Origin of the sequence: Chryseobacterium candidae (assembly GCF_004916905.1) — a bacterium.
GTDB lineage: Bacteria > Bacteroidota > Bacteroidia > Flavobacteriales > Weeksellaceae > Chryseobacterium > Chryseobacterium candidae.
On sequence record NZ_SDLV01000025.1, the window covers coordinates 115,343 to 173,013 of the forward strand.

General features: G+C 36.1%; 56 protein-coding genes (2 of these 56 running past the window's edge). 32 read left to right on the plus strand and 24 right to left on the minus strand.

From position 1 onward, the window contains the following. The 3 genes from atpD to EK417_RS12565 form a co-directional block, all read left to right on the plus strand. Positions 1-438, plus strand: partial view of a F0F1 ATP synthase subunit beta gene (atpD, locus tag EK417_RS12555; protein ID WP_034697748.1) — the 3' end only. 1,071 nt of this gene lie to the left of the window's left edge; 438 of the gene's 1,509 nt are visible here — the last part of the coding sequence; its start codon lies beyond the left edge, outside the window; the stop codon is at positions 436-438. Between the two features lie 81 nt (positions 439-519). Beyond that, on the plus strand, positions 520-801 hold the full coding sequence (locus EK417_RS12560; RefSeq protein WP_034697749.1) for a FoF1 ATP synthase subunit delta/epsilon: 282 nt from the start codon (positions 520-522) through the stop codon (positions 799-801). A gap of 78 nt (positions 802-879) precedes the next feature. Then, positions 880-1,698: a hypothetical protein gene (locus tag EK417_RS12565; protein WP_136522323.1), complete on the plus strand. Its 819-nt coding sequence runs from the start codon at positions 880-882 to the stop codon at positions 1,696-1,698. A gap of 174 nt (positions 1,699-1,872) precedes the next feature. Here EK417_RS12565 and EK417_RS12570 read toward each other — a convergent pair whose 3' ends face one another. The 5 genes from EK417_RS12570 to EK417_RS12590 form a co-directional block, all read right to left on the minus strand. Next, complete coding sequence (locus EK417_RS12570; protein ID WP_136522324.1) at positions 1,873-4,062, minus strand: B12-binding domain-containing radical SAM protein; 2,190 nt, start codon at positions 4,060-4,062, stop codon at positions 1,873-1,875. Between the two features lie 158 nt (positions 4,063-4,220). Then, positions 4,221-4,982 (minus strand): bactofilin family protein, encoded by a 762-nt coding sequence (locus tag EK417_RS12575; RefSeq protein WP_136522325.1) that lies wholly within the window; start codon positions 4,980-4,982, stop codon positions 4,221-4,223. A 302-nt stretch (positions 4,983-5,284) separates the two neighbouring features. After that, a complete protein-coding gene (locus EK417_RS12580; RefSeq protein WP_136522326.1) occupies positions 5,285-6,163 on the minus strand; it encodes a DMT family transporter in 879 nt (292 codons plus the stop codon). A gap of 66 nt (positions 6,164-6,229) precedes the next feature. After that, complete coding sequence (locus EK417_RS12585) at positions 6,230-7,501, minus strand: aminotransferase class I/II-fold pyridoxal phosphate-dependent enzyme (protein ID WP_181416087.1); 1,272 nt, start codon at positions 7,499-7,501, stop codon at positions 6,230-6,232. 88 nt (positions 7,502-7,589) lie between these two features. Then, on the minus strand, positions 7,590-8,627 hold the full coding sequence (locus EK417_RS12590) for a PLP-dependent cysteine synthase family protein (protein ID WP_076594634.1): 1,038 nt from the start codon (positions 8,625-8,627) through the stop codon (positions 7,590-7,592). Between the two features lie 222 nt (positions 8,628-8,849). Between EK417_RS12590 and EK417_RS12595 the strand changes: the two genes are divergently transcribed. The 8 genes from EK417_RS12595 (at position 8,850) to EK417_RS12630 (ending at position 22,079) form a co-directional block, all read left to right on the plus strand. Continuing rightward, positions 8,850-12,335: a glycosyltransferase family 117 protein gene (locus EK417_RS12595; RefSeq protein WP_136522327.1), complete on the plus strand. Its 3,486-nt coding sequence runs from the start codon at positions 8,850-8,852 to the stop codon at positions 12,333-12,335. Positions 12,336-12,423: 88 nt separating this feature from the next. Beyond that, entirely contained in the window at positions 12,424-13,917 is a 1,494-nt protein-coding gene (locus tag EK417_RS12600; RefSeq protein ID WP_136522328.1) for a DUF8728 domain-containing protein, read from the plus strand. Between the two features lie 126 nt (positions 13,918-14,043). Beyond that, complete coding sequence (locus EK417_RS12605; protein WP_110366238.1) at positions 14,044-14,568, plus strand: DUF1697 domain-containing protein; 525 nt, start codon at positions 14,044-14,046, stop codon at positions 14,566-14,568. Between the two features lie 753 nt (positions 14,569-15,321). After that, positions 15,322-16,131 carry a 3-deoxy-8-phosphooctulonate synthase gene (kdsA, locus tag EK417_RS12610; RefSeq protein WP_136522329.1) on the plus strand — a complete coding sequence of 270 codons (810 nt, stop codon included), beginning with the start codon at positions 15,322-15,324 and terminating at the stop codon, positions 16,129-16,131. 43 nt (positions 16,132-16,174) lie between these two features. Beyond that, a complete protein-coding gene (locus EK417_RS12615; RefSeq protein ID WP_076594640.1) occupies positions 16,175-18,412 on the plus strand; it encodes a TonB-dependent receptor plug domain-containing protein in 2,238 nt (745 codons plus the stop codon). A gap of 134 nt (positions 18,413-18,546) precedes the next feature. Then, positions 18,547-18,927 (plus strand): HYC_CC_PP family protein, encoded by a 381-nt coding sequence (locus tag EK417_RS12620; protein WP_228457929.1) that lies wholly within the window; start codon positions 18,547-18,549, stop codon positions 18,925-18,927. Between the two features lie 117 nt (positions 18,928-19,044). Then, positions 19,045-19,518 carry a DUF3347 domain-containing protein gene (locus tag EK417_RS12625; protein ID WP_076594641.1) on the plus strand — a complete coding sequence of 158 codons (474 nt, stop codon included), beginning with the start codon at positions 19,045-19,047 and terminating at the stop codon, positions 19,516-19,518. A gap of 89 nt (positions 19,519-19,607) precedes the next feature. Continuing rightward, on the plus strand, positions 19,608-22,079 hold the full coding sequence (locus EK417_RS12630) for a multicopper oxidase domain-containing protein (RefSeq protein ID WP_136522330.1): 2,472 nt from the start codon (positions 19,608-19,610) through the stop codon (positions 22,077-22,079). Between the two features lie 270 nt (positions 22,080-22,349). On the opposite strand, the gene pncA is transcribed toward EK417_RS12630, so the two are convergent. Continuing rightward, positions 22,350-22,955, minus strand: a complete 606-nt coding sequence (gene pncA / locus EK417_RS12635; RefSeq protein ID WP_076594643.1) for a bifunctional nicotinamidase/pyrazinamidase — start codon at positions 22,953-22,955, stop codon at positions 22,350-22,352. Between the two features lie 213 nt (positions 22,956-23,168). Here pncA and EK417_RS12640 point away from each other — a divergent pair, with 213 nt between their 5' ends. From EK417_RS12640 to EK417_RS12660, 5 genes are all read left to right on the plus strand, one after another. Further along, a complete protein-coding gene (locus EK417_RS12640) occupies positions 23,169-24,311 on the plus strand; it encodes a DEAD/DEAH box helicase (protein ID WP_136522331.1) in 1,143 nt (380 codons plus the stop codon). Between the two features lie 216 nt (positions 24,312-24,527). Next, on the plus strand, positions 24,528-25,064 hold the full coding sequence (locus EK417_RS12645) for a YfiT family bacillithiol transferase (protein WP_110366233.1): 537 nt from the start codon (positions 24,528-24,530) through the stop codon (positions 25,062-25,064). After that, positions 25,058-25,519 (plus strand): DUF1569 domain-containing protein, encoded by a 462-nt coding sequence (locus EK417_RS12650; RefSeq protein ID WP_228457930.1) that lies wholly within the window; start codon positions 25,058-25,060, stop codon positions 25,517-25,519. Before EK417_RS12645 ends, EK417_RS12650 begins: the two co-directional genes overlap by 7 nt. Then, a complete protein-coding gene (gene ytxJ / locus EK417_RS12655; protein ID WP_076594646.1) occupies positions 25,516-25,896 on the plus strand; it encodes a bacillithiol system redox-active protein YtxJ in 381 nt (126 codons plus the stop codon). The genes EK417_RS12650 and ytxJ overlap by 4 nt, the downstream gene beginning before the upstream one ends. After that, the gene (locus EK417_RS12660) at positions 25,893-26,489 is read left to right on the plus strand and encodes a Crp/Fnr family transcriptional regulator (RefSeq protein ID WP_034698263.1); all 597 of its coding nucleotides are present in this window, start codon (positions 25,893-25,895) and stop codon (positions 26,487-26,489) included. The genes ytxJ and EK417_RS12660 overlap by 4 nt, the downstream gene beginning before the upstream one ends. Positions 26,490-26,605: 116 nt before the next feature. Here EK417_RS12660 and EK417_RS12665 read toward each other — a convergent pair whose 3' ends face one another. Then, positions 26,606-28,027, minus strand: coding sequence for an aminotransferase-like domain-containing protein (locus EK417_RS12665; RefSeq protein ID WP_136522332.1), 1,422 nt, complete (start codon positions 28,025-28,027; stop codon positions 26,606-26,608). 96 nt (positions 28,028-28,123) lie between these two features. On the opposite strand from EK417_RS12665, the gene EK417_RS12670 reads away from it, so the two are divergent. The 7 genes from EK417_RS12670 to EK417_RS12700 all read left to right on the plus strand — a co-directional run bounded on the left by EK417_RS12670 (position 28,124) and on the right by EK417_RS12700 (position 32,424). Continuing rightward, positions 28,124-29,008 carry a DMT family transporter gene (locus tag EK417_RS12670; protein WP_076594648.1) on the plus strand — a complete coding sequence of 295 codons (885 nt, stop codon included), beginning with the start codon at positions 28,124-28,126 and terminating at the stop codon, positions 29,006-29,008. Positions 29,009-29,347: 339 nt separating this feature from the next. Next, positions 29,348-29,941 carry a Crp/Fnr family transcriptional regulator gene (locus tag EK417_RS12675; RefSeq protein WP_136522333.1) on the plus strand — a complete coding sequence of 198 codons (594 nt, stop codon included), beginning with the start codon at positions 29,348-29,350 and terminating at the stop codon, positions 29,939-29,941. 50 nt (positions 29,942-29,991) lie between these two features. Further along, complete coding sequence (locus EK417_RS12680) at positions 29,992-30,606, plus strand: Crp/Fnr family transcriptional regulator (RefSeq protein WP_228402423.1); 615 nt, start codon at positions 29,992-29,994, stop codon at positions 30,604-30,606. 179 nt (positions 30,607-30,785) lie between these two features. Then, positions 30,786-30,992 carry a hypothetical protein gene (locus tag EK417_RS12685; protein WP_076594650.1) on the plus strand — a complete coding sequence of 69 codons (207 nt, stop codon included), beginning with the start codon at positions 30,786-30,788 and terminating at the stop codon, positions 30,990-30,992. A gap of 49 nt (positions 30,993-31,041) precedes the next feature. Further along, positions 31,042-31,359, plus strand: a complete 318-nt coding sequence (locus tag EK417_RS12690; protein WP_076594651.1) for a hypothetical protein — start codon at positions 31,042-31,044, stop codon at positions 31,357-31,359. Positions 31,360-31,374: 15 nt separating this feature from the next. Further along, positions 31,375-31,755 (plus strand): hypothetical protein, encoded by a 381-nt coding sequence (locus EK417_RS12695; RefSeq protein ID WP_076594652.1) that lies wholly within the window; start codon positions 31,375-31,377, stop codon positions 31,753-31,755. A 168-nt stretch (positions 31,756-31,923) separates the two neighbouring features. Then, positions 31,924-32,424 (plus strand): CinA family protein, encoded by a 501-nt coding sequence (locus EK417_RS12700; RefSeq protein WP_076594653.1) that lies wholly within the window; start codon positions 31,924-31,926, stop codon positions 32,422-32,424. 34 nt (positions 32,425-32,458) lie between these two features. Here the strand turns inward: EK417_RS12700 and EK417_RS12705 are convergent, their stop codons facing one another. Next, a complete protein-coding gene (locus tag EK417_RS12705) occupies positions 32,459-33,247 on the minus strand; it encodes an AraC family transcriptional regulator (protein WP_228457931.1) in 789 nt (262 codons plus the stop codon). Positions 33,248-33,363: 116 nt separating this feature from the next. On the opposite strand from EK417_RS12705, the gene EK417_RS12710 reads away from it, so the two are divergent. Beyond that, positions 33,364-34,500: an Atu1372/SO_1960 family protein gene (locus EK417_RS12710; protein WP_136522335.1), complete on the plus strand. Its 1,137-nt coding sequence runs from the start codon at positions 33,364-33,366 to the stop codon at positions 34,498-34,500. 127 nt (positions 34,501-34,627) lie between these two features. Here EK417_RS12710 and pdxR read toward each other — a convergent pair whose 3' ends face one another. Continuing rightward, positions 34,628-36,058, minus strand: a complete 1,431-nt coding sequence (gene pdxR / locus EK417_RS12715) for a MocR-like pyridoxine biosynthesis transcription factor PdxR (protein WP_136522336.1) — start codon at positions 36,056-36,058, stop codon at positions 34,628-34,630. Positions 36,059-36,159: 101 nt separating this feature from the next. On the opposite strand from pdxR, the gene EK417_RS12720 reads away from it, so the two are divergent. Together EK417_RS12720 and EK417_RS12725 are read left to right on the plus strand one after the other, a co-directional pair. After that, on the plus strand, positions 36,160-36,615 hold the full coding sequence (locus EK417_RS12720) for a cupin domain-containing protein (protein ID WP_136522337.1): 456 nt from the start codon (positions 36,160-36,162) through the stop codon (positions 36,613-36,615). A gap of 120 nt (positions 36,616-36,735) precedes the next feature. Beyond that, a complete protein-coding gene (locus EK417_RS12725) occupies positions 36,736-37,620 on the plus strand; it encodes a dihydrodipicolinate synthase family protein (protein ID WP_136522338.1) in 885 nt (294 codons plus the stop codon). A gap of 216 nt (positions 37,621-37,836) precedes the next feature. On the opposite strand, the gene EK417_RS12730 is transcribed toward EK417_RS12725, so the two are convergent. From EK417_RS12730 to EK417_RS12750, 5 genes are all read right to left on the minus strand, one after another. Continuing rightward, on the minus strand, positions 37,837-38,955 hold the full coding sequence (locus EK417_RS12730; RefSeq protein WP_136522339.1) for an FAD-dependent monooxygenase: 1,119 nt from the start codon (positions 38,953-38,955) through the stop codon (positions 37,837-37,839). Positions 38,956-39,009: 54 nt separating this feature from the next. Then, positions 39,010-39,510, minus strand: a complete 501-nt coding sequence (locus EK417_RS12735; protein WP_136522340.1) for a GNAT family N-acetyltransferase — start codon at positions 39,508-39,510, stop codon at positions 39,010-39,012. A gap of 13 nt (positions 39,511-39,523) precedes the next feature. Further along, positions 39,524-40,129 carry a hypothetical protein gene (locus tag EK417_RS12740; RefSeq protein WP_076594660.1) on the minus strand — a complete coding sequence of 202 codons (606 nt, stop codon included), beginning with the start codon at positions 40,127-40,129 and terminating at the stop codon, positions 39,524-39,526. A 184-nt stretch (positions 40,130-40,313) separates the two neighbouring features. After that, positions 40,314-41,180 carry a sigma-70 family RNA polymerase sigma factor gene (locus EK417_RS12745; protein WP_002979276.1) on the minus strand — a complete coding sequence of 289 codons (867 nt, stop codon included), beginning with the start codon at positions 41,178-41,180 and terminating at the stop codon, positions 40,314-40,316. Positions 41,181-41,522: 342 nt separating this feature from the next. Further along, positions 41,523-42,314, minus strand: coding sequence for a S1/P1 nuclease (locus tag EK417_RS12750; protein WP_076594661.1), 792 nt, complete (start codon positions 42,312-42,314; stop codon positions 41,523-41,525). Between the two features lie 459 nt (positions 42,315-42,773). Here EK417_RS12750 and EK417_RS12755 point away from each other — a divergent pair, with 459 nt between their 5' ends. The 4 genes from EK417_RS12755 (at position 42,774) to EK417_RS12770 (ending at position 47,076) form a co-directional block, all read left to right on the plus strand. After that, positions 42,774-43,691: a type VI secretion system baseplate subunit TssG gene (locus tag EK417_RS12755; protein ID WP_228402430.1), complete on the plus strand. Its 918-nt coding sequence runs from the start codon at positions 42,774-42,776 to the stop codon at positions 43,689-43,691. 54 nt (positions 43,692-43,745) lie between these two features. Then, positions 43,746-44,648, plus strand: coding sequence for a TssN family type VI secretion system protein (locus EK417_RS12760; RefSeq protein WP_076594663.1), 903 nt, complete (start codon positions 43,746-43,748; stop codon positions 44,646-44,648). Between the two features lie 25 nt (positions 44,649-44,673). After that, positions 44,674-45,813 (plus strand): hypothetical protein, encoded by a 1,140-nt coding sequence (locus EK417_RS12765; protein WP_076594664.1) that lies wholly within the window; start codon positions 44,674-44,676, stop codon positions 45,811-45,813. Between the two features lie 87 nt (positions 45,814-45,900). Further along, positions 45,901-47,076, plus strand: a complete 1,176-nt coding sequence (locus EK417_RS12770) for an aminotransferase class V-fold PLP-dependent enzyme (RefSeq protein WP_136522341.1) — start codon at positions 45,901-45,903, stop codon at positions 47,074-47,076. 52 nt (positions 47,077-47,128) lie between these two features. Here EK417_RS12770 and blaIND read toward each other — a convergent pair whose 3' ends face one another. Together blaIND and EK417_RS12780 are read right to left on the minus strand one after the other, a co-directional pair. After that, positions 47,129-47,857 carry an IND family subclass B1 metallo-beta-lactamase gene (gene blaIND / locus EK417_RS12775; protein ID WP_136522342.1) on the minus strand — a complete coding sequence of 243 codons (729 nt, stop codon included), beginning with the start codon at positions 47,855-47,857 and terminating at the stop codon, positions 47,129-47,131. A 362-nt stretch (positions 47,858-48,219) separates the two neighbouring features. Continuing rightward, positions 48,220-48,873, minus strand: coding sequence for a metal-dependent transcriptional regulator (locus tag EK417_RS12780; RefSeq protein WP_076594667.1), 654 nt, complete (start codon positions 48,871-48,873; stop codon positions 48,220-48,222). Between the two features lie 85 nt (positions 48,874-48,958). On the opposite strand from EK417_RS12780, the gene EK417_RS12785 reads away from it, so the two are divergent. Then, positions 48,959-49,987, plus strand: a complete 1,029-nt coding sequence (locus EK417_RS12785; protein WP_136522343.1) for a threonine aldolase family protein — start codon at positions 48,959-48,961, stop codon at positions 49,985-49,987. Positions 49,988-50,191: 204 nt separating this feature from the next. On the opposite strand, the gene EK417_RS12790 is transcribed toward EK417_RS12785, so the two are convergent. Further along, on the minus strand, positions 50,192-50,695 hold the full coding sequence (locus EK417_RS12790) for a hypothetical protein (RefSeq protein WP_136522344.1): 504 nt from the start codon (positions 50,693-50,695) through the stop codon (positions 50,192-50,194). A gap of 466 nt (positions 50,696-51,161) precedes the next feature. Between EK417_RS12790 and EK417_RS12795 the strand changes: the two genes are divergently transcribed. Then, positions 51,162-52,124: a hypothetical protein gene (locus EK417_RS12795; protein ID WP_136522345.1), complete on the plus strand. Its 963-nt coding sequence runs from the start codon at positions 51,162-51,164 to the stop codon at positions 52,122-52,124. A 10-nt stretch (positions 52,125-52,134) separates the two neighbouring features. On the opposite strand, the gene EK417_RS12800 is transcribed toward EK417_RS12795, so the two are convergent. The 7 genes from EK417_RS12800 to EK417_RS12830 all read right to left on the minus strand — a co-directional run. Continuing rightward, entirely contained in the window at positions 52,135-52,689 is a 555-nt protein-coding gene (locus tag EK417_RS12800; RefSeq protein ID WP_136522346.1) for a DUF4256 domain-containing protein, read from the minus strand. A 139-nt stretch (positions 52,690-52,828) separates the two neighbouring features. Next, positions 52,829-53,227, minus strand: a complete 399-nt coding sequence (locus tag EK417_RS12805) for a DoxX family protein (protein WP_136522347.1) — start codon at positions 53,225-53,227, stop codon at positions 52,829-52,831. A 15-nt stretch (positions 53,228-53,242) separates the two neighbouring features. Further along, a complete protein-coding gene (locus EK417_RS12810; RefSeq protein ID WP_136522348.1) occupies positions 53,243-53,821 on the minus strand; it encodes a YdeI/OmpD-associated family protein in 579 nt (192 codons plus the stop codon). A 126-nt stretch (positions 53,822-53,947) separates the two neighbouring features. Continuing rightward, on the minus strand, positions 53,948-54,412 hold the full coding sequence (locus EK417_RS12815) for an SRPBCC family protein (protein ID WP_136522349.1): 465 nt from the start codon (positions 54,410-54,412) through the stop codon (positions 53,948-53,950). A gap of 186 nt (positions 54,413-54,598) precedes the next feature. Next, complete coding sequence (locus tag EK417_RS12820; protein WP_076594672.1) at positions 54,599-54,928, minus strand: ArsR/SmtB family transcription factor; 330 nt, start codon at positions 54,926-54,928, stop codon at positions 54,599-54,601. Positions 54,929-55,071: 143 nt separating this feature from the next. Further along, positions 55,072-57,183, minus strand: coding sequence for a carboxy terminal-processing peptidase (locus tag EK417_RS12825; RefSeq protein ID WP_136522350.1), 2,112 nt, complete (start codon positions 57,181-57,183; stop codon positions 55,072-55,074). Between the two features lie 278 nt (positions 57,184-57,461). After that, a protein-coding gene (locus EK417_RS12830; RefSeq protein ID WP_136522351.1) for a hypothetical protein crosses the window boundary here: on the minus strand, positions 57,462-57,671 show its 3' portion. The gene runs 624 nt beyond the window's last position; 210 of the gene's 834 nt are visible here — the last part of the coding sequence; its start codon lies off the right edge, out of view; its stop codon occupies positions 57,462-57,464.

Below are 57,671 nucleotides of genomic sequence, written 5' to 3' on the forward strand. Positions count from 1 at the left end.
GTACTTGACAGAAAGATTGCGTCATTAGGTATCTATCCAGCGGTAGATCCACTTTCTTCTACTTCCAGAATCCTAAACCCTGAAATTCTAGGTAATGATCACTACAACTGTGCTCAAAGAGTAAAAGAAATCCTTCAAAGATATAAAGCACTTCAGGATATCATTGCGATCCTTGGTATGGAAGAACTTTCTGAAGAAGATAAAGCTGTTGTATACCGTGCTAGAAAAGTTCAGAGATTCTTATCTCAGCCTTTCCACGTAGCAGAGCAGTTTACAGGTATTCCAGGATCATTGGTAGACATCAAAGATACTATCAAAGGATTTAATATGATTATGGACGGTGAATTAGATCACTTACCAGAAGCAGCTTTCAACCTGAAAGGAACCATCGAAGAAGCTATCGAAGCTGGACAAAAAATGTTAGCTGAAAACGCATAAATTATTAACAATTTGAGATTTGAAATTTGAGATTCGGTAAGTAATTTCAAATTTCAAACATCAAATTTCAAATTTGTTTCTATGAATATAAAAATTTTAACACCAGAATACGTAGTTTTTGAAGGAGAAGTAGACTCAGTATTACTGCCTGGAAAAAATGGTGAATTCCACATCATGAAAAACCACGCAGGAATTGTTTCTTCTTTAATCGGAGGTGATGTAAAGCTTTTTGCTAATTCTATTGATGAGGCTTATGCTAAAAACTTCACTAAAGAAACCGGAAAAGACTCTGTTTTTGCTTATGCTATCAAAAGCGGTGTTGTAGAATTTAATCATAATAAAGGAATTATCCTTTGTGAATAATTAAATGAAAAGCTAAATATATTTTCAAGAAAGTGTAACTTTGTGTTACACTTTTTTTATTTGTAAAAGTCTGATTGTATGAAGAGAGGCATAATCATATTATTTACAGTTCTGGGTGTTTTCCTGCATGCTCAGAATATCAAAACCAAAAGAGGAATTATTAATCTTGACGGTGTTCCGGTAGCTAAAATATCCAGTAAATCCAGCGAATATACGTTTATGGATCTGAAGGAGACCCCGATGTATACTATAAAATTCATTGACAAAAGCATCGTTGATTCTGTTCGCGACAGCTATATCAGTGTCAACAGAGTATATAACAGGGATAAAACCATCGAAATTGATTATTCATCACCTTCTGCATTTTCCGGAGAAGAAAAATCTGCAGTCTTTACATCAGTTAAGGACCTTAAAATAATTGATAATAAAGGGATCAATGTCAAAAATCTTGATGAACTTTTCTCCAATGTACCCAAGAGAAAACTGGATACAAAAACAAAAGATGCTTATGCCATCCGAAAGAAAATTGATAAAATGAATATTGAGGTCAATAAAGTGGGAGAGATCCTTAGTAATGGTGTTCCTGTAGGGTATTTTACCAATTTGCCGGTAAGTTTCGGTTCAGAAGATACCATCATGGATAAGACCTCTATAGATATTGAGATCTATGACGCCAAAAGTAAACTTATAGGAAGATATATCACCACAACAAAACAGCTGAAAACAGCAGGAGGAAAATCTTTTACCCTATACAAGGAAATGTCCGGCAGAGCTTCTATCTTAAAATTTCCAACCTATAAAGCACTGGCTGAGCGCATGGCAATTATGGATCCCAATTTTATTAAAATACAGGAGAAAGTGTCGGTGGGTACTGTAACAAAAGAGATTTCTAATTAATTATTTATTAGAAAAAATAGACTTTTTATATCAATAGAGACGGGCCTTTAGCCCGTTTTTTTATAGATAAAATTCATCTGGCTTTAGGAGCCAAAACTTATAAGAATTTTGATGCATATCTTTTGTGAGATCGTATGATCCTTTCAAAAATCCCTGATAAAAAAACGAAAATTTTTATAAGCTTAAAATAACTCCATTTTCCTTCAATTGCTGCATCGGTTTTGAGAACCAGAACAGCTCAAAATCATCGAAATTTTCCTCAAATTGATTTTTAAGTTGCTGAATCGTAGGCTTTTTAGAATTTTCAATAGCATTCTCTTCCAATACATTCATCAGCCATTCTGCCTTTTCCTGTTCCAGCTCAACCTTTACAATATTGGTTTTTAGGTGGAATGTAAGCAACGTATACGTACCAGAATATTTCTTTTTATTTTTTACGCGATTCTCAGCGATTACGTTTTTGGTTAAAAAGATGACTTTGGAATTGGTCTTCAATTGAAACTGCCCATCTTCCAAAAGACAATCGTGAATATAATCCGGATGAATGGTTGTTCTTGGAATTTTAAAATCAAACCATTCCTGAAGCGGCAGTTCGAAGTTGATTCCATGCATATAATTGAATAAAGATTTTTTTAACCCGAAGCTGAACTTGTTATGATCAATTCCTGTTTTATCCTTAAAGTCAATATCATTATTGGCAAACAGAATTTCCTGCTTTACCGGAACTACTCCAAAATCTTCCGGACTCATTCCAACGGGTGAGTGAGCAGTCATCGCAAACTGATGCCAGAATCCACTTTGAAGAATTCCCATCTCAAACATTTGCCTCACCATTTCTAATGAATCGACAGTTTCCTGAACTGTTTGGGTAGGGTAACCATACATCAGATAAGCATGAACCATAATTCCTGCTTCTGTAAAGTTTCTGGTTACATTGGCAACCTGTTCTACAGAAACTCCTTTATCAATTAATTTCAGCAGTCTGTCACTCGCTACTTCAAGTCCTCCGGAAACAGCCACGCATCCCGAAAGCTTCAGGAGGTAACATAAATCACGGGTGAAGCTTTTTTCAAAACGGATATTGGTCCACCATGTTACCACAAGATTTCTTCTGAGAATTTCCAGAGCAACTTCTCTCATAAGGGCAGGCGGCGCAGCTTCATCTACAAAATGGAATCCTGTCTCACCGGTTGTCCGGATTAATTCTTCAATCCGGTCTACCAGAATTTTAGCAGAAATAGGTTCGTAGATTTTAATATAATCTAAAGAAATATCACAGAATGTACATTTCCCCCAGTAACATCCGTGTGCCATGGTCAGTTTGTTCCATCGGCCGTCGCTCCATAAACTGTGCATCGGATTGGCAATTTCGATAACGGAAATATATTGATCCAGTTTTAAATCTGTATAATCGGGAGTTCCTGTTTCAGACTGTTTGAAGTCATGCCTTTTAGAATTGTTCTTATAGACGACTTCTTTATTTTCGAGAAGAAAAGTTCTTTTAAACTCAGCTTCTTCAGTGGCAATTTCTAAATTTTGGTGAAGAAGTTCCAACGGAAGCTCACCGTCATCTAAAGTAATAAAATCAAAAAATTCGAATACTCTCTGATCTTTGACTTCTCTTAATTCGGTATTGGGAAATCCTCCTCCCATAGCGGTTTTAATGTGAGGATAATGCTTTTTGATCCATTGGGCACATTTGAAACCGGAATAGAGGTTGCCGGGAAACGGTATTGAAAAGCAAACCATTTTTGGCTGAACAGTTTCTATTTTTTCACGAAGAATTTTTAATGTAAATTCATCAATAAATGTAGGCTCACCCGATAGTTTTGAGTATAATTCGTTAAAAGAATTGGCACTTTTTCCGAGACGTTCCGCATATCTGCTGAAACCAAAATCAGCATCGATATTTTCTACAATATAATCGGAAATATCTTCTAAATAAAGCGTTGCCAGATGTTTGGCTTTATCCTGAAGACCCATGTTTCCAAAAGCAAATTCCATATCATCCAGCTGGTTGAAACGGGAAGCTTCTGGAAGGAAGTTCATGCTGCAGATCTGTCTGGCCAGTGTAGGTGTTTTTCCCTGTAAAAAAGGAATTACCTGATCTATCGTTTTTAAATACTCTTCTTTTAAAGCATAAATTCTCTGGGAGTTTTCAGAGGTGTTCTGAAGATCAATTTCTGTATTGAAAACCTTGCGGATTCCATCCTTTGAAAATAATTCCAAAATAACATCGATCCCCAAATCTGCCTGATAACTGGAAATATCTTTGGTATTTAAAAATCCTTTAATATAGGCCGTTGCAGGATAAGGAGTGTTAAGTTGGGTAAAAGGCGGAGTAATAAGAAGCAGGTCTTTCAACAGAAATTTTTTGCAAAGTTATTCTAAAGTTTTTTCAGAAAAAAATTTTTTCTCCTGATTATAAACATTGAGAAAAAGTCTTAGCAATATTGCGTCTTATTAAAATCTGATTCTGTCACAATTCTTTTATTTCCACTCTATAAAAATAAAAAAGTAGTTTAAAATAAATTCGCAGGTCTGTTAAACAAAGCATCGGTTGTATTATTCTCAATAAAACTTAGGAAAGCATTTTCATCAAAATATCCATCTTCATCAAGAATTACCGGATTTAATAATTCGATTTCACTGGGCTTTTCCAGGCTGATATTTTCAATAAATTTTCCGGTCTTGCCTGTGATCTCATTGTGAAAACTGATTAAGTATCTGGAATAAATATTTCCTTCTGCAACAGTGTAATGTCCGTTTTCTGCAATAAGGGAAGTCATAATACTTCCTCCGATGTAGGTTTCATTATCATTTCCTGAAGCACCAAACAATACTTTTGAGGTAACATTTCCAGAGCAATACAGTGACCCATTGATGATGATATTTTCTGCCTTTATATTACCTGTAACTATAAGAACAATATAATCTTCAACAAACAGTTTTTTGGATACATAAAGATCACCTTCTACAAGAATAATTTTATAGCCTTCACCTTCTTCGGTAATCAGTTCAAGAGAATTACCATTTTCATTTTGTATAAGGACAATCTCAGGAGCATCATCTTCATGATTAATATGCAGAGAGGCTTCTTTTATCTTTTCCGCTGTTTCATCATCCAGCATTTCGAGAAATTCAGCAAGACTTTCCTCATCTAAATAGCTTTCTTTGAAAAAATTGTTTTCCAGAGCTTCATGAGCAATGCTGTATAGATTTTCTGATTTTTCTTTGAGCTGTTTGTATAGTTGATCTTTGGTAAGTTTTTGCAATTCTTTCATCGGCTTTTAAAAGTATATACATGGGGCTTTTCAGTGGGGAAACACCTATTAATAGACAGATGCAATATAGTCAGATAAATTTTGTTATGCCAGAAAGTAGAGGATTTATTTTTTTAAATATTTTTCTTATGGATGACTTTTTGAGCTGAAATATCAGATTATTTCACAATTAGTTTTGGAGGTTCTGTATGCGTTTGCTTTGAAATATAGTAAGTTTTGAGAAAGCTCAGTCAATAGAAAAGCCAGACTCGTCAAGAAGTCCGGCTTTATATTATATTTTTATATCAGTCTAATAATTTATCCTAAATGTGACCTGTTTTCTTTTGGTCTCCAATCACATTCAGGGTAACTCCCAAAAGAATTAAAGTAATCCCGATAAGTAAATTGGGAGTAAATTTTTCATGAAACATCAGGACACTGATCAGTACAGCAACTACAGGTTCCAAAGCTCCTAAAATTGCAACAGGAGTAGAACCGATATATTTAATAGCATATACCAGACAAAGACTGGAGATCACCGTAGTAAGAAATGCAAAAACAAGAAAATTAAGGAAAATCTCTGTTGAAGGTATAGCAAACGACGCATGAGCTGTTACAGCTTTGGACATAAAGAACATTGAGGTGAAAAGCATTGAGTAAAACGTAAGCTTGAATCCGGATACCTTGATATTCGATTTGTTGACGATAACCATATATAAGGCATAGAACAGTGAGCTGAGCATGACGATTCCCAATCCTGCAAAATTGATTTCCAGTCCGTTTCCTTTTAAACATAAAACAATAACTCCCGCGAATGCCAGAAGTAAAGAAACTCCGGATAATCTGGTAAGCTTCTCTTTGTAAAAGAAAAACATCATCAATGCTACAATGACCGGGTAAACAAATAAAACGGTGGAGGCAATTCCTGGTGTTAGGAAATCATATCCTAAAAACAAAAATTCAGAAGAAAGGGCATAACATACTCCAAGGATGGCAAGAATTAAGGCTTCTTTCTTATTGATTTTAAAACTTTCTCTGGAATACAGCAGATATCCTCCCACCATTAAAGCTGAAAAGAAAAATCTGTAAAACAGTGTGATATCCATTGAAAAGTGTGCCCGCTTCACAGGCAGAATAAAAATCGGAATCAGACCATATGAAACAGCCGATAAAATTCCCAGTGTGTAACCTCTAAGTTTCATTTGCTTTTATAGGTATTAAACAAAAAAGCCACTGAATCAATCAGTGGCTTTCTTTATTTTTTAAGATTAAATCGGTTTAAAACTCAATCCTTGTTCCTGCAGTAATTTTTGTTCCTGCTCTTTGTAGTAGCCACCTACTAATTTATCATGAATTGCTTCAAACGCTGCCAGAGTTTCATTGATCTCTGCATCTGTATGAGAAGCGGTAGGAATCAGTCTTAAGAGAATCATTCCCTTCGGAATGACCGGATATACCACCACAGAGGTGAAAATACCGTAATTTTCCCTTAAATCTTTAACCAATAGAGTAGCTTCTACCGGAGTTCCCTGCATCATTACCGGAGTTACACAAGTATTCGTGTCACCAATATTGAATCCTCTTTCTTTAAGTCCGCTCTGTAGTTTTTCAACATTCTCCCAAAGTTTAGCTTTGATCTCAGGTCTTGATCTCAAAAGCTCCAATCTTTTTAATCCTCCGATTACCATTGGCATCGTAAGAGATTTTGCAAAGATTTGTGATCTCAGGTTGAATTTCAGATATCTGATAATTTCTTTATCACCCGCAAGGAATGCTCCGAAACCAGCCATCGATTTAGCAAAAGTAGAAAAGTAAACATCAATCTGGTCGTTACAATCCTGTTCTTCACCTACACCAGCACCTGTTTTACCAAGAGTTCCGAAACCATGAGCATCATCTACCAATAGTCTGAACTGGTATTTTGACTTAAGATCACAGATTTCTCTGATTTTTCCCTGTTGTCCTCTCATCCCGAAAACCCCTTCTGTAATTACAAGAATACCTCCTCCTGTTTCTTCAGCCACCTTGGTTGCTCTCTGAAGATTTTTCTCAAGGCTTTCCATATCGTTATGCTTGTAGGTAAATCTCTTACCGGAATGAAGTCTTACTCCATCCACGATGCAGGCATGAGAATCCATATCATAAACAATCACATCATTTCTGCTTACCAAAGCATCAATGGTAGAAACCATTCCCTGATAACCAAAATTCAACAGGTATGCTGACTCTTTTTTTACGAAGTCTGCCAATTCTCTTTCCAACTGAAGGTGCTGGTCTGTTTCTCCAGACATTGCTCTCGCTCCCATTGGATAGAACATTCCATATTCTGCAGCCGCTTTTGCATCCGCTTCTATTACTTCAGGATGATTACACAATCCTAAATAGTCATTGGCACTCCAGAAAATTACTTCTCTCCCCTGAAACTGCATTCTAGGGCCAATAGGACCCTCTAATCTTGGGAAAATAAAATAGCCTTCACCATAATCTGCAAATTGTCCAAGTGGTCCTGGATTTTCTTTTATTCTTTCAAAAATATCCAACATTGTATCGTAATTTTTAAGTAATAAAGCCTTTTTTGTCTGAATACGCAAAAGGCTTTATTTATTTGTATCGTGATTTTATTCTTTTTTACTTGATAAACTCAGTTTTGAAAACTTCGTCATAGTTGTGAACACAGTTGTTGACAAATCCCTGTTCCGCCATCCATTTGTCACTGTATACTTTAGTGATGTATCTGGAACCGTGGTCAGGATATATTAAAACAACTACGTCATTTTCTGTAAGTTCATGAGACTGGGCATACTGTATTAGTCCCTGCGTTACAGCTCCTGTAGTATAACCTCCCATGATAGCTTCTTTTAAAGCAATCTCACGGGTTCTGTATGCAGACATTTCATCATTAACCCTTACAAACTCATCTACCTTGTCGAAAAGCAGGGCAGAAGGGATCAGATTTTTACCCATTCCCTCAATCTGATAAGGGTGTACATCTTCTTTGTGTATTTCTCCTGTTTCGTGATAGCTTTTAAGAATAGAACCGTCTGCGTCTACACCAATAATTTTGATATCCGGATTTTTTTCCTTCAAAAATTTGGCAGAACCAGACAATGTACCCCCAGTTCCGGTGCACGCAAAAAGGTGAGTAATCTTACCCTGTGTCTGTTCCCAGATCTCGGGACCTGTTGTCTGATAGTGTGCATCAATATTCAGTTCATTAAAATATTGATTGATGTAAATAGAATTAGGAGTTTCCTGAGCGATTCTTTTAGCTACTTCATAATATGATCTTGGATCATCTGCCGGTACATTGGCCGGGCATATGTACACCGTGGCTCCCAATGCTTTCAGATAAGCAATCTTTTCAGGTTTTGTTTTATCACTTACTGCAAGAATACATTTATATCCCTTAATGATACATACCATCGCAATAGAAAATCCGGTATTACCGGAAGTAGTTTCTACAACTACAGAATCTTCCTTTAAAAGGCCTTTTTTTTCTGCGTTCTCTATAATATGAAGTGCGATTCGGTCTTTGGTGGAATGTCCAGGATTATATGATTCTAACTTGGCATAAATGGTTGCTGGAATATCTTTTGTAACAGTATTTAGCTTCACCATCGGAGTGTGTCCTATCAGGCCAAGAATATTATCGTAAACATTACTCATTATTTGTTATTTTCAATAAAAATCTGACTGCAAAAATACAAAAAAATAAATAATTACTAAACTTTTGTTTGATTTCTAGGGCATAGTTTTGTAAAAGTTATTTTCGTATTTACAGTTTTGACACGTCTATAATCGCAAATATTACGCCAAAATTTTTAAATTTTGTTAAAACCCGCATAAAATAAGATAAAAGCCTTATTTTCGCATAATTGATTTAATACTATGAAAAATTGGACTTTTAGGCAATGGAACACCGTTTCAGGATGGGTGATTTTCGTTATTGCTTTCTTCACGTACTTGTCCACCATAGAACCCAATTTCAGTTTCTGGGATTGTGGCGAGTACATTTCTTCTGCAGTAAAACTTGAAGTAACGCACGCTCCCGGAGCGGCTTTATTCCAGATAGTGGGTGCCGTGGCAGCCATTTTTGCATTAGGGAAAGGCGAAAACTATTCTATCGTGATCAACGCGATGTCTGCATTGTTCAGTGCGCTGACTATTTTATTTTTGTTTTGGACGATCACTCATTTTGTGAGAAGACTTTTAAACAAAGATTTTGAAGAAATTACAAAACATCAGGAAATTTCTATTTTATTTGCCGGAGCGGTAGGAGCGCTTTGCTTTACGTTCTCAGATACATTCTGGTTCTCGGCAGTAGAAGGTGAAGTTTACTCTATGGCTTCTATGTTTATCGCGCTTTTGGTCTGGTTAATCACCAAATGGGAGAATGAGTATAAAGCGGGAGACAGTGAAAGATGGATTATTCTTATTTTCTTTGTTTTGGGACTTTCTGTGGGTGTGCACATGATGTGTATGCTGGCAATTCCTGCAGTATGTCTGGTATATTATGCAAGAAATTACAAGTTTACCTGGAAAAACTTTATCTGGGCAAACCTTATCACATTGGGGATTTTGATTATCGTTTTCAAAATTATTTTCCCTTTAATTATGACGATGTTCGGAAGACTTGAGATTTTCTTTGTGAATGGTCTTGGACTTCCTTTCCACTCAGGAACAATTGCTGCATTTATTTTAATGGTAGCGATTTGCTATTTCTTAATCAAATATGCAAGAAAAGCAAAAAGAAACATCTATCAGACGGCTGCATTATCTGTAGTCTTCATGATGATCGGGTTCTCCTGCTGGATGGTGATTCCTATCAGAGCGAATGCCAATCCTCCAATGAACCTTAACGATCCGGATACGGCAATTGGTATGCTGGATTATTATAACAGAGAGCAGTATGGTGACTGGCCAACAATCTACGGGCAAAATTACACAGCATTCCTTGATGCTAACGGAATTGAGAAAAACGAAGACGGAAGCTTCAAAACACAAAAAACCGGGGAAATCTACGAAAAAGATGAAAAAACCGGAACGTACAGAAAAACCGGAGACCGATTCAATTATGTATTCAACAAATCTCAGGTGAGCTTAATGCCAAGAATGTTTAATGAGGATAAGGATGTAATGGCGAACTATATTTCTATGTATGGTGCTCCTGATTTTACCTTCAACTATGGTAATGAAGATGTGGCAGATAATCCTCAGGCTAAGCAGATTTTTGATGAGCTGAGAGCTAAATACGAAGACAAATCTATTACAGCTTCAGATTATCTGAAAGTAAAGCCTTATAACCTGATCAATGTTCAGAAGCCTTCATTACTTCAGAATATGGATTACTTTATTACTTTCCAGAACGGATATTACTTTGTAAGATATCTGATGTGGAACTTCGTGGGAAGACAGAATGACCTTGAAGGAAACATGGAAAGCACAAAAGGAAACTGGATTTCCGGAATTCCTTTTATTGACAATGCTGTGGTAGGAAATCAGGATAAAATGCCTGCTAAATTCAAGAATGAAAGTACGGTAAAATTCTTCTTCCTTCCATTAATTTTAGGTTTGATCGGATTCTTTTTCCAATTGAACAGAGACTTCGGAAGATTCTATGCACTGTTATCTTTATTTATTTTAACAAGTGTAGGAATTGTTTTCTACACAGGGGTAAAACCTTTTGAACCGAGAGAAAGAGATTATGCAATGGTAGGTTCATTCTATGCATTTGCGATCTGGATTGGTTTGGGAGCAGGAGCAATCTTATGGTTCTTACAGTCTAAAATAAAATCAAACGGAGCTAACATTGCTTTAGGAGTGGTTTTATTAGGAGTACCTTTCATGATGGGCTTCCAGAACTATAATGTTCATGACAGAAGCAACAGATATACAGCATACGATTATGCATATTCAGTATTAAAATCATTACCGAAAAATGATATCCTTTTCGTTTACGGAGATAACGATACTTATCCGGTTTGGGCAATTCAGGAAACAGAGCAGTTCAGGGATGATGTGAAGGTAGTAAACTTTACCCTTGCTTCAACTCCATGGAACCTTGATCAGATTAAAAGAAGAACGTACAACGCTATGGGAATCCCTAGCCAGTTGACACATGACGATTACAGAGATGGTGTAAATGATCAGATCTATATGATGAAAAAAGAAGATTGGGAAGGTGTTTTCTCTATGCTGAAAGAGCAGGGAGCGCCGGAAACAGAATTCCAGTCGTTCAGAAAATATCTTACTCAGGATTCTTTAACACTGAAACAGGCTATTGAATTCATTAAGTTCAAATCTCCTGAAAAAGACGAGTTATTGAAAATGTACTTCGGGGAAGAGAAGTTTGAGAAATACAATATTCTTCCGGTTAACAAATTCATCCTTCCGGTGAATAAAGAAAATGCTTTGAAAGCAGGAATCATCAACAAAGAAGATCTTCCAAACGTAGTCAATCAGATTATGATTACTTACAAAGGAAACACATTGTATAAGAACAACCTTATTTTGATGGATCTTTTAGCGAACTTCGACTGGAAGCGTCCGATCAACTTTTCATCAGGAGGCATTTATGACAGTGAGAATATTTTCTATCTGAACGATTACCTTCAGTTTGACGGATTCAGCTACAGATTAATTCCTATCCAAACGCCTCCGACAGCTGACGGCGATATGGGAAGAGTAGATGCCAATTCTCTTTATAACGTAGTGAAAAACTTCAGATGGGGGAACTTTAAGAACTTAAATGCTCACTTTGATGAAACGGCTACTTCCAATATCATCAGCTACAGAATGTCTGCAAGCAGAGCGGCAGCAGCCCTAGCATTAAGCGGACAGAAAGCTAAAGCATTGGAAATTCTGGATCTAGCAGCAAAAGAAATTCCGGCAGAGAAATATAATGATCCCCGTTCTTTAAGCTCAATTGTTTCAGGATACATCATCGCAGGTCAGGAGCAGAAAGGTCTTCAGCTTGCTGAGGTACTTAAGAAAGGAATCTTTGAAGAGTATGATTATTATTTAAGTCTTTCTAAAGCAGATCAAAGCTATCTGAGAAGACAAATGAGAACAAAACCTATGGAATATTCTCTTGTGGTTTCTGCAGTAACGGATGCTTACACAAAGATCGGACAGAAAGAAAAAGCATATGCTTATCTGGTAAAATCCATAGAGCCGATTGATAAGAAGTTCAATGTATTTATCAAAGATCTTCAGGAAATGGGTAGAGAAAAGGCCATGAAAGAGTCTGAAAATGTACAGCAGATCACGCCGTTCTATCAGTACTTGTTTGATGTGATGGAACCTTATGATTCTACTTATTCAAAAGAAAAAGAAAATCAGATTACGACTGCGATTATTAAAGCAACAAAATAAAATATTGTAAAACGGAACTTCGGTTCCGTTTTTTTATTATTGGCAATCCTGAATTTTAAGGTTATATTTGTGGAAGTAAAAATACATAATGTCCGAAACACAAAATAGCAAATTCCCAATCTATGCCGTTATTGCTACGGTTCTTTTTAAGCTTCTTTTTTTATTAACGCACTACATTCAGGAAGATGCATTTATTACCTGGAGGGTTGCTCAGAACCTGTTGGATTATGGAGTAATCGGCTTCAATGGAGATACCAAGATTTCTGCATCTACAACACATCTGTATGTTTTTGTATCCTATATTTTCAATCTTGTTTTTGGAAAAGAAAACTTTATTGAACCTCTTTTGATTTTTAACTCCCTGCTGTTTACCATAGGAACTTTATGGCTGTCTCATTTGGTTCTTAAAAACCCATGGCATAAAGCGATCTTTATATTTCTGATCGGTATTTTGCCGCCTTCCATTAAAATTTCAATCCTCGGTATGGAATACGGAATTCTGTTTTTTCTGGAGATGGCATTGCTGTATTGCGGTTTCCATAAAGGGAAAAAATGGGTGTTAACATTTCTTCCTGTTTTAATCATGTTTACAAGGATTGATACAGTAATCTTCCTGGGAATTGTATTTCTTGTGGATCTATTCTGGAACAGAAAAATCAGATGGAATTATATTTTTGGCGGAGCTTTGGGAGTCTTAGCTACGGTTGCTTTCAACTGGTTCTACTTTGGTGAATTAGTTAATAATACCATTACTGCGAAAAAATTGCTTTATAGTGAAAATTTTACGGTCCAGCAGCATATCGGATATTTTTTTAAAAGTTTTGGAAACTTCTGGGGAATGCTGAAAGTTCCGGGAGATTTCAATCCTCTGACAATTGTAATAATGATTTTTGAATTGCTTTGCTTTATTTATCTCATCAGGCAAAGGGAAAAAAGAAACTACTTTTTGTGGATGATTTTTCTTTTCGGATGGGCAAAACAAATTATATTCATTTCTCAGAAAAGCTTATTCGACTGGTATTACTGGGTACCACAACTTTTGCTTTTTGTTCCTGTTCTTATTTTTGTACTGGAACAGAAGGAAAAGAAAAAACTATGGCTTTCATTACTCATTATATTCTATATTTTCCCGATGCTTATTTTCCAGACGGTTCACTGTATTGCAACAGGAAACGGAGAGTGGAATTACCGCAGAACAATTGGTACGTTTTTACATCAATATGAAAAAGATAAAAACCAATGGATTTTACTGGAACCGGCGGGCTATGTTCCTTATTTTTCAGGATTAAAAACAATTGATGAGGTGGGATTGGTAGATAAGCAGATTCAGGAAGAAATTAAAAAAGATAAGGTCAATTACTGGATCAACACCGTAAAAACAAGAAAACCGAAATATCTTCTTTCTTATCAGAATTTATACGAAGGAAACAATGCGAATTCATTGTACTATCAAACCCATTATAAACTTCTGAAAGAATTCCGTGTGAAAGATCATCTGAAAAGCGACAATAAGATTCTGGAAAAAATTTATCATCTCAAACCTTCCGGAACAGACTATAATTTGTACATTAGGGTTGATTAAAAGATTGAAATATTTAAAAATTGAAAGAATTCAGAAAAAAAGTTTTATAATAACTCTAATACTCTCAAACCCTCCGACCCCAACAATCACTGCAACCTGATATCTAAAACCTGATCCCTGAAAAAGATGAAATACTGTGCTTTTCTCCGTGGCGTCAACGTAAAAGGAACCAATATGAAAATGGCTGATGTATGCCAGGTTTTTAAAAATGCCGGAATGAAGGATGTGAGTTCAATTCTGGCTTCAGGAAATATTGTTTTTTCTTCGGATAAAAAGGTAGAGGAACTGAAAACCATTTTGGAAAAAGCGATGTCGGAACATTTTTCTTACGAAGCCTTTTTATTTGTAAAATCTCAGGAAGAGATAGAGGTGTTCTGGAACAGTATTCCTTTCGAAAAGAATGAAAATTTTCATATTTATGGTTTCTTAGGAATTCCTGGAGTGGAAAAGGTTTTGATGGAGGAGTTTAAAAAAGCGGCACAGGCTGAAAACGAAAAGGCAGAAATTATTAATGATCTATTTTACTGGCAGGTTCCGAAAGGAAGTACCTTAGATTCTACTTTCGGGAAAGTTTTAGGAAAGAAAAGTCTTAAAGATCAGTTTACCAGCAGAAATGTGAATACATTTGAAAAGATTCTGAAGAAATTCTAATAAATCATCGCGGATGCTTCGACAGGCTCAGCATGACATCGTTATAAATTAACCTTGCTTGCAAAGACTTTATCACCCAGCAAATTCCATAAAGACTGATTTCCTGAAAAAAACAATCATAAATCATTGATTGTAATATTTCAGTATCGATTAACATATCATCTTGTAAATGTTAATAAAGCAGTTAGTATTAGAGCTGTCATGCTGAGCCTGTCGAAGCATCTATCAATTATCAAGTACACATTAGCATATAGTATTAGAGTTCTCATGCTGAGCCTGTCGAAGCATCTATTAATTATCGATTGCACATTAACATATAGTATTAGAGTTGTCATGCTGAGCCTGTCGTAGCATCTATTAATTATCGATTGCACATTAACATATAGTATTAGAGTTGTCATGCTGAGCCTGTCGAATCATCTATCAATTATCAAGTACACATTAGCAGTTAGTATTAGAGTTCTCATGCTGAGCCTATTGAAACACCTATCAATTATCAAGTACACATTAACATATAGTATTAGAGTTGTCATGCTGAGCCTGTCGAATCATCTATCAATTATCAAGTACACATTAGCATATAGTATTAGAGTTCTCATGCTGAGCCTATTGAAACACCTATCTATTATACCGCAAATTCAAAAATCCAAAAGACTCAAAAACTCATGCAGCCATAGCCTGTTAAAGCAATCAAATAATTTCCATTTGTGAAACTTTCTCAGTATTTTTACTGAACTTTTTAATTACAATAAAATGATTCAGTATTTAGATAATATTTCGCACAAAGATTCAAAAAACTTTTTCCTTATTGCCGGACCTTGTATCATTGAAGGAGAAGATATGGCACTAAGGATCGCTGAAAAAGTAATCAGTATCACAGATAAATACAATATTCCCTATATTTTCAAAGGAAGCTTCAAAAAGGCTAACAGAAGCCGTGTAGATTCTTTCACAACCATTGGTGAAGAGAAATCTCTTGAGATCCTTAAAAAAGTAGGAGAAACCTTCAATATTCCTACCACTACAGATATTCATGAGAATGAACATGCGGCACTGGCAGCACAGTACGTAGATGTTTTACAGATCCCTGCATTCCTTGTACGCCAGACAGACCTATTGGTGGCTGCAGCACAAACCGGAAAATGTGTTACTTTGAAAAAAGGACAATTTCTTTCTCCGGAAGCCATGAAGTTTGCCGTTCAGAAAATTACAGATTCTGACAATCAGAAAGTAGCCATCATTGAAAGAGGAAACTCTTTCGGTTATACTGATCTGATTGTGGATTACAGAGGAATTCCTACCATGAGAGAGTATGCTCCTGTGATTCTGGATGTTACACATTCTTTACAGCAGCCTAATCAAAGCTCAGGAGTTACGGGAGGAAGACCGGATCTTATTGAAACTGTTGCCAAAGCAGGAATTGCAGTGGGAGCAGACGGAATTTTCATCGAAACTCATCCTACACCCGAAACGGCATTATCTGATGGTGCCAACATGTTAAGATTAGATTTATTAGAAGATTTGTTACAAAAATTGACAAGAATTAGAGAATCGATTTTGTAATTGTTAAAAAAACATTAATTTTAGAAATTCTAAAACATTTCTTTTGAAAAAACTAGTTTTACCGCTAAGCCTTATGGTCCCTGTACTGTTTTTCTCCCAACAAAGAAAAAAAGATACAGCAACCACTAAAGTGACCGATATAGAGGAAGTTGTCTTCCAGAAAAAAGCAACAGGAAGAACCAATGACCTTACCAACGTAAGAATTTCAGCGAAAGAAGCAAAATCAGTAGCTTCTATTAATGGTGGGATTGAGGGATTGCTTAAAACACTGCCTTCCGTAAACTCCAATACCGAGCTGTCTTCCCAATATATGGTTCGTGGTGGAAACTATGATGAAAACCTTATCTATATTAATGATATTGAAATCTACAGACCTTTCCTGATCAGAAACTCACAACAGGAAGGGATGAGTATCATCAACCCGGATATGGTGTCTGCAGTAAATTTCTCTGCAGGTGGATTTGAAGCCAAATATGGGGATAAAATGTCTTCTGCTCTGAATATCTATTACCGTGAGCCTGAAAAATTTGAAGTTTCAGGTGAGGCGAGTTTAATTGGAGGAAGACTTACAACAGGTCTGGCTTCCAAAAATAAAAAATTTACCGCCTTATTTTCCGGGAGATACAGAAATACCAACCTTGTTCTTAATACCTTAAAAGAAGATACAGATTTTAATCCAACCTATTGGGATTTCCAGTCTTATCTGAACTATCACGTGAGTGATAAATTCAGCATGTCATTCATCGGATATTATTCCAAGAATGATTATGAGATGATTCCCAGAGCCAAAAGTGTAACTTTCGGAAGTCTTCAGCAGCCTATTACCGTCAATATTGGTTATGGAGGTCAGGAAAATGACCAATATAAAAATATGATGGGTACATTTTCTATGAACTATAAGCCTGCAGACAAATGGAAGCTTACTTTAGATGCTTTTGCTTATCAGAACAGAGAAAGAGAATATTACACGATACAGTCAGCTTACGAGCTGCAGACTTTTGATCCGGTAACACAGCAGCCTGTGACTTCTTTCGATGTAGGAGGACAGATAGAGCATGCAAGAAACGATTTGTTTGTAAGAACATACGGAACACAGTTCAGAGCGAAATTTTCACCTAATGTAAATACCGACTTTGAGGTTGGTTTTAAATATGAAAAAGAAAACCTGAAGGATCTTACCAATGAGTGGAAACTGATAGATTCTGCCGGATATAGCCTTCCAAGGCCGGAAATTATTGATCCGAGAACAGGAACAACAGGCGATCTTAAGCTTGCTTATTATATTGCCGGACAAAATAATATTGAGCCTACAAGACTTTCAGCATACGCACAGTATTCACAAAAGTTCTACTGGGGAGCCAGTAAAGTATTTGTGAATGCCGGAGTACGTGTTGCCAACTGGAGTTTCAATAAAGAAACCATATTCTCACCAAGAGCTCAGTTTGCCATCAAACCGGACTGGGACAGTGATATGTTGTTTAAAATTTCAGGGGGAATCTACTATCAGGCTCCTTTCTATAAAGAAATCAAGGATTTAGATGGTAATTTTAATTCCAATATAAAATCACAACGCTCTATCCAGGTCATTCTTGCCAATGATTATGAGTTCCAGATGTATGACAGACCATTCAAACTGACAACGGAACTCTATTACAAGAAAATGGATAATCTGATTCCTTATTATATGGATAATGTAAGAATACGATATTCAGGGCAGAATAATTCCAAAGGATATGCCTATGGTATTGATACCAGATTATTCGGAGAATTTGTTCCAGGTGTAGATTCTTGGTTATCTGCGAGTTATGCAAGGGTGTATGAAAATATTGATGGAAGAGGAGATATTCCAAGACCTACAGATCAGAGGTTGAGGTTTGCGATGTTCTATCAGGATTATATGCCAAGTTTTCCGTCTATGCGCGTGAACCTTACTCTGGTGTACGCTATGGGATTACCTACAGGAGCTCCCGTCATGTTTAACAGTAACGGACAGCCGGATTTTGGCTCAGCTTATAATTATCAGCAGACTCTTCCTTCCTATAAAAGGGTAGATTTAGGGCTGACAAAAGTATTTATTGATCCGAAAGAAAAAAATAAGAGATCCGGTTTCTGGGGTAATTTTGAAGAACTGACATTAGGCGTTCAGGTTTTCAATGCATTTAACATCAACAATACTGTTGCAAACCAGTGGATCACAGACTATAACAGCAATTATATGTATCCAGTTCCGGTACGTCTTACAGGGCGTTTCTTCAACGTGAAGCTGGAATTCAAACTATAGAATTACGATCAAAAATAAAATAGCAGAGAGCTTTCGAATTTTTTCGGAAGCTTTTTTGTTTACCCGAATTTTATAACAACATTACCAAATTCTATAACAAAGATTTCAGAGATCTTTTTACATTTGTCTTATCAATGAAAAAGATTCTTGCCATACTGTTTTCTATTTTCTACTTTGGGTTTTCTTCCGGAGCAGCTTTCAGCATTCATTATTGCATGAAAGAATTTGTTTCTGTAAGCCAGAAAGCAGATGATATCTGCGGGAAATGCGGTGTTAAAGACAAAAAAGGATGCTGCAAAACAGAGATTAAAATAGTAAAAACAGATGATTCCCAGAAGTCAGATCTGCTCAAAATTGATTTTTTAGGTCAGATTTCAGAGATCCCTGTGAAACAGCAGTTTGTAATTGTAGACAAGTCTTTTTCGGCAACCAAATTTACCCAGATTCAGATCAATGCACCGCCAGAATACCGGCCGGTACCAATCTACATTAATCATTGTAATTTTAGAATTTAGAATCCGTCAGTCGTTTCCGGTATCATTTTCATATACTGTTTAGGCGACATGTTCTGACGCATTTACTGATGCGTTACCCATTTCTTTATTAAAAAATTAATTCTAAAATTTAATACAATGAAAAAATATATCATCACAGCAGCCTTATCTTTATTCTCAATCGTTTCATTATCTGCACAATCTAAAAAGGATGCTCAGGTCTCTAAACTGTATCAGAACTATATCGCGATTAAATCCGCGTTAGCTTCAGATGACGCAGAAAAAACTTCAAAAGCCGCAACAGAATTTATTAAAACAGCTTCTGTTATTGATTATAAAGTAGTTTCTGAGGGAAATCTTAATATTCTCCGAAAAGATGCTTCTGTTATTTCTGAAGCAAGAAATGTTGCCGCACAAAGAGAAACCTTTTTCAATCTTTCGGATAACATGATCGCTCTGACCAAACAGTTCAAACTTTCCGATAAACCAGTTTACGTTCAATATTGCCCAATGGCAGACGGAAGCTGGCTAAGCGATGAAAAACAGATCGTTAATCCATACTACGGAAAGTCTATGCTTTCATGCGGAAGTGTAAAGTCAGAGATTAAATAATTATCGTATTGTTCATTAAAATAATAAGTTGCATAACTTGAGTTATAATTAACTTTAAGTTATGCGATTTCTAAAAAGTTCGAAATATTATGAAAAAGCTGATAATGTTTCTGGTGCTTTTGTTCTCTGTATTTACTTTCGCACAAACAACAAAAATATCTTATACATGCCCCATGCATCCTGAAATTGTTTCAGATAAACAGGGAAAATGCCCTAAATGTGGGATGGAATTGGTAGAAAAAGAAATTGATTCTTCTATAAATATGGAAAATCTTAAAGAAGAAAAATCTATTTTAAAACGTAATTCTGAAAACGGAAAAATTACTTTTGGAGGGAAACCGGTTCGTTATGATCTCTATGTAAAAGATACTATTGTCAATTTTACAGGAAAAAACAGAAGAGCCATTGCGATCAATGGAAAACTTCAAGCTCCTACTTTATATTTTACAGAAGGTGACACTGCCGAAATCTACCTGCACAATATGCTTAAAGAAAATACAGGGCTGCACTGGCACGGAGTAATTCTTCCCAATGAGCATGACGGTGTTCCATACCTTACTACAAAACCTGTAAAACCGGGAGAAACCCATTTATATAAATTCAGGATTTCTCAGAACGGAACGTATTGGTATCATTCTCACGAAGCACTGCAGGAGCAGATAGGAATGAATGGTATCCTGGTTTTCAAAAAAAGAGAAGGAGAGCCTCAAACACAATATAATGCTGAAATTCCGGTATTATTGGGAGATTGGAGTGATGATGATCCTATGCAGATTGCAAGAAGACTTCATATGGCCAACACAGACTGGTATGCGGTAAAGAAAAATGCAGTACAGAGTTACTGGGAAGCCATTAAATCCGGAAATTTAGGTACAAAAGCCCTGAATGAATGGAAAAGAATGGAAGCGATGGATGTAAGTGATGTCTATTACGATAAATTCTTAATCAATGGTACTCCCAGTTCAGATTATTCTGATTTAAAAGCTGGTGATAAAGTAAGGCTGAGAGTTGCCAATGGAGGTTCATCTACCTATTTCTGGCTCAATTATGGAGGCGGAAAGATAAAAGTAGTGGGTAATGATGGTAACGATGTTGTACCAACAGAAGTTGACCGCCTGATTGTAGGAGTTTCTGAAACCTATGATATTGAAGTGACAATTCCCGAAAATAAAAGCTTTGAATTCAGAGCAACTTCTGAAGACAGAATAGGACACGCTTCTCTTTGGCTGGGTTCAGGTGAAAGGGTTGAAGCTCCCAATCTTCCAAGGCTGATGCTTTTTGAAGGAATGAAAATGATGAACGGAATGATGGAGATGAGCGGAAATATGAAACCGATGAATATGACGATGGGAAACCAGATGATGGATATGAATGAAGTGATGTATCCGGAATTGTCTGAAAATCAAAGAAAAACTACGGCAAAGCATATCAATGAGATGATGGGAGTGAAAACCCAAGAAGATAAAAAAGAAGATCATTCCCAACACTCAGGAATCGATATGAAGGAAGAGAAAACAATCAAGAGACTGTCTTACAATATTTTAAAATCTCCTGAGAAAATCATTCTTCCTGCAGACAGCATTCGTGAAATGAAATTTACGCTGGAAGGAAATATGAACCACTATCTTTGGACGCTGGATAATAAAACGGTAACAGAAACGGATAAAATTCTGATCAAAAAAGGAGAGGTTCTTAGAATCACGATGTATAACAATTCTATGATGCGTCACCCGATGCACCTTCACGGTCATGATTTCAGATTAATCAATTCAAAAGGAGAATACTCTCCCTTGAAAAATGTAGTAGATATTATGCCGATGGAAACGGTAACAATAGAATTTGCTGCCAATCAGGATGGAGACTGGTTTTTCCACTGCCATATTTTATACCATATGATGGCTGGAATGGGAAGAATCTTCAGTTATGAAAATTCAAAACCTAATCCTCAGCTTCCGAACAGAAAATTAGCCTGGAAAAATTTTGTACAGGATAATAAAATGACCAGTTCTATGGCGATGCTGGATGTTGCAAGCAATAAGATCCACGCAGAGACAATGACGATGTTCGGGCCTAGATGGGCTAACCTTAATGAGTTTCATTCCAACTGGAATTTTGATCATTTTGAAGGAAGTGCAAAAGTAGGACGATTTTTAGGAAAATTCCAATGGGCGCTTCTTTATGCAGGAGTAAGAGTTCAGAAGAATCATGAAATTATGGAAAGACAGATGGCAGAAGATACGGGAATGGATTTTTATGGTAAAAAGACCTGGTTCGGACAGCAGAAAGCTTCAAAAAACAGATTTGCATTCATGTTGGGAATGCAGTATGTATTGCCGATGCTTATCACGGCTGATGCAAGTGTCGATCAGAACGGAAAAGTATTATTAGAGCTAAGTCGTGAAGATATACCCCTTTCCAGAAGACTGAGAGGGAATTTCAGTGTCAATTCAGACGGTGAGTTTTCAACAGGATTGAGGTACATCGTTCAGAAATGGCTGTCCCTTTCAGGAAATTATGATAATGAAATGGGCTGGGGCGCAGGTGTTACTTTAACCTACTGAATAAAACCAAATTATAGTAAAAAGCTGTCTCTTATTGAGGCAGCTTTTTTTGGACACGGTCAATTTTCGTGTGGAGAATTTCTTTGTAAACGCAGAGAATAGATGATTCTACGGTATTGTTTAAGGCAGCAAAGAGATGTAACTTTAAGTGATACATTCACTTAGAAATGCTCAATGAAATGGATTCCAGCTTTTGATCCCTTAAAAATTTTTGCGCTTTTTTATTGTATTAAGTCATAAATTTTAAAACTCATAACTCATCATTTATAATTATCCTAGCACTGTAACTCCTTTTTCAATCATTTCATAGATGGCATCTCTGGCGTTATCAGGTTTTACGTTGACGGCACGTGTACCGTTGAAATGAAGACAAGTTACATATCCGTTGGCTACCGCATCCTGTGCTGTGAACTTAACACAATAATCCAGGGCCAGTCCAACGATTTCTACCAATTGAATGTCATGATATTTTAAGAAGTCATCCAAACCGGTTTTCATAAAGTGGTTGTTATCCTGGAAACCGCTATAGCTGTCAATTTCAATATTTTTACCTTTCTGTACAATATGGGTTACTTTGTCTCTGTTCAGATCTTTATGAAATTCTGCTCCGAAAGTTCCCTGAATACAGTGATCCGGCCACATAAACTGAGGAACACCATTTAAAATAATACTTTCTCCTACCTTTCTTCCATTGCTGCTCGCAAAGCTTTTGTGCCCTGCAGGATGCCAGTCTTGTGTAAGAACTACCTGATCATATGCATTTTCCTCCATCAAAAGATTGATGTATGGAATAATTTCGCTGGCTCCAGGGACTGCAAGTGCTCCGCCTTCACAAAAATCATTCTGTACATCGACTATTATTAACGCTTTTTTCATATTTTGATTTCTCGAATTTTTGATAAATTTACAAAACTAATCTTCAAAAATTTGTCCAAACCCGAATTATCGGACAAATCGGCAACATAAATTTTTCAATGCATATCAGGGAAGAACTTAAAAATTAAAATAATTAAGTTTTGTCTGCAGCGTATGCTATTTTGAGACCCAAACCAAATATCAATAGCTTATCTTTGCGGAAATAAGTATTTTATGTCATTTGAATCGTTAGGATTATCACACAATATTATTCGTTCTGTCAAAAAACTAGGGTATTTAAAACCGTTCCCAATACAGGAGCAGGCTGTTCCTGTCATTTTACAAGGGAAAGATCTCATGGGAATTGCCCAGACAGGTTCCGGTAAAACGGCTTGCTTTGTAATGCCTATTCTGGAAAAACTACAGAATACAGAACTTAAAAAAGACCGTAATGTTCAGGTTTTGATATTGGTTCCTACCCGTGAGCTGGCTATCCAGATTGATGAAGTGTTCAGAGCGTTCACAGAAAATTTAAAGAGAGAAGTTCGTACAATGGCAGTGTATGGAGGGGTTTCTATCAATCCACAAATGAAGGGAATGTTTGGTGTGGAAGTTTTGATTGCCACTCCGGGACGTTTGCTGGATTTGATTGATCATAATGCATTGAGTATTTCGGGAATTAAGCATCTGGTGATTGATGAAGCTGATAAAATGTTTCAGCTGGGCTTTGGTGAAGAAATGAATAAACTTTTTGCCATGATGCCTGTAGCGAAACAAACTACTTTGTTTTCAGCGACTTTGAATGATAAAGTTTCAGAAATGAAAGAACGCCTTTCTATCAATCCCACGATTATTGAAATTACAAAAGAAGAAGTTGAAATTGATAATATCGAACAGCTGGCGTATCATGTTGCTCCGGAAAATAAAGGACCTTTTTTACGATATCTGATCAAAGAAAAGAAAGTGGAAAAGGCTTTGATTTTTGTTTCGTCTACAAGATCTGCAGATAATCTGGTAGAGAAACTTAAAAAGAATAAAATAAAAGCGGTGGCCATTCACAGTCAGAAGTCTCAGGGAGCGAGAAGAAACAATCTTGAAGAATTTAAAGTAAACGGAGCTCAGATCTTGGTGGCTACAGATTTAATAGGCCGTGGAATTCATATTGAATCCCTGCCGTGTGTGATCAATTACGAGTTACCCCGTTCGCCGCTGGATTATATCCACCGTATTGGCAGAACAGGACGTGCCAATGAAAAAGGAACGGCAATCAGTATTCTGACGGATGATGAATTGCAGCATTTTCGGGTGATTCAAAAGAAAATGGGTAGAAAAGTAACCCTGCAAAGAACAGAAGGTATTGATTTACATGGATATTAATCATTGATTATAAATAGAAGGGCTTCAGTTTATACAATTGAAGCCTTTTTTAATGAAAAATCGATACCACAAAAATCATTATCGGTACAATTAATGCTTTATTCACTTTAAATTCTTGAATTTTTGATAAATTCGCACAAGCTGATATTCGTAAATTATTCTAATGAATAATGAGAGGACAAATCGGCAATAATTAAAAAAATTAAAACCTGAGTAATGAGTGATTTAGAGAAAAAAAAGTTTCCAATAGGACCATTTGAAGTTCCTGAAAACATTTGTGATACCACATTGGATACTTATATCAACGTAATTAAAGACTTTCCCGGCAGACTAAAAAATCTCATTGAACATTTTACAGATGACCAGTTAGATACTCCTTACAGAGAAGGAGGCTGGACGGTAAGGCAGCTTGTGAATCACCTTTCTGACAGCCATATGAACAGTTTTATGCGTTTCAAACTGGCTCTGACAGAAGAAAACCCTACCATAAAACCTTATGATGAAGCGAAATGGGCGGAACTTCAGGACAGTTTTCATATGCCTGTAAAACCGGCAATGAGAATGTTGAAAGGAACACACCAAAGATGGGTAGTTCTTCTTAAAAGCCTTACGAATAAACAGTTTGAAAGAACTTTTCATCATCCTGAGCATCAAAAGAATTATAATTTAAGAGAAAGCCTAGCTTTATACGTGTGGCACTGTAATCATCATTTTGCTCATATTGAAAATCTGAAGATAGAAAAAGGTTGGTAAGGAAGAGTCTCAATAATCCAATATATTATCAGGAAATTAAAGACAGAATTTCCCTGTTATCTGAAAATTCTCATGGAAAATGGGGAAAAATGAATGGGTGTCAAATGTTAAAGCATTGTGATCTGGTTCTTCAGGTGGCTTTGGGAAAGCTGGAACTTCCCCGTATTCATGTTATGTTTGAGGCAATAGGGATTTTTACTAAAATAGAAATGTATATTTTCAATAATGGAATTCCCAGAAACATGCCTACTTTTCAAAAACTAATCGTTAATTTTGAATGTGATTTTGATGTATCAAAAGCCAATCTGCTGAAAACACTGGAGGAATTCCGGGAAGTTTGTGAAAAACACAGACTGCCGGAAAGGCACAGATTATTTGGTAAAATGACTGAAAAAGACTGGACATTTTTAGAATACAAACATCTTGATCACCATCTAAAACAATTTAATGTATGAGTTTTTTTGATAAAATATTCGGTGGAAAAAGCGAAACCCCTGACCAAAAAACATTCTGGAAAAAGATAGAATCTGAAGAGGATCTTACAAAAGCTATAGAAGACTCTTTTCAGAATAAGATCGCAATATTCAAACATTCTACAAGCTGTTTTATCAGCAGAACTGTTCTGAAAAATTTTGAAAAAGAGGTAGAGAATTCAGACCAGCCGGTGAATGTGTACTATCTGGATTTATTGGCTCACAGATCTCTTTCCAACAAAATAGCAGCAGATTTTGAAATCAGACATGAAAGTCCGCAGCTCATTGTCATAGAAAACGGAAAACCTGTTAACAGTGCCTCGCACCAGGACATTTCTTTAAGTCAGATTGTATCATGAAGAATATAAATAATTATTTAGCCAAAGTTTTAAATGTTCCGCTTCAGAATGTGAACACCTGCAGCCTGCATTATGAAGTAAAGAAAATACCTAAAAATCAGTTTCTTCTTCAGTATGGTGAAATCTGCCGTCATATTTTCTTTGTAGAAAAAGGGCTGATAAAGATGTATTCCATTGATAAAAACGGAAAAGAACATATTATCCAGTTTGCCCCGGAAAGCTGGCTGATTTCTGACCGAAGCAGCCTTTATTTCAATGAAAAATCCATTTATTATATAGAAGCAGTGGAAGATTCTGAAGTTTTGTTTCTTCATCCTGATTTCTTCAACAAGCTGGTAGAACAGTTTCCAAACAGCATAGAAAGAAGTGATTTCCTTCTTCAGAAACACATCAGAAGTCTTCAAAACAGAATCAACTCCTTATTGGGAGAAACTGCAGAAGAAAGGTATATGAAATTCATAAAAATGTACCCGGATTTGCTGCTGAGAGTTCCACAATGGATGATTGCTTCCTACCTTGGAATTACTCCTGAAAGTCTGAGCCGTGTAAGAAAAGAGCTGGCAAGAAAAAATTTCATCCCGGATAATAAATAGGAAAGGCTGGAAGAAGGAAGCTTGAAGTTCTGGTGAATATAAAAGAACTTCAACAGCTATTGTTTAGATAGAATTGAAATAAGTTATTCTTAAAACTATAATAACTTCCATCATCCTTACTTCAAATAAATCTTTTTGGCAAGCTGTCCAACCTGTCTGAGTTTCGTCTGTGTATTTTCCGACCAGGGAAGCCCTATACAGAGCCTCATACAGTTTTCAAACTGCTCCTGAAAGGTGAACATTCTTCCGGGAGCTATACTGATGTTTTGCTTGATGGCGAGATCGTACAATTCTGTTGTGCGGATATTTTTATCAAATTCTACCCACAAAGACAAACCTCCCTGAGGACGGCTTGTTTTCGTACCTTCCGGAAAAGATTCTGCAATAGTCTGTACATAGTTTTGATAATTGAACTGTAATGTTTTGCGAAGCTGCTGGAGATGCTTTTCATATTTTCCGGATTTCAGGAAGTTAGCCACTGCTTCATTCACAATGGAAATAGAAGAGGTAGAATGCAGAAGTTTCAGCTTCATGATTTTTTCTTTGTATTTTCCCGGAGCAATCCAGCCTACACGATATCCGGGAGCCAGAGTTTTTGAAATTGAGCTGCAATACAGTACATTTCCGTTTGTATCAAAAGATTTGCAGCATTTCGGACGGCTGGAACCAAAATAAAGGTCTCCATACACATCATCTTCTATCAACGGAATATCATTTTCAGAAAGTATTTTTACAATTTCCTTTTTATTCTCATCAGGCATACAGCTTCCCAAAGGCGAATTAAAATTGGGTATCAACAGGCACAGATCTATTTTAGGAATTAATTTTTTTAAAGTATCGATTTCTATTCCGGTAGTAGGATGGGTAGGAAGTTCCAGAACCTTTAAACCCAATCCATTGGCAAGCTGTAGAATTCCAGGGTAGCAGGGACTTTCGATCGCAACGGTATCTCCCGGTTTTCCCAAAGCCATCAAACAGAAAGAAAGGGCATTCATCCCGCCATTGGTGGTAATCAGATCATTTTCGCTAAGATTTCCTCCCCACTGTAAGGAACGTACTGCAATCATTCTTCTTAATTTCAGATTTCCCTGAAGCTCTTCATATTCGGTTCCTCCGTCTTTTAATTCTCTGGTGGCATTTACAATTTCTTTCTTCAGTTTAGCCTGAGGTAACAGATCTCCGGAAGGAATTCCAATTGAGAAAAAGGTAAGGTCTTTTTTACCCATATTTTCATATACTTTACTGATCAGCTCATCCGGTTCATCGTTATTGGCGATCAATGACGGACGGCTTACTTCGGGCAAAGGAAGTTTTGCAGAGAGCAGCTGGCTTACAAAATAACCGGATTGCGGCCTGGACTCTACCAATGACTGGGATTCCAGTTCCAGAAAAACACGTTTGGCTGTATTCATACTTACCTGATGCTCCTGGCATAGCATTCTCACTGAAGGAAGCTTGTCTCCAGCCTTTAGAATACCATTTCTGATCTGTCCTGCAATGCCATCTGCAATTTCTGTATACAAAAATTCTTTACTCATATTTTTAAACTGTGCTCATGCAAATATACAAAACTGATACTGTGTTTATCGAATTATCCTTTCTAATTTTGAACATCAATTAAAAGCTTGAATACAATGTTGACAAAACAAATATCAAAAGATGAAAATATAAGTGGCTGGATCAATGGTTTTATAGGGGTAGTCTTGTTTAGTGGAGGCTTGCCGGCCACTAAGTTAGCCGTAATGGAAATGAGTCCCATTTTTGTAACGATTGTTCGTGCAGCTGTGGCAGGAGTTCTGGCACTGGTTGTATTATGGCTGGGTAAAGAAAAACGGCCTGTCAAAAAAGATTTAATCCCGTTATTGCTGGTTTCTCTTGGCTGTGTGGTAGGGTTTCCCCTTCTTTCTGCATTGGCTCTTCAATATCTCACTTCAGCGCATTCTATTGTATTCCTGGGAATGCTGCCTTTGGCAACTGCGGTATTTGGGGTTATGCGAGGTGGGGAAAGACCTCATCCTATATTTTGGTTTTTTTCTATTATAGGAAGTCTTTTGGTGATCGGCTATGCTGTTTCGCAGGGAATATCAGCTTCACCTATTGGCGATATTCTGATGCTTTCTGCTGTTATTTTATGTGGGATGGGCTATGCTGAAGGAGCTAAATTATCCAAAACATTGGGAGGATGGCAGGTAATTTCCTGGGCTTTGGTATTGGCGCTGCCTGTAATGATTCCTTTATTTTTTATGTATTTCCCGGCTGATATTCAGAATGTCAGCTTTCAGGGATGGTTTGGGATGGCTTATATCTCTCTTTTCAGTATGTTCATTGGTTTTATATTTTGGTATAAAGGATTGGCACAGGGTGGAATTGCTACTGTTGGTCAGTTACAATTGCTTCAGCCTTTCTTTGGCCTCGCACTCGCTGCATGCTTTCTTCATGAGCAAGTGAGTATGGGAATGCTTGGTGTAACAGTAGGAGTGATACTATGTGTTGCAGGAACTAAGAAATTTGCAAAATAAGTAGAAGTGCGATCCTTAAAAATCCTTTTGCTGCTGCAGTAGGATATATGGAAAGCCTTATTTCTTTTTGAAATGAGGCTTTTCTTTTTCATAATCAAAATGTTGCAATAAATTTCCTGCGGTTTTAATTCTCAAATGACAAATATAAAATAGATTCGTTATTAAATGTAAATCCATAAGATAAAATAAGTGATAATCACTAAAAAAATTAACACTATTTAACTTTTTAAATAATTGTTAAGGTGTGGTTTTTGTATACGCACTGTAACCGATTACCAATGATATTTTTACTAAGAATAAGAAGATAGGAATAAGAAAACAATTCCAAAAAAAGCTATTATGGTTATCGACGAAAATATTTTGATTTCAGCGGGAGCAGAAACAAAGCATTATATCCCTTCAGAAACAATTTTCTTTGAAGGGCATATTCCTAATTATTATCAGATTATTAAAGGGGAAGTAAAACTTAACAATTATAATGAGGAAGGTAAAGAGTTTATTCAAAATATTTTATCAGACGGGGAAAGTTGTGGAGAATCTATCCTTTTTATAGAAAAACTTTATCCTGTAAATGCGGAAGCCATTACAGAATGCAGCGTTTTAAGACTTCATAAATCTGCTTTTTTCAATCTGCTGAATCAGTCTCCGGAACTATATATGGAGGTAAACAGCTTCCTGTCAGAACGTCTTTATTATAAATTCATTATGATGCAGAGCCTCTCATCTCAAAACCCTTCTATACGGCTTAGAGGACTAATGGATTACCTTAAAAGTTCTCAAAAAGATCGTACTCCTTATTCTTTTTTAATTCTCTTAACCAGACAACAAATGGCTAGCCTTACAGGGCTTTGTGTGGAAACCGCTATAAGAACGATTAAACATATGGAAAGAGATAAAATTGTGAGAATTGAAAATCGCAAAATTCTATATTAACCTTATTTCAGGCATATTATTTGTTTTTTTATTTAAAATATATCGAAATTATGAAAACAATAAGCTGCATGAATATTGATGAAAATCTTTTGTACTCATTTGGTGCAGAAGATAAGAACTATAAAAAAAGGGAATCGGTTTTTAGAGAAGACGATCATGCAATTTATTATTTTCAGATCAGTGAGGGGAAAGTAAAACTGAATAATTATAATGAAAACGGAAAAGAATTCATTCATAATATTCTGGGCAAAAAACAAAGCTTCGGAGAAGCCATGCTTTTTCTCAATCAGGATTATCCAATCAATGCCATATGTCTTGAAGATTCCCGGATTATAAGACTTCCCAAAAAAAAATTCTTTGAAATGATCACGCAGAATCCTGATCTTTCTCTGGAAATGAATGCATGCCTTTCACAGGAAATTTTTTACAAATTAAAAATGATGCAAAGTTTGGCATCACAAAACCCCATGCAAAGATTAAAGGGTTTACTTGATTATCTTAAAAGCTATCATGATGAAGACTGCCATCAGTGTTTCCATATTGCATTTACTCGGCAGCAGATCGCCAATCTTACAGGCCTGCGTGTAGAAACTGTGATCAGAAACTTAAAAAAAATGGAAAAGGAAGGGATGCTTTCTTTACAAGATCGTAAAATTTTATATTAAATATGATTTTAGTGACTCAAATCATAAAAAAGTGAGTTATTCTTATGTACATTTGATGCAACAGTTTTCAATACCATTCCTGAGATATTAATTAAGATGAATATAAAATATTCATTTTTTGAAATTGCTGTTTAGTGTCCAGTAACGATCTGTAATAATCAATATTATAAAATCATATTATGGCGTGTGAAATCAAAAAATCCGTCAATACGAATTCCACAATAGAAAAGCCGGAAGGAAACGATGGATTAATAGTAGAACATGACACAGAAAAAACTTTGCTTCACCCATTTTTTGTGAGTGCTTTAAAAAGTATTTATAATCATGAGAATGAAGATAGCAAGCTGGCAGATACTACCGGTTTTGACGATAAGCGTAGAGATTAAAAGGGTACATTATATTTTATAGTTTGCTTATCACAGGCTTATTTTAACCATGAAATCAATATTTATGAACTCTCACAAAATAATACATAGCCTGAAAAACAAAGAATTTATAAAAATAATACATAAAGGAGACTGTTTTGAAGCTGGAGCAGCTGTTTATGCTAAAGAAATTGAAGAAAATATCTTTCTTTTGTTCATCATCCTGAAAGATATCGATATTGAAAATATACAAGCACTCATTGCTCATTTTGACAGCTTCACCAGCATTGGACTGAAAGAACCGGAACAAATCATGTTTTACCTGTCTATTAAAGATAAAAATGACCTCCATTATTTCGAGCAGTATTTGAAAGCTTCCCATAACTAATACCATTGTCTGAATATGATATTTGAGAACGACACCTTACGGGATTCCGGGTTGAATGATAAAAATAATATGATAGAGAATGAGTCTCTGTTTCCACCTATAATCAATTCATACGGAGTGACGGCCTTTCTGATCAATTCTTTGGAGAAGATCAAAAATAATGCAACGTGTGATATCCTTAAAGGAACAATAAATGCATGCATTGAAGAGTATATTCTTCATATCCGTGAATTTCATTCCAAGAATACATCGTTTACTGATGAGAGAGAAACTGAAGTAAGGTTTGAATCACCTTCTTTCACTTTATATGCAAAAACAGCTTATTACAAGGTTTTGAAAGAGGAAGAATATATCAGTAGATTTCTTGATATTCTTGAGAACAACAAAACAGATTAGGTTTTGAGCAGTCTTATTGAAAATGCCTTTGAATTGTAATCAGATCTTAAAAAAGACCTTTCACACCATTTACAATACTTAATCATGAAAGCTGCTGTATTCATTTGTTCAGCAGCTTTTTGGTCTCTTTTATAATCGTTTTAAATGAACCTCACAAAATAAAATATTATGGAATTTCAACAGAATCTTCTCAATTATATAAGTCAGTTTCTGGTAGCCGCTGACGAATCTGTTTCAATTGCGGAAAGTGTTACTTCCGGTTGTCTGCAGCTTGCTTTCTCACAGATGCCGGATGCCCTTTTATTCTACAAAGGTGGAATGACAACTTATACGTTGACTGAAAAAGTGAGACTTCTTAAGGTAAACAGACCCGGACCCGATGATCATGACGGAGCGGGGGAAGCAATTTCTCAGGCTATGGCTCTCAGTGTGGCAAAACATTTTGAATCCGACTGGTCCATTTCTACAACGGGTTATTGCACCCCAGTTATTAATTCTGGATATAAGGTTTTCGCCTATTTTTCGTTTTCCTATAAAGGAGAAATAATTCTTACCAAAAAATTAGAGCTGCATCCTAAGACTCAGGCTTTAAATGCTCAGCTATACTATACAGAATTTATTCTTGGATGTTTTAAAAGTGAACTCAACAGGATGCTAATTCTAAAATAGACATTGGAATTAAATGATAGTGTATACAAAAACTTTAATTTTTATTCACCTTTGGCTTTGTCTGCATAATTGCAAAATATGATGTTGTAAATGCTGACAGACTTTGGTAACCCACCTTATACGCTACTTCACTCAAAGTATATTGTTGGGTATCTATTAACTCAATACTTTTTAAAACTCTGGTCAACTGAAGGTATTTTTGTAAGGTAATTCCTGTTTCATTTTTAAAAATTCTCTGGAGACTTCTCACAGACATTTGTGCTTTTTCTGCTAAAGAATCAATATTCAGATTATATTTAAAATTAGAATTGATATCATTGCATACAGGAATAAGTCTTGTATCAGCAGGTACAGGAATTTCCAGGCTGCTGCTTTCCTTGCAGAAATTGGGAAGGCTCTTTAAAATAGCTTTGAAAAAGATATCCTGTTCTTCATTTTCATCAAGAGATTGGTTCCATTTTGAGGCGTATAAAAGCATTTCCTTCAATACAGGCGGAACAGCAAATACCTGAACATTCTGATAAAATTCATCTTCAAAAACAGATTTGAAAAGAAATACCATCAGATTAACGGTTTGTGCCTCTGAGGTAATTTTATGGGCTTTTCCTGAGGGAATCCAGATGACATGATGCTGTGGGACAAGATAAATTTTCCTGTCAATATGAAAATACTGATAACCTTCTTCCACAAAAGTAAGCTGAGCACGGGTATGCCTGTGCTCATAATCATCATGTTTCCAGTTTTTTTCGCACCACACATAAGCTTCTTTTTCTATTGAATCTACAAACTGGCTTTCCGTTTTTTCAATCAGGCCACATTTCATATTGTCGTTTTGTATGTATATTTTGGCAAATTTAATAAAAACGACAGTAGTAATTTTGTATTATCAATGTAATAACTACATGATTAATTCAAAATATAATCTATATCTTATTCAGAATGAAAAAATTATGTCTTTTTTTTATTTTAATTTTATTATCTAATACCAACAACATCATGGCACAAAATAAAGCTAAAATATTGGTTCTTATCCATTCAGACAATGGCGGAACTTACGAACTGGCTAAAGAAATAGCCAAAGGAATGGAAAGCGAAAATAATGCAGTTCCTTATATCAAATTAGTCAAACCCTCACAGAATCCAACCCTGAAAAATCTTCCTGTAGCAACAGTAGATGAACTCACATCTTATGATGGAATTGCTTTTGGTTCGCCGGTTTATTTCGGGAATATCAGTACGGGGATGAGTGAATTTTTATCGAAAACCGTTCAGTTGTGGACTAATCATGCTTTGGAAGGAGTTCCTGCCACTGTCTTCATGTCTGCCGGAAGCGGAGCAGGAAAAGAACTTGCGCTTCAGGCATTCTGGAACAGCCTTGCGGTACATGGTATGATATTGGTTTCTAATGGAATTCGTGGAACTGAAGAACTTAATAAAGCTATTCCACAGGGAAATACTGTTTTAGGAGTTACAAGCATGGCTTCTTTAAAAGATGTTGAAAGACCTACTAAAGGAGAAAGAAATATTGCTGAGCTTCAGGGGAAAAACTTTGCGAAAGTAGCATTGGCACTAAAAGATACCCGCCTGAAAAAAACTGTTGCTATTGCTGAACATCACCCAAATTTCAATGAAATATTGAAGCAGAAAAATATTACACTTCCACAGGTTCCAAAACCTGCAGGGAATTATCAGCCGTTTGTCCGTTCCGGAAATCTGGTATTTATCAATCAGGTTGCCCTGAAAGACGGGAAAATTTTCAATCCGGGAAAATTAGGTGTTGAAGTAAATGAGCAGCAGGTAAAAGACGCTACAAAAGTAACCATGCTGAACGTAATTTCAGTATTAAATGAAGCGGTGGGAGGAGATTTAAGCAGAGTAAAACAATGTGTTCAGCTTACAGGAATCTTTAATACCAAAGATGATTATACAAAACATGCAGATCTGATGAACGTTGCTTCCGACCTTGCTGTTGAAATCTTCGGGGAAAAAGGAAAACATGCCAGAGCTACTTTGGGGGCATCTTCTATTCCTGTGGGTTCTTCTGTAGAAATTCAGGCTGTTTTTGAAGTAGAGTAAGCTGTTTTTTTAAAATTACAATACAGGTGTCTCAGATATACTCAGATGGTAAGGCTATAAATCCTAAACTATTGTCGGCTTGAACTAAATTCCTGTGTAAATCTGAGACCATTATGATTGAAAAATATTAGAAAAATGTAGAAAAAACTTCAGCAATCAAGGGAATACTCTGTTCCAGCTGTTCTTCAGAAAGTGCTCCATAACTCAATCTGAACCCATTTATATTATTTAGGCTGTATTGTTTAGGATGAATAATTTTAATGTTTTTTTCCAATAATAAAGCAGTTGTGACATCCCAGTCCAATTGTATTTTAGGAACAATCCAAAAAGCCAGACCACCTTCGGGCAAAGTAAAATCGGCAATATCTTTCATGTGCTTCTTCAACAATTCAAAAACAAAATCTCTTTTGTTCTTATAATGAACGGTTGCTTTTCTGATATGCTTTTTTACCGCACCTTCTTTAATCAGCTGCAGAACTGCCTGTTCCATAATGACATCTCCATGTACATCAATAATCTTTCTCAGATCACCAATTTTTTTTAATAATTCCTGATTTTTAGTAGCCAGATAACCGATCCTTAAAGCAGGTGCTACCACTTTGCTTAAAGTCCCGATATATACATAATTGTTCAGCTCAGGAAAACTTGAAACCGGAAGAATAGGACGATATCCGAAGTGAAACTCATTATCATAATCATCTTCAATGATGGTCATATTATATTGGTTTGAAAGCTCAATCAGTTTTAATCTTCTTGAAAGGCTTAGAGTAACTGTAGTAGGGTATTGCCTGTGGGGAGTAATGTAAATTGCTTTTATATTCTGATGCTGTTTTACAAGTTTTTCAATAATCTCAATACTTATTCCTTCCTGATCTACAGGCACGGACAAAAGTTGTGCTCCCGCATACTGAAACGCTTGCCAGGCAGGCTGATAGCCAGGATCTTCTACGATAACAATGTCACCGGGACTTAAAAGACTCTGAGCAGTCACAAACATTCCCATCTGACTGCCCCGGGTAATGGAAATTTCATTTTCATGAATATGCATTCCGCGCTGATGATTAAGCATTTGCGAAATCATTTTTCTGAATTCTATGTCGCCATGTTCATCTCCATATCCCATCATCTGCCACTTTGCTTTGATGCTGAATATTTGCCTGTAAGCTCTTGCCAGTTCTGTCACAGGTGCAATTTTACTGTCGGGATGGCCATCATCGAAATTGATTAAAATCCCATTAGGAATTACCCGTCGATTAGGGGAATCATACAATTCTTCTGGATTTTTTTCATGTAAGACAGGGAGCTTTTCTGATACGAAAATACCTTTTCTTTCTCTCGAAATTACCCATTCTTCGTTGATCAGCACCTGATAGGCTTCTACAACAGTATTTCTGTTGATTTTCAAATTCTGTGCAAGATTTCGGCTTCCGGGAAGTGCATCGCCGGCTTTTAACCTTCCTGATCGGATATCTGTAATGATGGTGTCTGCAATCTGTAGATAAACTGCTTTTTCAAGCTTCTTATCAATTTCTAATTCTAATTTCCAAGGGCGTAGCATCTGGACTATCTGTTTATATAAAAACTGAATCATTTAAACAGTCCAAATATAGAATAATTTTGTCATGCAATAAAGCACAAAACCCTAATAATTAAAAAATCATGGAGAAGAAACAATTCAGTTCTAAAGACTTCCACGAAACTTTTGCAAGACCAAAGTATGTAAAACCAAGCCATTTGATCCACAAAAATGTAGAAAATGCAGGAGAGCACAATCAGTTTTCAACAGAAAGAAAACATCCGGTTTTCTTTGTCGATCTTCCGAGTAAGAATGTGAGCATGACGATTGGAGGACTGATTCCCGGACAGCAAACCAACAGACACCGTCATACTTATGAGACTGTATTATTTGTGATTGAAGGAAAAGGCTGGACAGAAGTAGAAGATGAAAGAGTATATTGGGAAGCAGGAGATGCCGTATACATTCCTTCATGGGCCTGGCACAAACATCAGAATCTGAGCGATACAGAACCTGCCAAATATATTGCCTGCGAAAATGCCCCTCAGCTGCAGAACTTAGGTGTCGCTTTAAGAGAAGAAGAAGGCAGAGACCTTTAATCGCAGAGATTTAAACCATTAAGATACTGGATATGATTTCCTTTCAAGGCGAAACTCACCTTAATTACTTACGCCTTCTTAATGGTTTACAATTATTTTCAATTTTTAAATCAGTAAAACATGAAAAATGTTCCATTTAAAGGGATTATTGCTTATCCCATTACACCTTTTGACAAAAATGAAAAAGTAGACATTCCGCTTTTCAAACATTTGTTAGAAAGGCTGATCACTTCCGGAAGCCATGGTATCGCTCCATTGGGGAGTACAGGAGTTATGCCTTATCTGTCGGACGAAGAAAAGGAAGAAGTTACAGAAGCTGCTTTACAGCAGGTAAAAGGCAGAATTCCAACCCTTGTAGGGGTTTCCAACCTTACGACAGAGAAAACCATTCACCACGCCCAGTTTGCGGAGAAAGCAGGAGCTGATGCGGTGATGATTATTCCGATGAGCTACTGGAAGCTTACTGACGACGAAATTGTAACGCATTATGATGCGGTAGCACGTAAAATATCTATCCCGATCATGGCGTACAATAATCCGGCAACAAGTGGAGTAGACATGTCTCCGGCTTTGCTGAAAAGGCTGTTGGAAATTCCTAATGTAACCATGATTAAAGAAAGTACGGGAGATATTCAGAGGATGTATTATCTGAGAAGAGAACTGGGGGAAGACGCTGCATTCTACAACGGCTCCAATCCTTTGGCTCTGGCGGCTTTTTCTGCGGGAGCAAGAGGATGGTGTACTGCAGCTCCCAATCTTATTCCGGAACTGAATATCAGTCTTTATCATGCGGTGGAACAAGGTGATCTTGAGAAAGCAAAAAGAATTTTCTACCAGCAGTTTGATCTTTTAAAATTTATTGTGAACAAAGGATTGCCGAGAGCTGTGAAATCAGGTCTTACTATTTTGGGTGAAGATGGCGGGAATTTGAGAAGTCCTTTGAAACCTTTACATGAAAAAGAAACTGAAGAATTAAAAAATATTATGAAAATCCTTATCAATTAGTACAATCTTATAATCTTGTATAAAAGAGGCTGTCTGAAAAGGACAGTCTTTTTTATGCTCTTTATTTTGAGAATTCTGTTTTTTTAATGGCTATTATTTTTTATCCAGATATTCATCATCCCTCCAAATACATAAAAGATTTTTTTCATTCTGTCAATTTTTGAGATTAGTAATCTGTCAAATATATTTTTTTGAATTTTAATTTAATTCCATTTCCTACATTTCCAGCTCTATAATTCTTTTTGCCATTTTCAGATTCATGCTTTCCGGAATTAAACCCATCAGAAAATTACGGAATGAATTTCCTTTTTCCCATTGCGAAATCTTTCCTATGGTACGGCTTGTATTGACGATATAATCCACCTTTTTTCTTCTGATATTTTGAAACGCTTCAAAAACAGCATTGAAATCCTGATTTTTTTCCAGAAGTTTTCCGATAATATAAGCATCCTCAATAGCCTGGCAGGCACCTTGTCCCATATTGGGAGTGGTAGCGTGGGCTGCATCTCCGGTAAGACATAAGTTTTCAGTATACCATTTAGGAATAGGTGAGAGGTCAGAAATGATATTACAAATGATATTTTCGCTTTCAGTAGCTTCAATAAGTTGTAAAACCAGGGAATCAAAATCTTTAAAAATATCTGCAAGTGATGCATCAAGGCTGAAGCTGTTTTCATTGATGCAGGCATACCAGTAAACCTTTTTTTTAGAAATTTTTACAAATCCGAAACGCTTTCCTTTGCCCCACATTTCAAAAGCTTCCTGATGATGTTTTTCAGGCAGATCAAAATCTACCAGGCCACGCCAGCATTTTTGGCCGGAACTCCGTATGATACCGGTTTTTAAGATCTGATTACGGATAGGGGATTTGATACCGTCTGCTCCAAAAACGATTTTACTTTCAATCTGATTTCCGTTTTCAAAGTGTAAAATATAGTTTTCCTCTTTTCTTATTGTTTGCAGTGAATGATTTAATTGAAGACAGCCGGAAGGAAGGCTTTCCGCCAAGATCTGTTGAAGTTCGGCCCTGTGAATAGCAACATTGCAGGAATTATAGTGTGTTTCCAGTTCAAGGATTTCTGTTTTTGAGATGGTCTGCAAAGATTCATTGGCAATAACAATCCGGTGGATTTTATTTCCAGCATTTTCAATCTTTTCTTTCAAACCTAAGTGATTGAAAACCTGCATCGCATTGACAGCCATCATAATTCCGGCTCCTACAGGCTTTATTTCAGGAGTGGATTCATAGATCGTAAAATCATACTGATGTTGTTTCAGGACATTTCCGAGGGTAAGTCCCCCGATTCCGGCTCCTATGATTGAAATATTGTTCATGTATACTTTTTTAGTAGGATGTCACAACATTGCAAAAGATTCTAATTGCTTAACTTATAAACTTAAAATATAACTTTCCGATACTTTTTTAAAACCATACTTGCTGAAAAAATTATGAGCTCCATGATTGTTGACTCCGCTTTCCAGTAAAATAAAACTGATATTCCAGTTTTTAGATTCGTGAATCGCTTCCTCCAGAAGTTTACTTCCAAGAGACTGGCCTCTCACAGACTGGTCTAAAAGCATATCCTCCAGAATGGCATATTTTTTAAAAGGACTGTTGATCACATTAAAAACCATCATGCCGACAATTTCCCCGTTTTCGTTTTCAGCAATCAGAATATTAAGTTTGGAACTGCCATCGGAATTGAAATCGGTGATCAGCTGTTCTGTCATAATCAGTTCAAGATCAGGATTCCAGTGGTGTGAGTCTATCGCTCTTCCGGACATCATTTCGCCGTGAGAAATATAAGCATCTGTTTTGTGGGTAATAAAAAAGTCTACAAGCTCTTTCACGCGGTTTTTATCGGTAAGCCATTGGGTTGTATATTTCATGAGGTGATGGTTTTTATTTAAAATTTTTCAGTTCTGCCAGCAATTTATTCTGCTTATTGATAACTTGATTGAGATGATCTGTTTTCAGAGGATGCGCATTCTGGTACTTTTCAATTTCAGGAAGTGTCTTTCTGATTTTGAATACAAGGTATTGATCATGAACTGCTGCTCTGTTTGCTTTTATTTTGGCGATGAGGTCCCGTATAGTCTGTGTTTTTATATCATATTTTTCAGAGCTGGCCTTTATCTCTTTTTCAATTTGTTTCTTTGTAACAGAATCGGTTACCGAATTGGATAATGCCGTTGCATCATTATAGTATGTTTCTGATTTTTGAATAACATCATCATACTCGGTAATTGCATCCTCAGTTTCCTGATTAATAACCGTTATTCTTTTGTCAAGATCCTGTAAAGCTTTGTCGTTTTTTACAAGCTCCTGATAGATTTCATGAACAAGGTTTCCTTCACGTGAGGAATATCTGGTATTTTTTTTAATAGTTTCTGAAACTGAAGATTCAGCATTGTCAACTGCATTTTCTACGGTAGGAGCCTGGCGGTTATTTTCTCTGCAGGAAAGTAAAGAAAGTATCAGAACAGAGCCGAAAAATATTTTTTTCATAGTATGTTTTGTTTGGATTGAAAATCAGCATCATATCCAAAGCAGCTAAAATTAATCATTTCAATTCTAACACAACTGATAAAGGATATGATTTTAATTAGTTGAACAAACGTTGAAAAATGTTACATCCATAAAAAACGGAGCCTGAAAACAGACTCCGCCTATAAAGTTTTTTACGCTAAAATTATTTACCCAGGTAAGATTTAAGGATCTTGCTTCTGGTATTGTGTTTTAGTCTCTTAATTGCTTTTTCTTTGATCTGACGAACTCTCTCTCTTGTAAGATCGAAAGTTTCACCAATTTCTTCTAAAGTCATTGGGTGTTTTCCGTTCAGTCCGAAGTATAATCTTACCAAATCAGCCTCTCTTGGCGTTAAAGTATTCAATGCTCTTTCAATCTCGATTTGCAGAGATTCAAGCATCAGATCTTTATCAGGACTTGGAGATTCTCCTGAACGTAATACATCATAAAGATTAGAATCTTCACCTTCCACTAAAGGCGCATCCATAGACAGGTGTCTTCCGGAGTTTTTCATAGATTCTTTGATATCTTCCTCGCTCATGTCAAGAACTTCAGCCAATTCTTCCGGAGAGGGCGGTCTTTCATTTTCCTGCTCAAGGTGAGCGTATGCTTTATTGATTTTGTTGATAGATCCAATCTTGTTCAATGGTAATCTTACAATTCTTGACTGTTCAGCCAATGCCTGTAGGATTGATTGACGGATCCACCATACTGCATAAGAGATAAATTTGAAACCTCTAGTTTCATCGTACCTTTTTGCTGCTTTCATTAATCCTAAGTTACCTTCATTAATCAAATCGGGTAAAGAAAGACCTTGATTTTGGTATTGCTTAGATACAGATACTACGAAACGAAGGTTGGCTTTGATTAATTTCTCAAGTGCGGCTCTGTCACCTGCACGTATCCTTTGTGCCAATTCTACTTCCTCGTCCGCAGTAATCAGTTCCACTTTACCAATTTCCTGCAAATACTTGTCTAATGAAGCAGTTTCCCTGTTGGTAACCTGCTTAGTGATTTTTAATTGTCTCATTTATTTTTTCCTCAAAAAAGAGTTACTATAATATATACGTATGAAAAGGTATAAAGGTTACACAAGGTTCAATATTTTTTGTACAATGTATATTATAAAATGTATTAATGATTTTTTAATAATAGGTTAAATCACTGATAACTAAATTGTTGTGTGTTTTGGTTTATAATTTAAAAAAATAAATATAAATTCTAAAAGAGGTAAATTCATTTACAAACTTTATAATTTCCTTAAACCTTAAACAAAAAAAAACGAAACCGAAGTCCCGTTTTTATATTTAAGAGTTATATTTTACATTGTATTGGATTAAACAACCCGCAACTTGTAACTCGAAATCCTTGCTTAGAAAAGCTCATTCAATACTTTCGCCAGTCTTAATCCTCCGTAAAGAAGCTGTCTTTCCATCGTTTCATTAAACTTGTACTGATAGTCGTAAGACAATTTAGAATCGTTTGGAGTCTGTGCATAGATCTTATTGGCAATTTTATGAGAATCATACAGCCAGTCTTCCAGTGTTCCGGATTGAATCTGTGCTACTTCTTCTTTAGATTTGATATCTAAAAGCTTGGAATATTCAGTGTAGCTGTATTTTTGAGAATCTACTAACTTTCCATCCCAAACAGAGTGTAAATTGGTTTTTTCCCCGAAATACGTAACATTGATTTTGTTTCCGCCCAAATCTTCAGCCCTTCCTACGTGAAGTGGCTGTGCAAGGTCTCCCATAATGTGAATGAGGAAGATTAAAGCAATTTTTCTGTCTTTTTCAGAAGTGTTTTTGTCTTTGATCTGGCTGGATAATGTGTTTACCTGAGTATAAAGGCTTGGTCCTGCCTGTGCTTTTAAGTTTTGTTCAAAAGCTTTAAAATCAGTCATCGGATCAATGTTTACATAATGCCATGATGAAGCCTGCTTCCATGCACCTGTTGTGTCAGATTTGATAAAATCCGGCCAGTTTGCCCAGTAAGCCAGACGCTCTTTCCCCATGATCTTTTTAATCTCTCTTCTCGCTTTGCGGGAAAGGTGGTTTTCTGCAATGTCTGCAATCACTCTGTGTCCCGTTAATCCCCACGCATAAGAATAAAGTGAAGAGGCCATGAATGCTAAAATCAGAATTTTAGAATAAATACTTTTCATTTTAAATAACAATTTTCAGTCTGCAAAGATACGGCCCGCTTTCGGAATGAGCATACATAATCATGAATTTATTCCATAAGATGATATTAATAAAATTTAATTTACATAAAAGCATAACCATCTTAGTTTTGAATAGATTAGAAAGTACTGAAGATAAAGGCAGAAAACTTTTTATATCCTATATAAAATCTAAAATAAAAACACAATTACAAACTTACTTTAAACCTTGAATCCTAAACAATTGGTTCTGAATACTTAATTTTAAATCCTAAAAAGCAAGTAAATTTTCCATTTACCGTATTTTCACGGAATTTGTAGAAAATTATTACTATTAATGTCAACTAATTATTATTTTTAAAATAAAATTGTTGTAAAAATATTTTTTCAAACTTATGAGATATATTATCTTTACAAGTCATAATCAGAGGAAACACTATGTATGAGAATAATATTGTAGATATGCATTACAATAAACTGCAGACAGATTTTAAGGCTGAAGCTGTGGCTGTAAACCTATTGAAATACCATCGTGCGGTAAGCAATATCTTCATTGAGCGTGTGGGGGTGAATGACCGTGCTTACCTGAAAGATATTAAAAGTATTTCAAGCAGTTATTTGGGATTTGATGAGGAAGTCTTTACTATACAGAGTTACAGAGAAGGCATTTACGACTATCTTCCGGAAGGTTTATTTCATCCGCCGTCCCTGGGGGCTTCCAGAAAGAATGTAGATACTGTGGTAAGGGAGATCCGGAAGCAGAAAAGGGTAGAAGATGATGCCCGCAGGTTTTTCCGTCCTTTTGAGCTGGAAGTATTTTTTACAGAAATCAGTGCTTTGCTTAAAGAATCAGAATTTGATATCACCAGTAATACGGATTCTTTGCTGGAAACCATAAGTGAGCTTTGGCCTATGATCAAAATGCTGGATGAGCAGAGTGCTTATATTTTCATGCATATTCTGCCGTTTTTCCATCAGATCAGGGGAGACAAGAGATGGTTTGAAAGATGCATGACTGCTTTTCTGCAGATACCGGTACAGGTAAGTTTTTCACCTAATATTATTGATGGAATTGAGAAAAATGATGATTCCATGTTACTGGGGAATTCAAGATTGGGAGTTACCTATATTCCAAGCGGACCTCATATGGACGGGCAGCGAAACTGGGTGGTGAATATTGGTCCTATTCCTTATGAGGATATGAAGAAGTTTATTCCCGGAAGTCCGTTTAGAAATGTACTTCAGGCTCTTTATGACTATTTTCTTCCCGTAACAGTGGATGTGGAAGAGAATTTTGTCACAGAAAAAGAGGAATATTCATTCAGTCTTGAGGACGATGAAAGAAATGCCAGCCGCCTTGGATACTCTACATTCCTCTAAATTATTTTATTATATTTACAGTTACCAACAAAGTATAAATTCGAAAAGAAACAAATGGAAATTTCTTCAGTAAAAGGTATTTTTTTAAGGTATATCTTAATGCCTTTAATCGCAATTATTATGATGGTTATACTCGGTGTAATCAGGAGAAATAAACCTGCGATAAAAATTAAAGTAATTATTATATACGTACTCCTTTGCAGCTTATGCCTGGCTATTCCGGGTGTTTTTGGATTTGCGGGAAACCTTTTTAATCCGTATTGGTATCTTATTGCGCAGGTGATCTACCTTATTTTGGGGATTATTCATGTGAATCTCTTGCATAAATATTTCAAAAAGCACATCGATTCTTTTGCAATGAGTATTCTGTTTGAATCTATCCTTTCATTGACTTGTATAGCCTTGGGGGGATATCTTTTCACACTGATCTTCAACTGGATGAGCAAAGGCACAGGATATGCTGTGATGGCTGCAACAAGTATGGTGATTTTTGTGGTTCCAATGGTATTTTATTACTGTTATATTCAGTTTATCAGTATCCCTTTTGATATTTATAAAACATGGAGATATTCTCCGGAGCAGAAGCTTCCTGATTTTGAAGGGGCAGATTTTGACAGGTTAATGGTCCTGAATGTTGAGTTAAGCAAAAAATTAGAAGATACCAACCGTTTCAGAATTAAAGCCAAAACACTTCCTACCGGAGTTACGTTCGGAGATTGGTTCTACAGAGTAGTAGATGATTACAACCACAAAAATCCAGGGTCCATTATTCATCTTTCAGACGAAGGAAATGAGCCTTACTACTGGATCTTTTACACTAAAAAATCTTTTTTCAGTTTTAGAAAATATATAGATTTCGACCATGACATTACCACAAACAGCATTTCTGAAAATGAAGTGGTGATTTGTAAGAGAGTTATTCAGCATGAAGAGGAGGGAGTCACAAGAAAGTCATAAACACAAAAATTAAAAAGTATTAAACATGATACAGCCTATTAAACATTTTGCCATCAATTGGGTGGATGGGATGAAAGTTTCCCAGAGACACCTTAATGATCAGGATAATTTCTTAATTGATACTATCAGAGATTCCAATTCCCTTGGGATTACTACATATAACTACGGACTTCTGCCTATTTCCAATGAATTTACAGACCGTACCATTTTTGATGTTCACAACACGGCAACCAATGATGTACAGCTGGTAATCAAGCGTTGCAGCGCTGTGACAATGGCAGGATACCGTATTGAGCTGACGGACAGAAGAATCAGCGTGAAATCATTAGCGAAATCAATGAATGAAGACCAGGCAGATGGAGAATATTATATTCTGATCTCTGTAAATCCCTTTGATAAAGTACCTTTCGGAGATATTGATCCTGAGGAAATTCCGCCGCGTCACCCAAGTGCACAGCCGAACCATCATATTGAACTGCTTCCTGTAACGTCTTTGAACAGCAGCTATTCAGGAGGAAATTATCTTATCATCGGTAAAGTAGATTTAAAAGGAAATATTGCTCAGGTAGATTCCAACTTTATTCCGCCTTGTACTTCCGTACAGAGTCATCCGGCTTTGGTAGACTATTACAGCAGCTATGCGAAGTCTATCGGAAACCTTCAGCAGTATGCTTTTAAAATCATTCAGAAAGCATCGCACAAAAACCAGAATACAGCGTTGGCACAAAACGTTAAGTTTTTGTGTACTACCATGGTAAATACTTTCGGCGATATGTATTTCCAGTTCAGAAATATTACGCCATGGCAGCCGCCTGTATTTTTAATTGAGTCTTTTGCAAGACTGGCACTTCATTTATACAATTCAACCCAGCTTCTTGTTCCTGCAGAATTGGAGGAAATGCTGAACTACAGTCTGGAATGGAGTGAGATTGCTCCTCATACTTTACTGAACCAGCTTTCTATTGTAGCAGAAACGAATTATGACCACCACAATTGTGGTGAACCTTTGCTTTATATCCAACAGATGTTGAGAAGCCTTGAAATTATTTTCTCTAAACTAAGCGAGCTTGATTATATCGGGCAGAGAAAAGAAAATATCATCGTTAATGAGCAGGAAGTTTCCACGAACACAAACCCAAAAAGAGGTTGGAGTGTTTTAGATTAGAAATTGAATCCCGGATGAAAATTCGGGATTTTTTATAGACGTTTTTAGGAAAAATTAAAAGTAAATTTGCTGTAAGGATCAATAAAAATGAATTTAGAAGTTATAAGACAGGATACTCCGGGATGTTCGGGTAAGATATTTTTAAACAGTGCAGGGGCTTCATTAATGCCCAAATCTGTTGTGGAGACAACCATTAAGTTTTTATATGAAGAACAGGAATTGGGAGGGTATGCAGCAGCGGTGCAAAACCCGGGTATCATCAATCAGTTTTATGAAGAGACGGCAAAATTGATTAATACAAAGCCTTCCCATATTGCATTTGTAAGCAGTTCTACAGATGGATATGCAAAAGCTTTATCCAGTATTGATTTTAGAGAAGGAGATTGTATCATTACCACCAATGATGATTATATATCCAATCAGATTGCTTTTATTTCTTTGCAGAAAAGATATCATATTGAAGTCATCAGAGTGGACAATCTTCCTGACCATGAATTAGATCTTGAGGCCTTTGAAAATCTGATCAAAAAGTATAACCCAAAATTAATTGCTGTTACTCACATTCCTACTAATTCTGGTTTAATCCAGAATATAGAAGGAGTGGGGAAGTTGTGTAAACAATATGATGTTCTGTATCTTGTGGATGCTTGCCAGTCTGTAGGACAGATTGTGGTGGATGTTGAAAAAATCCATTGTGATTTTCTCACGGCAACCGGAAGGAAATTTATACGTGGACCAAGAGGAACTGGATTTTTGTATGTTTCAGATAAAGTATTAAACAAGAAAATGTATCCTCTGTTTTTAGATAGTTTTGGTGCTCAATGGACAGCATTTGATGATTTTCAGCTCAATGATACCGCTAAAAGATTTGAATTTTTTGAAAGACCTTATGCTGCTTTAGCTGGATTTGCAGAAGCTTTACGTTATGCCAATGCAATAGGAATGGATCAAATTGAGAATTATAACCGGAAGTTGACCGATACCTTAAGAATCAATCTTCAGAATTATGATTTCAGAGTGCTGGATCAGGGAAATAGATTAAGCAGTATTGTAACTTTTTGCCAGCCGGATGGAAGGGTTGAAAATATTCATAAGGTTCTGAGTGATCAAAAGGTGTTTTTTAAGGAAAACAGCAGACAGGATGCACTCATTGATTTTACCTCTAAAAATGTAGATCATGCGATCCGTTTATCCCCTCATTATTTTAATACGATGGAAGAAATTGAAAGAGTATCACAACTTTTAGAAAATATCAACCATTAAAATGACGGTTTTAAATTTGAAGCGCCCTGGCATCCGCCAGGGCGCTTCAAATTTATTTTTTGTTCAGAAGATCAAGCGTATGTTCTACGTGTCCGCCTCCTTTCCATTCATCGTGTCCCGGAATAATCAAAGTTGCCTGTGAATATTTGGTTTTCAGCTTTGTCATGGTTTGCGGCCATTGGGCAACGTTGGCTTCTCCTGTGTAGCCAAGATCAACGGCTGCTTTGCTCTTGACAAGACATCCTCCATCCAGTATTTTATATTTTGGAAACCAAACCACTACATTATCAGCAGTATGTCCTTCACCAAGAAAATCTACTACAAATTCTTCACCACCAATACGGTAAAGTTTTCCTGTTTTAATAAGTTCAGTGGAAGTTGCTTTTCCGTCTTTCTTCAAAAGCTCATTGGTTTTCGCTGTAGCGTAGGTTTTGATTCCTTTGTTATTATAAAAGCTTAAATCTCCGGCTCTGTCATCATGTGAATGCGTTGCAAATACAGCAATAACAGGAAGGCTATGGCGTTTCTGAATAGTATCCAGCAAACTTTGATATTGGGTTTTCTGCCATGGAACATCAAACAAAACAACTCCTTTTTTGGTTACCAGATAAACGGCATTGGTAGAATATTCTTTACCTCCAAATACACCAAAAGTTTTATAAATATAAAAGTTGGGTTTAATCTGAGGTTCAATCACGAAATCTCTTACCTGAGTAGTCTGAGCATTTGCAAATGGACTTAGTAACATCGAAATAATAAAAAACGGAATGCTTTTCTTCATAATTTTTTGAGTAATAATTAAAGGTTGGGTATTTGTCGGAAAGACAAAGCCTGTAGAAAGTTTTGCAAACCTAGGTAAAAATAAATTTTCGGGTATTTAGAGAAGAAGAGTTTAACCGTTTTTTAACAGTTTGAGGAATAGAGTAAAAGTAGATTTATATGAATGTCAGACCTAACAGGTTTTTAAAACCTGTTAGGTCTATTTGGGATAGAGCATTAAGTAAAATTTCGCTGTAAGCTTAAAATCAGAATGATTAACCTTAACTATACTTTTCTCCTTACGATTCTTAATCGTTTAAATTTTGAAAAGCCTGATTTTTTTTAATGAAAATCTGTTCAGTTTATTTTTTCAGTGGTAATGGTTTATTTCTTAACCAGTATTTTCTCAGTAGCTTTCTTGCTTAAAATTTCTGTTTTGCCCTCAATTTCTATCGTCATGGATTTATCAAAACTTTCTATTTTTACAATTTTCACTTTTGTATTGAGCAGCAATTTTCTGTCGTTCAGATACGTCAGGAAAGCATCATCAGAAAGGGTAACAGAAGCAAAAGTTACATTTTCTCCCGGTTCACAACTGCTTAATTTTTGTAAATCCTGGGCAATGATATTACCATCTTTATCGGGAATAGGTTCTCCGTGAGGATCAAATTTAGGATGATCCAGGATTTCGTCCATTTTATCAAAGAAGATCTGCGAATGCACATGCTCAAGCTGCTCTGCAATCTCATGGACGTTTTCCCAGCCGAAATTCATTTTTTTAACCAGAAACATTTCGGTAAGTCGGTGTTTACGAACAACCAGAGCTGCTTCACGTCTTCCATTTTCTGTAACGATTAAGGGTTTATAGGTTTCATAAATAACCCACTTTTTTTCTGCAAATTTCTTCATCATATTATTAACACTCGGCATTTTTACATTCAAAAATTTGCTGAGCTCATTAATCGTAACCTTTCCTTCATTGTCAACTAAATGAAACAAAGCTTTCAGGTAATTCTCTTCTGTTAGGGTTGTTTTCAAAATGTTAGATGATTTTCACTACAAATCTAACAAAATAAAATGGAAAGTTGGCTCTTGTTATTTTAACTTTTTTTACTTTTACTCTATGAAATTTTCATTCAAAAACGATTATTCTGAAGGCTGCCATCCTAATATTTTACAGGCCCTTTCACAGCATAATCTTGTACAGCAGGCTGGCTATGGAGAAGATGAGTATTCATTAAAAGCGAAAGCATTAATTAAAGAAAAAATCAACAGTCCGGATTCGGAAGTTTTTTTAGTTTCTGGTGGAACGCAGGCTAACTTAATTGTTATTTCTGCCATTCTAAAACCTTATCAGTGTGTAATATCTGCTGCTCCCGGGCATATCCTGAATAATGAAACAGGAGCTATTGAAGCTACAGGCCATAAAGTACTGAGCATTGAAACGGCAGATGGAAAAATAAAACCTTCAGATATTGTTCCTATTTTAGAAGGACACAGTAATGTGCCACATCAGGTGATGCCTAAACTGGTGTATATCTCTAACTCTACAGAGCTGGGAACAATTTACCAGGCAAAAGAACTGGAAGAACTCTCCGCATTTTGTAAGGAAAATAAATTATACCTGTTTATGGATGGAGCAAGGCTGGGGCATGGACTGACAGCAGAGATCAGTGATCTCACGCTGGAAAAAGTAGCTGCTCTTACCGATGTTTTCTATCTTGGAGGAACTAAAAACGGAGCTTTGATAGGAGAGGCAATTGTGATAAATAATCCTGTGCTGCAGGAAGATTTTGCTTTTAATATCAAACAAAAAGGAGCGTTATTGGCAAAAGGAAGACTGTTGGGAATTCAGTTTATGGAACTCATGAAAGACAATCTGTATTTTGAGCTGGCACAACATGCCAATCAGCAGGCGATGAAAATTAAAAAAGCTCTGCAGGAAAAAGGAACAGCTTTTCTTTCCGATACCTATACCAACCAGATTTTTCCTATTTTAAATAACGATCTTATTGAGGTATTGTCTGAAAATTTTGAATTCTATGTCTGGAAAAAAATAGATGAAAATTTTTCAGCTATTCGTCTTATTACTTCATGGAGCACAGGAGATGAAGCTGTGAACCGTTTTATTGAAATAATTAAACAGAATTAATATAAAATGAAAAGGCTGTCTCCAAAGTGTCATTCTGAACACAGACTGAAAGTCTGCGAACAAAGTTATGGAATGTAGTGAAGAATCTCATCTGGTTGTTTATGATTGAGATTCTTCCTTCGTCAGAAATCGAAGATTCGACGTAGTCAATGACAAAAGTTCTAGTGGACTTTTGAGACAGCCTCTTTTTTGTTTTATAATGGATTATTTTTTCAGAGCTTCGCTTACGGCCTTACAATCTGCAGGGCTTAGCTTCTGTCCGTCTTTATAACTGATTCTTTTCTCGTCAGCATATTTGGATTGTCCGTCTTCTTCTTTATGATCGCCAATACCTTCTGTTAAAACATTATCCTTTTGAAGAAAGTAGATATCTCTTTTGCTCTTTTTACCTTCAGAAGTAAATTCATACGTTAATTTCAGGGTATCTCCGGATTTGAAACCCGTTACATCTCCTTTTGAACTGTCTTTTTCACTGTTTTTATAAGATAATTTTCCGGTGATTGTTCCTAAATTGTCATCAATAGAAGCAAAAACACTGTCTTTTCCTGTAACCCCGATATAACAGAACGATTTTGGTCCAAGAGTATCTATTACAGGTTCTTCCACGGCAATGGTATCTGCTTCTACTTTGGGAGCCGGTGCTTCAGTTTTCTTATTACAGTTGATTAAAAAAGCTGATACAGCGCCCAATAAGATTAATTTTTTCATATCCTTAATTGTTAAAAATCAAATTTCTATTCTGCTAAAATAATAATAGTATTTGTATATTAAAAATAGGATATGAAGAGATAATGATTTTATGATGAAAATTAATATTTCAGAAAATGAATTTTAATGAAAAATATTAATTGAAAAAATACATTGAAATTATTAATACTTACAGCATGAATTAACAGGTCGCTCCTCTGGAGCTATAATTTTAAAGCAAATACGTTCTATTAACAGTTAGTTCTTATTGGAGCTGAATTTGATCCCATCGGGATCTACTGTTAATAGAAAAAATGAAGTCTCCATAATAATAAAGCTCCGGAGGAGCGACCTGTTAATTATACTTTAATCAATTGGACAACAATGTTTAAAAATATTGCTCATAATGAAATACTATTTTAATGCTCTTAAAAATGTCTAATGTTTTTAGGCATGAAAAATGATTTACTCTTTAAAATTGATTGTAATGAAAAAGATGGCGAAAGTGCTGAGTTTGGGATTATTTATTTTAGGTTTATTTTTTGTTCCGGGACAAGCACCCCAGAATTATATTTATACTTCCTCAGTAGATCTGCATAGAATTGAAAAACTGATTACCCGCAAAGATATTGGCGGAGTACAGATTGTCTATAACTGGAAAGCTTTGGAAACATCAAAAGATGTATATGATTTTTCTGTTATTGAAAAAGATCTGAATTATCTGACAAGCCTGAATAAAAAACTATTTATACAACTTCAGGACAGATTTTTTGAACCACAGGCAAAATATATTCCTGAATATCTTTTGAAAGATAAAGAATATACAGGAGGATTGGTTCCTCAGTATGATAATCCGGGTGAAAATAAACCTGTTGGAAACGGTTGGGCTACCCAGCAATGGAATCCGGCTGTAAGGCTGAGATTTCAGAAACTGATAGCAGAGCTGGCAAAGAAATTTGACGGAAAAATTCAGGGGATTAATCTTCCGGAAACAGCAATCGATATTGATATGAAAAAGGATAAAACAGGCTTTAGCTGTGACCGTTATTTTCAGGCCGAATTGGAAAATCTGAAGTTTGCGAGAAGTGCTTTCCACCATTCTTACGTTCTGCAATATGTCAATTTCTTTCCTTGTGAATGGGAAAATGACCATCAGTATATGTCCAGACTATTCGATTTTGCTTACAAAAATAATATTGGGTTGGGCGGGCCTGATATTGTTCCGGATAAAAAAGCACAAATGAAAAATTCTTATCCTTTTTTTAATCGATATAAAGGAAGACTTTCTATGGTAGCAATGGCCGTTCAGGAGCCGACTCTGACCTATAAAAATCCGAAAACCAAGAAACCTTTTACCAAAGAAGAATTTACCAAATATGCTGAAAACTATCTGGGCGTTAACATTATTTTCTGGAGTGTGGAATCTCCCTGGCTGAGAGATCCCAGTTAATTATTCTCCTCTATACTTTTAATATTCCTCTAAAACCTCTTGCCGCATAGTAAGAATCTGCACCATTGTGATAAGTAAATACAGTATTGTACCGTCGGTCGCAGAAAACAGCACCTCCAAGTTCACGGATCTGCGTTGGTGTTTTGATCCAGCTTGAAGTCTTCTGGTCAAATTTTCCCAATTCCTGAAGCTGGCGGTATTCTTCCTCTGTTAAAAGTTCAATGCCCATTTCAGAAGCAGTATCAATGACGTTACTCTCTGGTTTGTTGGCTTTTCTGGCATCCCAGGCAGGATAATCATAGCATAAGCTTCGGCGTTTGGGACTTTCCGGAGAGCAGTCAACGAAGGAATATTCATCCGTTTTTTTATTGTAATCTACTACGTCGGGTTCACCTTCTGTGGCTTCCATTTCGTGTAAAGACCGGATCTTTTCGGGATTGGTTTCCAGTTTTTGCTGGATTTTTTCCCATTTTAGGTCTTTATGGCGGTTCATATTTTTTTCGAAACGGGCTTTTAGTGTTTTTAAAAGCTCGTTGATTTGTTCCTGGGTCAGTTTCTTTTTCATGTCAAATTTTATTTTGTTATATGGATATGTTGAGTGGTATTGTTGGAATTGCGAAGACGCAAATTTTATTAATAATGCCTTTTTTAAAGACACTAGGATTTTATCTGCGATAAAATTTATTCATTTTAATCTTAAAACATTAATCAATAATAGTGATTTTTCTTTCTGCCGGTCTGAAGTACCAGGAAATAATGACCAGTACCAATAATAATACTGCCGGAAAAGTTCTTCCTGCTGTGTCACCCACGATAAGATGGGAAATTACAGCGTCTGACATAACAAAGAAAAATCCTGCATACGCCCATTCTTTCAACAGTAAACGTTTAGGAATTAAGATCGTAATAACGCCCAGAATTTTCCATACTCCGATAATGATCATCAGATAAGAAGGATAGCCGAGATTGGTAAAATTGGCCAGCTCATCTTTATTTTTCATCAGCTGGACAATGGCCGTGGAAACCATTCCCAGAGCCATCCAAAGGGTAAATATCCAATAGATGATCTTTTTTCTTTTTTGTGATGGTTGTGGTGTGTTCATGATCTGTTTTTATAGTTAGTTGTTTAATCCTATTCCTTCCATGATTTGTGGAATACATTTTTCAATGCGGGCTTCACGGGTTTTGGACTGTTTGGCAGAAGAAAAGTGGAGTAGATAGGCTCTTTGTCTTCCGGGAGTTAATGCTTGGAAAGCTTCCTGTAATGCAGGATTTTGATCCAGCTTCTCCTGAAATTCCTCAGCTATTTCAAACTCTTTTGTTTTCTTCATTTCCACTTTAGCGCCTGATTCTTCTATTTCAACGGCTTCAAACATATACGAGCGAAGAACTTCCTCCAGATCATTGATTTGCGCTAGCTCTGTAAAGCGGATCTGTCTTGCTGCCTGTACGTTTTTAGACTGCTGAATCAGGATATTGTCAGGATCTTTCATTAAAGCACCTTTGAAGAAGAGAAGGGCACAGTATTCCTTAAAACCGTGGATCAGGAAAATATTCTTCCCTTCATAGGTATAACAGGGACAGCCCCATTTTAAATCTTCTGTAAGCTCTGTACTCAGGGCAATAGTTCTTAATTTTTCAAATTCTTCCTGCCATTGTCCGGCGTTTTCGAAGAAAAAATTAACTTTTGGATTCATTGTGTGGTATGTTTTAGGGTTTGAGAGTATTAGAGTGGGAGAGGTTTGAGTTATTCTGGATAGTATATAAACCTCGAACCTCGTATCTTGTATCAAATTCTGGTATCACCTATTATCTGCTACCTGCTACCTTTCACCTAACAATTCCTGCAAACGGTTATGCGCCATATTAATGCCCTGTGCAAAAGGCATTTTCAGGTGCTGATCTCTGAAGTCTACAGATTTATAAATGGTCTGGATCGTGATTTTGCTGGTGGTATCCGTTAATTTTTCAAATGTTAAAAACTCCATCTGAGCCGGAAATGGGGTGTTTTCCATCTGGAAAGTTCTTATAATTTTTTCATTCTGAACAATGTCATGAATAGTTCCATTGGCACTGAAAACTACATCGCCCTGAGGGTTTGACGTTTCGAAGCGATAACTTCCGTGCTGTTTGTTTTCGAATTGGGTTACTTTCGTTCCCATCCATTGTTCGAACAATTCAGCTTCTGTATACGCTTTGAAAAGAAGTTCTACAGGAAGATCAAATTCTCTGATGATGAAAATTTCCTGTTTGCCGTCTTCTGCCTGAATTTTTGTTTTAAGTTCCATATTTTGAGTGGTGTTTAAGTTTGAGAGTTTGAGAGTGGGAGAGTTCAAGGTTTAAAGTTTAATGTTGTTATCCTTTCACTGCTCATTGACGATTCATTTGCAAAGCAAAATTCACTATTGACACTGGTGTTCACAATTTAAACTTTGACATCCATGGTCTCTCATCTCTTCGTCTATTATCTTTTATTACTCTTTTTTCAAGTTCTGAAAAGCTTTCATCACACTTTCCAGCTTGTTGAATTTCTCATCCCACATGTTGCGGAAGGGTTCTATAAAATCGGCTATTTCTTTCATTTTATTGGGATTCAGATGATAGATAATTTCTCTGCCGTTTTGTTCAGATCTCAGCAGTTCACATTCTGTAAGGATCTGAAGATGCTTTGAAACGGTAGGTCTTGCCGTATCAAAATTGGAAGCAATGGCTCCCGCTGTCATCGATTGTGCTGCCACCAACATTAATATAGACCGTCTTGTAGGATCTGCTATCGCCTGAAATACATCTCTTCTTAAATTCATCGTGTAGTTATTTGACTACAAATATATGTGTAGTTATTTAGCTACGCAAATATTTTGTAATAAATTTTTGATTGTAATGAAAAAAGCTCAACAGTATAAGGTGATACATTGTTGAGCTTTGAATTTTTATAGGAGAAGTATGCTTAAGATCTTACTTCCCAATCTTCAACTATATTGATGGCTTCCCGCAGATAGAGATCTTTCTGAAGATTTTTAATCCATGCCTCAGATTTGCTTTTGAATGCGGCATCGTTTTTCTCTCTTTCAATATCCTTTGGATACATCGTGAATGTAAGACCATTTTCCCATGTTTTTAATATTTTGAATTTATCATCCTCAGTTTTTCTCTGCTTCATCAGTCCGCTGTATTTCTGAATGCTTAAAGGCACTGTTTTTTCTTTCCCCAGATTTTCTCTCCATTGGGCATACTCAAGTAACAGTTTATAATTATCATTTTTAGCAATTCTCTCTGCACTTACTTTCTGCAAAGCCTGAATATTGAGAAAGTTTTGTTTATTGAAGGTTGTTCCCGGTATTTTATCCCAGGCCAATGCGTAGTCATCATATTTTTCACCTATCTCTGCATAAGAAAAGATATCTTTCATCGGGATATCTGAGCTTACTCCTTTTCTCTGTGTAGACTCTCCGGTGATCCTATAATATTTCTGAATAGTTAGCTTTACAGAACCAAAATCTTCTTCCGTATTTAAAAACCTGTTCAGATCTACAAATACCTGTACAGTTCCTTTTCCATAGGATACAGGAGATCCCATGATAACTGCTCTTCCGTAATCCTGCATCACACCGGCTAAAATTTCTGCCGCAGAAGCAGACAGTTCATTCTGTAGAATTACAAGTGGACCGTTCCAGATGGGCGCTTCATTTTTATTTTTTAAAGTGGTAATCTTTCCATTTCCGTCTTTCACCTGCACATAAGGGCCTGCATCCATGAAAAGCCCCATAATATCACCAACTTCCGTTAAAGAACCACCGGAATTACCTCTAAGATCAAGAACAATTCCCTGAATATTTTGCTCTTTAAGTTTGATAATTTCATTTTTAATATCATCAGATGCATTTCTTCCGTCTTTGTCTTCAAAATCCGCATTGAACTTAGGTAAATTGATAAGGCCGTATTTCTTATCGGATGCATTTACGATAATACTTTTAGCGAAAGTATCTTCAATCGATATTTCTTCACGGTTCATAGTTACTTCCTGAATTGTTCCGTCTTTTTTCTGTACCGTTAAAGTAATGGGCGTTCCTTTTTCCCCTCTGATTAATTTGATGGCTTCGCCGGAAAGCATATCCACTACATTGACAGGTTCCGTATCGGGCGTAGATTTTATTTTTAAGATCTTATCACCTTCCGTAAGCTGCTTGGTCTTCCATGCGGGAGCTCCAATGGATAATGTCCCGATATAAAGGCTTCCTTTCTTTTCCTTAATCACTGCACCTATCCCGATTATTTTTCCTTTGAAGTCCATTTCAAAATCCTTCCTTCCCTGCGGTGAATAATAATTGGTATGCGGATCAAAAATATGAGTATACGCATTCATGTACACAGTAAACGAATCCATTTTTTGCCTTTTCCTGAATCTGATAAATTTTTCTTCCAGAAGATCTTTAACGTTTTCTGTCGCTTTTTTTATCTTTTCATCCTGGCTGAGTATTTTGGGCTTGCTGCTGTTTTCCTCATTGGTAGAATCATCCTTCTTTTTTTCGCTTTTCCTGTTCAGGGATTCTATTTCCTGAAGAATATTGTATTTTACATATTTCCGCCATTCATTATATTGCTGCTGCTTGTTGGCAGGTGCATTTTTTAGTTTAGGTTCCAAAGTCAGTATTTCATCTTCTTCCAGATTGATGGGTTTACTGAAAATGTCTTTGGTCATTGTATCAATTTCATCAATCCTTTGAGACAATTTATCCACGGTCAGTTTATAAAAAGTCAGATCTCCGGTGTTCAGATAATCGTCCAGTTTGGTTTCATATTTACGAAACTCATCCATATCAGATTGCAGGAAATAGGTTTTTGTAGGATCTATTGATTCAAAATACTGCTTATACACTTCTTTTGAATACGCATCATTAATAGGTTTGGGGCTGTAATGCAGGTAAGACAAAATATTCTTGGTATTGACCATGATGATCTGCATCTTTTCTTCTTCATTGCCGGGAGGGCGGAAACCGAACGCAAAAAAGGTAAGCGGAAGAAGTAGTAAAAAACGAACGGTTCTAAAATTTTTCAACATATTTTTGATTGTGCTTTTAATTGAAAACTATACTTGTTTTGTTGCCATTAATTAATCTTTTTTCAATTAATTGATTGAAAATAGCAGTAAACAAGAGCTTTCAATGTGCTTTTATAAAATCATGTGAATGTATGAAAAATATTGATAATAAGGAGTTGTGGAGGAGGATTTTAAATAAGTTTAAGGATTAATGAGTTATATTTTTGTCAATATCAATATAGATTGTCTCGTAGGGTCTGCTATAGCCTGAAATGCATCTCTTAATAAATTTATTGAATTTAGCTTTTTGTAGAAGAATAATTTCTATAGTAATCAAGAAAATAAGAATATTCCTTAAAGACTTTCCAAATATTTGGATTTGAAAATGTTTCTAATAATTTAAAATCCTCCACAATTGTTTGAGAGTTTGCAATTGCATGTATGTTTATTTTTTCTTCCAAGGTACTAGTGCTTTCATCCAAAATTTGATGTATAGAAAGATTTGAAAG

What these genes read in the sequence shown, in the direction of transcription:
- EK417_RS12670 (WP_076594648.1), top strand. Translation starts at nt 28,124, where the DNA reads ATGTTGACAAAACAAATATCAAAAGATGAAAATATAAGTGGCTGGATC.
- EK417_RS12720 (WP_136522337.1), top strand. Translation starts at nt 36,160, where the DNA reads ATGGAGAAGAAACAATTCAGTTCTAAAGACTTCCACGAAACTTTTGCA.
- EK417_RS12750 (WP_076594661.1), bottom strand. Translation starts at nt 42,314, where the DNA reads ATGAAAAGTATTTATTCTAAAATTCTGATTTTAGCATTCATGGCCTCT.
- EK417_RS12765 (WP_076594664.1), top strand. Translation starts at nt 44,674, where the DNA reads ATGATACAGCCTATTAAACATTTTGCCATCAATTGGGTGGATGGGATG.
- EK417_RS12595 (WP_136522327.1), top strand. Translation starts at nt 8,850, where the DNA reads ATGAAAAATTGGACTTTTAGGCAATGGAACACCGTTTCAGGATGGGTG.
- EK417_RS12700 (WP_076594653.1), top strand. Translation starts at nt 31,924, where the DNA reads ATGGAATTTCAACAGAATCTTCTCAATTATATAAGTCAGTTTCTGGTA.
- EK417_RS12760 (WP_076594663.1), top strand. Translation starts at nt 43,746, where the DNA reads ATGGAAATTTCTTCAGTAAAAGGTATTTTTTTAAGGTATATCTTAATG.
- EK417_RS12795 (WP_136522345.1), top strand. Translation starts at nt 51,162, where the DNA reads ATGAAAAAGATGGCGAAAGTGCTGAGTTTGGGATTATTTATTTTAGGT.
- EK417_RS12800 (WP_136522346.1), bottom strand. Translation starts at nt 52,689, where the DNA reads ATGAAAAAGAAACTGACCCAGGAACAAATCAACGAGCTTTTAAAAACA.
- EK417_RS12685 (WP_076594650.1), top strand. Translation starts at nt 30,786, where the DNA reads ATGGCGTGTGAAATCAAAAAATCCGTCAATACGAATTCCACAATAGAA.
- EK417_RS12785 (WP_136522343.1), top strand. Translation starts at nt 48,959, where the DNA reads ATGAAATTTTCATTCAAAAACGATTATTCTGAAGGCTGCCATCCTAAT.
- EK417_RS12580 (WP_136522326.1), bottom strand. Translation starts at nt 6,163, where the DNA reads ATGAAACTTAGAGGTTACACACTGGGAATTTTATCGGCTGTTTCATAT.
- EK417_RS12770 (WP_136522341.1), top strand. Translation starts at nt 45,901, where the DNA reads ATGAATTTAGAAGTTATAAGACAGGATACTCCGGGATGTTCGGGTAAG.
- EK417_RS12600 (WP_136522328.1), top strand. Translation starts at nt 12,424, where the DNA reads ATGTCCGAAACACAAAATAGCAAATTCCCAATCTATGCCGTTATTGCT.
- EK417_RS12675 (WP_136522333.1), top strand. Translation starts at nt 29,348, where the DNA reads ATGGTTATCGACGAAAATATTTTGATTTCAGCGGGAGCAGAAACAAAG.
- EK417_RS12710 (WP_136522335.1), top strand. Translation starts at nt 33,364, where the DNA reads ATGAAAAAATTATGTCTTTTTTTTATTTTAATTTTATTATCTAATACC.
- EK417_RS12735 (WP_136522340.1), bottom strand. Translation starts at nt 39,510, where the DNA reads ATGAAATATACAACCCAATGGCTTACCGATAAAAACCGCGTGAAAGAG.
- pdxR (WP_136522336.1), bottom strand. Translation starts at nt 36,058, where the DNA reads ATGCTACGCCCTTGGAAATTAGAATTAGAAATTGATAAGAAGCTTGAA.
- EK417_RS12630 (WP_136522330.1), top strand. Translation starts at nt 19,608, where the DNA reads ATGAAAAAGCTGATAATGTTTCTGGTGCTTTTGTTCTCTGTATTTACT.
- ytxJ (WP_076594646.1), top strand. Translation starts at nt 25,516, where the DNA reads ATGAGTTTTTTTGATAAAATATTCGGTGGAAAAAGCGAAACCCCTGAC.
- EK417_RS12805 (WP_136522347.1), bottom strand. Translation starts at nt 53,227, where the DNA reads ATGAACACACCACAACCATCACAAAAAAGAAAAAAGATCATCTATTGG.
- kdsA (WP_136522329.1), top strand. Translation starts at nt 15,322, where the DNA reads ATGATTCAGTATTTAGATAATATTTCGCACAAAGATTCAAAAAACTTT.
- EK417_RS12740 (WP_076594660.1), bottom strand. Translation starts at nt 40,129, where the DNA reads ATGAAAAAAATATTTTTCGGCTCTGTTCTGATACTTTCTTTACTTTCC.
- EK417_RS12625 (WP_076594641.1), top strand. Translation starts at nt 19,045, where the DNA reads ATGAAAAAATATATCATCACAGCAGCCTTATCTTTATTCTCAATCGTT.
- EK417_RS12745 (WP_002979276.1), bottom strand. Translation starts at nt 41,180, where the DNA reads ATGAGACAATTAAAAATCACTAAGCAGGTTACCAACAGGGAAACTGCT.
- EK417_RS12705 (WP_228457931.1), bottom strand. Translation starts at nt 33,247, where the DNA reads ATGAAATGTGGCCTGATTGAAAAAACGGAAAGCCAGTTTGTAGATTCA.
- EK417_RS12660 (WP_034698263.1), top strand. Translation starts at nt 25,893, where the DNA reads ATGAAGAATATAAATAATTATTTAGCCAAAGTTTTAAATGTTCCGCTT.
- EK417_RS12820 (WP_076594672.1), bottom strand. Translation starts at nt 54,928, where the DNA reads ATGAATTTAAGAAGAGATGTATTTCAGGCGATAGCAGATCCTACAAGA.
- EK417_RS12645 (WP_110366233.1), top strand. Translation starts at nt 24,528, where the DNA reads ATGAGTGATTTAGAGAAAAAAAAGTTTCCAATAGGACCATTTGAAGTT.
- EK417_RS12620 (WP_228457929.1), top strand. Translation starts at nt 18,547, where the DNA reads ATGAAAAAGATTCTTGCCATACTGTTTTCTATTTTCTACTTTGGGTTT.
- EK417_RS12665 (WP_136522332.1), bottom strand. Translation starts at nt 28,027, where the DNA reads ATGAGTAAAGAATTTTTGTATACAGAAATTGCAGATGGCATTGCAGGA.
- EK417_RS12560 (WP_034697749.1), top strand. Translation starts at nt 520, where the DNA reads ATGAATATAAAAATTTTAACACCAGAATACGTAGTTTTTGAAGGAGAA.
- EK417_RS12730 (WP_136522339.1), bottom strand. Translation starts at nt 38,955, where the DNA reads ATGAACAATATTTCAATCATAGGAGCCGGAATCGGGGGACTTACCCTC.
- EK417_RS12640 (WP_136522331.1), top strand. Translation starts at nt 23,169, where the DNA reads ATGTCATTTGAATCGTTAGGATTATCACACAATATTATTCGTTCTGTC.
- EK417_RS12825 (WP_136522350.1), bottom strand. Translation starts at nt 57,183, where the DNA reads ATGTTGAAAAATTTTAGAACCGTTCGTTTTTTACTACTTCTTCCGCTT.
- EK417_RS12605 (WP_110366238.1), top strand. Translation starts at nt 14,044, where the DNA reads ATGAAATACTGTGCTTTTCTCCGTGGCGTCAACGTAAAAGGAACCAAT.
- EK417_RS12815 (WP_136522349.1), bottom strand. Translation starts at nt 54,412, where the DNA reads ATGGAACTTAAAACAAAAATTCAGGCAGAAGACGGCAAACAGGAAATT.
- EK417_RS12755 (WP_228402430.1), top strand. Translation starts at nt 42,774, where the DNA reads ATGCATTACAATAAACTGCAGACAGATTTTAAGGCTGAAGCTGTGGCT.
- EK417_RS12680 (WP_228402423.1), top strand. Translation starts at nt 29,992, where the DNA reads ATGAAAACAATAAGCTGCATGAATATTGATGAAAATCTTTTGTACTCA.
- EK417_RS12810 (WP_136522348.1), bottom strand. Translation starts at nt 53,821, where the DNA reads ATGAATCCAAAAGTTAATTTTTTCTTCGAAAACGCCGGACAATGGCAG.
- EK417_RS12575 (WP_136522325.1), bottom strand. Translation starts at nt 4,982, where the DNA reads ATGAAAGAATTGCAAAAACTTACCAAAGATCAACTATACAAACAGCTC.
- EK417_RS12790 (WP_136522344.1), bottom strand. Translation starts at nt 50,695, where the DNA reads ATGAAAAAATTAATCTTATTGGGCGCTGTATCAGCTTTTTTAATCAAC.
- EK417_RS12695 (WP_076594652.1), top strand. Translation starts at nt 31,375, where the DNA reads ATGATATTTGAGAACGACACCTTACGGGATTCCGGGTTGAATGATAAA.
- blaIND (WP_136522342.1), bottom strand. Translation starts at nt 47,857, where the DNA reads ATGAAGAAAAGCATTCCGTTTTTTATTATTTCGATGTTACTAAGTCCA.
- EK417_RS12690 (WP_076594651.1), top strand. Translation starts at nt 31,042, where the DNA reads ATGAAATCAATATTTATGAACTCTCACAAAATAATACATAGCCTGAAA.
- pncA (WP_076594643.1), bottom strand. Translation starts at nt 22,955, where the DNA reads ATGAAAAAAGCGTTAATAATAGTCGATGTACAGAATGATTTTTGTGAA.
- EK417_RS12590 (WP_076594634.1), bottom strand. Translation starts at nt 8,627, where the DNA reads ATGAGTAATGTTTACGATAATATTCTTGGCCTGATAGGACACACTCCG.
- EK417_RS12725 (WP_136522338.1), top strand. Translation starts at nt 36,736, where the DNA reads ATGAAAAATGTTCCATTTAAAGGGATTATTGCTTATCCCATTACACCT.
- EK417_RS12565 (WP_136522323.1), top strand. Translation starts at nt 880, where the DNA reads ATGAAGAGAGGCATAATCATATTATTTACAGTTCTGGGTGTTTTCCTG.